Consider the following 48,790-nt stretch of genomic DNA (forward strand, 5'->3'; position numbering starts at 1 on the left):
CAGCAACAAGGTTTTTTCACTGTGCGAAAGCGAAGCGACAGCAACAAGGTTTTTTCACTGTGCGACAGCAACATAAGTGGAGGAGCTCGCCATTCCTTAACCATTTTGTTTTTCGGTAGAAAAAGCCTATTGGTTAAATTTATCTTTTTCATTTGTGTAGAATATCAAATCTTCGATATACTATTGATAGGTAATCTGTATAACAATTGAGAATTTTTTGTCATAACTAGAGTAGTTTGACATAGAAGGTAGGAACTAAAGATGTATAAAATAGGTGTTGTTGGCCCAGTAAAATCCGTAGAACGAATTATCGAGTTAGCATATGAAATCGAACAGGATATGGAGTTTATTCCGTATATTTATTCTTTTGCTACAGAAACAAAAAATATTGTAGAAACTCATAATCAAGATGTTGATTTTTGGCTATTTTCGGGATACATACCTTATAAAATTGCTAGTCAGACAAAAATTTCACAGGATAAGCTTGCACATATAATCTTTTCTGAGTCAGCCGTCTATAAAGGCTTTTTAGAGCAATCCTATAAAATGAAAAAATTCATCGAAAGTGTAAGTATTGATTTTATCTCATCACCTGCACAAATGGTCTCAGAAGGTTTGACTGAGATAGAGAAAAATGTAAAGAAAATGTATGTAAAAGAATTTGATGCGGCCATTGATCCGAAAGAATTATTTGATTTTCATTATGAGCTGTGGCAAGAAGGGAAGATCGACTTTGCGTTTACATGTTATCCGTCCGTTGATGAAGAGCTGAAAAAAATGGGGGTTCCCTCCTATTGGGTATCGCCTACAAAAACGGAAATTTACCATACAGTTCAGCTATTTACCGAAAAAATTAAAACGTCGTATTATAAAGAAACGCAAATTGGTGCTGTCATGCTCGAAATAAAAGATTTTGATTCATTGAAGGAAAGAATGAAGCAAGGATATCGTATTCAATATCTAGAATTACGCGTGAAGGAAAATTTACTGCAATTATGCGAACAGATTGATGGCTCCTTAATTGAAGAGGGTAATGGGAGATATACAATTTTCAGTACGAGGGGAGCGATTGAAGGGCAAATTCACTTCATCAAGGAAAAAATGTATCAGCTGTCCATTGAAATGGAGGCGAAGGTCACAGCAGGAATAGGTTTTGCGCAAACGGTATTTAATGCTGAATTAAATGCGCATAGAGCGTTACGTCAAACGAAGGGAAATGAATCGATTGATATTGTCATGATTCAAGATGATGGCACAATTATTGAATCTGTCGGTAATAGCGAGGAGCTAACATATTCCTATAGAGCCGATGATCCTAATATCCTTGAAAAACTTAAAAAAGGCAATGTTAGCATTAAAGCCTACACAAGAATACAAGCGCTTGTTCAAAAAATGAGCTGGAAGCATTTTACGACAAAGGATTTAGCCTCACAGCTTCAAATGAGTGAACGAAATGCGCAGCGTATTGTAGCAGATTTATGTAGTGTAGGCTTAGCGGAAATTTGTGGAGAAGAATTACAGCATACTCGTGGTAGACCGATAAAAATGTATCAGCTCGTAATGTAGTGTCAAGTCTATTAAATATAAAAATGTCCCAAACCAATTAATGGTTTTTGGGACATTTTTTGTTTTGTTGATGGCTTGTGAAAGTAAAAAACTACAAAAAATTTTTAGCTATTTTTCGATTCAAAAAATGTAGATGCATCAACGTTCCCTATTTTCTAAAAGATAATTTAGACCCTTTTTTTATCCGATTGTCTATTAGAAATTTTCAAAAAAATATTGTCATTTCATAAAAAGTCTATTATTATACGAATATATAACGAAAATGTCGCTATATAGAGGAAGTTGATTTTAAATAGATAGGGAGAGATGGAAAAACAGTATGTAGAGGTTGCAAAAGATATTGAAATAGAAAGAATAAGAGTCTGAGTTGTCATAATATTTTGATGTCGATCGAGCTTTTCATCTTATTACTATCAATTGCAGCGATATAGTTTTGTGTTCGTAAAACATGGGAGGGATGTTAATGACAACGAATGAAGTAACAAAAAAAAACAGAAATTTAATCCTGGTACTCTTATTTTTAGGATGGTCATTAGGAAATCTAGATCGTTACATCATGAACTATGCAGTAGTATCGATTACTGGTGATTTAAATTTAGATGCTTCTTCTACTGGTATTATTTTAAGCTCCTTCTTTTTAGGCTATGCGATTATGCAAATACCTGGTGGGTGGCTAGCTGATAAATTTGGTGCTAAAAAAATCTTACTTTTTTCAGTAATTATGTGGTCAATATTCACAGGTTTAACAGCCATAGCTTGGTCTTTAGTTGCAATGATTATCATTCGTTTTTTATTTGGTATTGGGGAAGGTGGGTTCCAACCATCTAGCTCTAAAATTATTGCGACGGTTTTCCCGAGGGAAGAAAGAGGGCGAGCAATGTCAATCATGCTTTCCTCTGGAGGTATCGTGTCGTTAATCGTACCTTTACTCGCAGCTTATTTGTTAGGAACAATTGGTTGGCGCACAATGTTTGTTGTAATTGGTGCTATCGGTGCTATTATCGCATTTTTATATTGGAAATATATCAAACTTCCACAAGATGAAGCGGTGGGAAATAGTGATAGTAAAGAGAACTCTTCAACTAAAGTAAATTTTAAGGAGCTATTTAAGACGCCACTTATGTGGAATTTGATTATTGCTTATTTCTGTATTTATGCAGTGAATTGGGGATTAGTATCTTGGATTCCTACCTATCTTCAGAAAAATCGTGGACTCGATTTAATGTCGATTGGTTGGGCACAAACAATTCCAGCCATCACTACTATTATTGGTGTCTATGGTAGCGGATACATCATTGATAAGCTTCCACAAGGAAAGGATAAAGTGCTAGGTGCGATTTCTTGTGCAGCTATCGGTATTTTATTGTATTTAATGTTTACAGCGGAATCCGTAACAATGTTCATAGGGTACCAAACTATTGTTTCATTATTTATTGCATTTGTTATTACGTTATTACCAGCAATCGTATTAAAGAAATTACCATCTTCCATTACAGGTTCAGCGATGGGGATTGTTAATACAGGTGGACAATTAGCAGGCTTTGTTACACCTATGGCTATCGGATTTATGGTAGATGCTTTTAACGGATCCTTTGATGCAGCCTTTTGGATGTTAATTGGATTTGCAATAATTTGTATCATTGCACTATTAACGTTAAATGATCAAAAAGGAACATTGTTGAATTCATAATCAGGTAATTGGAGGGATAAAAATGAGTTTTCATGAAAAAATTTCGTCATTAATTGAAGCAAAAAGAGATGTAAGCATTGCATTAAGTGATGCAATTTGGGCTGTACCTGAACTTCATTTTCAAGAAAAAAAATCTGTTCAGTATATGAAGGCAGCTTTAGAAAAAGAAGGCTTTGCAACAGAACTTGGAATTGCAGGGCTTGATACAGCACTAGTTGGAACATATGGTTCTGGAAAGCCTGTTATTGCTTTTCTTGGTGAGTATGATGCCTTACCAGGATTAAGTCAAAAAGGTGGAGCTACTCAATGTGAACCGCTAGAGGATAGCGGGAATGGTCATGGTTGTGGGCATAATTTATTGGGCACAGGAGCATTTGCTGCGGCAGTAGCTGTTAAAGATTACTTAGAGCAAAATAATCAATCTGCTACGATTCGCTTTTATGGCTGTCCTGCAGAAGAAAATGGTTCAGGTAAAGCTTATATGGCGAAGGCTGGTATTTTTGATGATGCAGATATTGCAATTTCTTGGCATCCAGGTACTTTTTCAACAGTGATGACTTGTAACTCTCTAGCAAACTATGCAGTTACGTTTAAATTTACTGGAAAAAGCGCACATGCAGCTGCTGCACCTCATCTTGGTAGAAGTGCATTAGATGCTGTTGAATTAATGAATGTAGGGGTAAACTATTTACGTGAGCATGTTGTTCCAGAAGCACGTGTGCATTATGCAGTGACAAACTCGGGTGGGACATCACCGAATGTAGTGCAACCATATGCAGAGGTGACTTACTTAGTAAGAGCACCTAAAAAACAGCAGGTACAAGAGATTTATAAACGTGTAGAAAACATAGCTAAAGGTGCAACATTAATGACCGAAACATCGTTAGAAATCGATTTTGAAGGATCTGCATCAAATCTTATTCCAAATAAAACACTTTATAATATTATGAATAAACAATTACTTGAAATAGGTATGCCAAATTATACAATAGAAGATGAGCAGCATGCACAAACTATTTTCAATACTTTCTCTCCAGAAGTTCAGGCAACAGCATTACTAGGTCTAAAAAAAGATGATGTGGTACAGCTAAAAGATAAAGTAATAGCTAATCACATACCTAGTGTACTACCTGAATTTATAATGGGCGGTTCAACAGATGTTGGCGATGTAAGTTGGAATGTCCCAACTGTTCAATGTACAACGGTATGTATGGCACTTGGTACACCACTTCATACTTGGCAGGTTGTATCACAGGGGGTTATGCCAATAGCACATAAAGGGATGTTACAGGCAGCAAAAGTTATGGCCTGCACTGCTGTTGATTTAATTGATAATCCAGCACTTATTGAAGAAGCTAAAAAAGAATGGAAAGAACGTCTGGATGGAGAGACTTATGTTTCGCTAATTCCAGAAGGTACTAAGCCTCCAAAACTGTAAAAAGTTATTCCATATAGAGTCTTCATAGGGTAAACTATGGAGGCTCTGTTTTTGCCTATTATTAAGTTTATTCTTAGTTAAGTGTACTTATTGAGTAGCTATGGCGTAAGATGCCGTTTTTTGAAAGGAGATCACAAAATGCCGACAGATCATATCAATCATAATAATCACCTTACGGCAGAATGGGTGAAACAGTTTCGTCCTTATGCTAAAGAGGGGAAATGCGCAAGCTATATTCCCGCTTTAGCGGAAAAAGATCCAAATCAATTAGCGATTTCGATTATCGGTACTAATAATGATGAAATGAAAGCCGGAGAGACAACTGAACTATTTACTCTACAAAGTGTTTCAAAAGTCGTTACATTTATTTTAGCGTGTATGGAACGAGGATTACCTTATGTTTTAGAACGAGTAGATGTTGAACCTACAGGTGACACCTTCAATTCAATCATTCGTCTAGAGAGTCATCAGCCTGGAAAACCTTTTAATCCAATGATTAATGCAGGAGCAATTACAGTATCCTCTATGCTTGACGGAAATTCTCCGCAAGAGAAGGTTTCAAAAATCCTTCAATTTTTAGAACAAATCGTGGGCAAGGAATTAAAGGTTAATGAAGAGGTTTATCAATCCGAGTGGCAAACTGCTAATCGAAACCGTTCATTAGCCTATTATTTAATGGATTCTGGCTTTTTAGACTGTCCTGTAGAAGAGGCATTGGAGGTTTATTTGAAACAATGTGCTATTGAAGTAAATGTTTCGGATTTGGCGATGATTGGTTTAGTAATCGCCAATGATGGCTATCATCCTCTATTAAATAAACAGCTCTTTCCAAAGCAAGTAGCAAAATTAGCGAAGGCATTGATGGTTACTTGCGGTATGTATAATGCTTCTGGTAAATTTGCAGCATTTATAGGGTTACCTGCTAAAAGTGGTGTCTCTGGAGCAATTCTTGTGGCTGTACCAAGTCACGCAGGCTTAGATTCACCTTTTCCTGCTGGCTGCGGTATTGGCATTTATGGACCGGCGATTGATACAATCGGGAACAGTGTAGCAGGAGTGAATTTACTAAAGCATATCGCTACCGAGTGGAATATGAATATTTTTTAAGCAATCAAAGAAAGATGACTTCAGTAAATAGACGAAGTCATCTTTTTTGTGATTTTATTTATGTTTAGAAGCAATTTTTACAGATTCCACATTAGCTATAATCGGCGGTAATGATTCTAGTAAGATACCATCGTATTCAACATTCAGCTTATGTCCTAATTGAATTTGTATGTACATAGATTTGTCTACTGGAACCCACATCATCGTGCGATTTTTAGTGGCCATTTCATTGATTGTGTCGCTGTCTAAATTCTCTAGTTTTGTTGGTGAATTTTCGCTAATTAACACTTGTAACCCGTTATCGTCTTTCTTTGTTAAGACATATCCCTCTAATAGTATGTTGTCAAACCAAAATAATACTAGAACTAAGATAACGGTAAACAATAGGGTGATAGAAATAACTACTTTATTGTTAATAAAATTCCCTCCTTTTTCAAATTACAATAACAGGCATGTTAATTTAGGAAAATAAAGAGAATCTGTTCCAATAAATTAGTTGATCACTGAACTTAATGGATGATATTTATGAAACCGTATGCAATGTATATAACTTGATTGGAGCGCAGTAAAGCGCCCAGTCGGAACGTAAATCAACTCCATTCCATGTTCTGGTAATGACCGATAATTTGATTATACTCGTTAATTTGCAATAAAAAAGCCCTGAATAGTTTCACTTTCTTTAAAGTGTCACTATCCAGGACAGTCCTTCTTAGTCTATTGGTTTCTTTCTTTTCATTTTATAAATAAACATTAGTATAATAAACCAAATTGGTGTTAAAAGTAATGCTGTACGTGTTGCCTCTGAAATGAACATAACTACTAATAGAAATGCAAAGAAGGCAAGTACTAAATAGTTTACGAACGGAGTAAAAGGTGCTTTAAAAATTGACGCCTCATGAAGTGCACGATTTTTTCGTTTATAAATGATATGAGAGATTAAAATAATACTCCACACCCAAATAAAGCAAATAGCGCTTATCGTTGTAACAACACTAAAGGCGTTCTCAGGCATCAATTTACTTAATAACGCCCCTGCGGATACAACAATTGCAGAAATAACGAGTGCGTTACTTGGTACACTGTTTTTATTTAGCTTTGCAAACGATGGCGAAGCTTGCTTGTTGCTGCCAAGATTAAAAAGCATGCGGCTTGTAGAGAATAAACCACTATTACCCGCCGAAGCAGCAGATGTTAGAACGACAAAATTAATAATACCTGCAGCAATTGGTATGCCAGCTAGTGTAAATACTTGTACAAACGGACTACTTGAGGCAGACATTTCATGCCAAGGATTAATGCATAAAATAACAAATAGCGCACCTACGTAGAATAATAAAATGCGTATGGGAATTTTGTTAATGGCAGAAGGAATATTTTTTTTAGGATCAGCCGTTTCTGCAGCAGAAACTCCTACTAATTCGACACCAACAAAAGCGAAAACAACCATTTGGAATGCCATTAGGAAGCCGTATAGGCCGTTCGGGAATAACCCGCCATGTGCCACAAGATTTTCAACTGTAACCGTGCCAGTGCTTGTTTGAAAGCCTGTAAATAACATGATTAGTCCAATAATAATCAGTGCAACAATTGTGATGATTTTTATAAGGGCAAACCAAAATTCTAGCTCACCGAATAGTTTTACAGTTAATAAATTCAAAGTTAATAACAATACTAAACAGCCAATTGCTGGCACCCATTGAGGTATATCAAACCAATATTGTGTATAAACGCCGACAGCAATAATATCTGCCATAGCGGTCATGATCCAGCAGAACCAGTAAGTCCAGCCAGTGATGTAACCTGCCCAAGGTCCTATGTATTCGGATGCAAAATCAGTAAATGATGTATAGCCAGCATTTGATAATAACAGTTCACCTAATGCACGCATGACAAAAAATAGGGCAGTTCCGACAATTAGATAGGCAAAAATGATGGAAGGACCCGCTAAGGCAATGGCTTTACCTGATCCTAAAAATAAACCGGTACCTATTGTTCCGCCAATAGCAATGAGCTGTACATGGCGATTTTTTAAATCACGTTTTAATTGTGGTTGTTCCACGTTAATCCCCCTCAAAGATGAGTAAAAACTATGACTGGAAAATAAAAAGAGACTAGTAGTGACACTAGTCTCGTAAACGTCAGAATAACAAATACCAATTGTGGATGTCGGATATAAAAAGTTAAACATCGCGTGGTATAGCTTTCATGATGAAAGTTAATATTACTCCTCTGTCCTTTTGCCTGAGATAGTGAACCCTTCGGCGACGCAAATTGCGCTCTCTCCAGAACTGCTCCTGCTATAGTGTAATCCATAGCATTCATAGCTTGTATTGTATGTCTTGATGACATTATTTTAAGATATTATAAATCCTATCAGTGCCTTCCTAATTATTCAAGGATAAATTTCAGTCATTTTCAGAAAAAAAGAAGATTGGAGCTCGTCTAGGTAAATACTTTACGAAAAATAGTATTTTTAGACATACGTTAAAATATGGATAATATTTAATTTGTGGTATAAAATGGCGCATTCCCTAAAATTATGGATGAAATTTTTAAAAATGTATGCCTTTTGTATAATTGATCTTCGTTCCAACTGGGCGACTCCTTGGGGATCAGCGTCTCAGATAGACCCTGCAGCGAAGCCCCAGTCGGAACGAAAATCAACCACACATTATGGTGATGAGCTTATAAAGTGTTAAAGTAGGTGGGTTATTGGAAATACGAGGGAGGCATCTTGCATTTTGGCTAGGGAATGTGAATGTGAGAAGTATATTAACTCACGTTACTTTACCTTTTTCTGTAAAACGAACTTATCAGACGTTAAACAATAAATATAACAGGAGTGTTGATTAGGAAAAAATAGGTTTATTATTGAGCGATAAAAGGATTTTTTGTTGCTATTTTGCTAATATATTCCCATTTTTAACTGATTGTAGCGTAGGGATACTCGAGTGCTCCTGTCGCTTCGCTTTCGTCGCAGAGCAAAGCTTCCCGCGGGAAAGCGAGTAGCCCGTAGCGGAAATCAGCGCCTTCTAATTAATTAGGGTGGATAAAAGTGGTTAATCAACACACCTGTAAATATAATATAGTAGAAACTCAGAATTTTTTGCAAAAAAGTAAACCATCTCATAGTCATTTGAGATGGTTTCTTTCTGTGTAAAACAAAGCGACATAGGCAAATATAAATAAATTAATTTAGTTTCTATGAATGAATTAATTTATATTAGTCACTACTGCCTTATCGATTTTTGTTTCATTAATTATTTTTTGGACTTTATTTTACCTGTCCAAGTACGGAAGCCGCCTTGAAGTTGGTAAATTTGGTTGTAGCCACGTTTTTTTAGAAATAGAGCAGCACGTGAGCTACGGCCTGTATTTTGACAGTATAAATATACTGGTAAATCTGGGCGGATTTCTTTGTAACGTTGACGTAGAGTAGTCGAAGGAACATTACGTGCACCAAGAATGTGACCAGCATCAAATTCTTTTTGTTCACGTACGTCGATAAGCTGTGCTTTACGATAGCCTTCAATAAATTGTTCTTGTGTTAGGTTTGTTACGGCTTTTTTTAGTCGTAGGGCATTGATGCCGATATATGCAATGACAACTACTAAAATAACACCGATTGTGATAAGTATGTTCAACAAAATTTCTTACCCCTTTCTATCTTCTTTATTATTATAAAAGATGCGCTAGCGATAGTCCAATGAGTTTGATAAAATTAATTAGATTGTGGCTAGAATTAATTTATCTATATGTATGGATGTTATTAGTGAAAGGTCACAGAATCATTCCACTCCATTCATAGACTTGGGTGGATGATTACTTCAATAAAGAATAGAACTAAACGCAGAGTGTCAAAATTTTGAGAAGCATTATTTTGTACACGTTCGCAAAGGTTAATTTAATATTCGTAGGAGATGAAAATATGACAACTTGGTATTTTCTAAATTCAGGGAAATGTAGCCCTTCTTTTAATATGGCATTAGATGAGGCATTACTTGATTGGCATAGTGAAGGTTTAATTCCACCAGTCATTCGTTTTTATGAGTGGGAGCCAGCAACTCTTTCGATTGGTTATTTTCAACAAGCGGAAAGAGATATCAATTTAGAGGCAGTGCGAAAACAAGGACTAGGCTTTGTTCGTCGACCAACAGGCGGTAGAGCCGTTTTACATGAACATGAGTTGACATATAGCGTCATTGTTACAGAAAGCTATCCAAATATGCCTGAATCAGTGACAGAGGCATATAGAGTGTTAAGTGAAGGTATATTGCAAGGTTTTCATAATCTAGGCATGGATGCTTATTTTAGTGTGCCTGATACAGATGAAAAAAGAGCAGACTTAAAGAAACCTAAAAGTGCAGTTTGTTTTGATGCGCCAAGCTGGTACGAGCTTGTCGTAGAAGGTAAAAAAATAGCTGGTAGTGCACAAACTCGTCAAAAAGGTGTTATTTTACAGCACGGAGCCATTTTACTAGATTTAGATCAAGAGAAATTATTGTCTGTTTTCAATTTTTCAAGTGAAGAAGCTAAAGAACGTATGCGTAGAAAGCTACCGGAAAAAGCAGTTGCTATCAATAGCCTTGTAAAAGAACCCGTGACTATTAAACAATGTGTGACAGCTTTTCGTGATGGTTTTGCAAAATCGTTGCAAATTGATTTAAAACCATTTACACTTTCTGAGGAGCAATTAGAATATGTGCATGCACTTGAAGAAAAAAAATATGCATGTGATGATTGGAACTTCAAAAAATAAAAAATGGTATAAGAAAAATATTTTTTTATCGTTCAACCCTTGTGATAACAAGCAGTTCGGATTCTATTCGAAATTGCAAGAGTTGCATTAAAAAACTATATATAGTATCTTTTTTAAAGAAACATACACAATATGTAGTGTTTAGCGACACGATATATTGTGTATTTATTATGTAAGGCAGAAAATAAGGGAGGCAAAACGATGGTACTTACAAATCATCAACCCGAAGTAAACAAATTTGAACAGTTAAACAAAGATATTGAACAATTTCCGCAGGTTCATCCTGTAACATCTGAAATGCACATTACGCATAAAGGTGTATCAAGACTTGTGATGATCGATCGCTACTCGTTTAAGGATACGGAGAAGAAAACGTTAAAAGCCGGTGATTTTGTCGTATTAACAGTGAAGTCAGATCCAAAATTCCCTGCACGTGGTTTAGGGACAATCCAAAAGCTTGATATGTCTACGAAAACAGCAGAAATTTTGATTGAGGAAGATTACCGTAGTGCTTTAGATGATCCGAAAGAGCAAGAAACGGGTGTGATTACGCGTTCAATTGACGTGCTAGAAAAGCCTCTTGAAATATTTTATGAACAAATCGCAAAACGAAATGCAACAGGACTTGCTGCTGTTGAAAAAACACCAGAGAAACGCCAAGAATGGTTTGAGAAGTTTTATGAGCAGCTAGTATCATTAAAATTCATTCCAGCTGGACGAGTTATTTACGGAGCAGGATCTGAAACAGATGTAACTTTCTTCAACTGTTACGTAATGCCATTTGTAGCAGATTCACGTGAAGGAATAAGTGATCACCGTAAGCAAGTGATGGAAATTATGAGCCGCGGTGGTGGTGTAGGGACAAATGGTTCAACATTGCGTCCACGTAACACTTTAGCACGTGGTGTAAATGGTAAATCATCTGGTTCCGTTTCATGGTTAGATGATATTGCTAAACTGACTCATCTTGTCGAACAAGGTGGTTCCCGTTAACCGAAAACGGCGGGATTAAAATCTCGTGAATTGCTGGAACACCCTGAGAGCTTTTCTTGCTACAACGTAAACTGTGAAGTTAGGCGTGAATGCTTGAAAAAAGAAAAGATTGGGCAATCAGCAGCGAAGCATCTATGGAAACGTAGTTGAACGTTCAACGACTATTGAACCTTCCTAAACTTTGAACCACATCGGAGGTGGAAGCATGGAAGAAGTAAATCGTATTGTACGGAGACGTCCTTACGAGGCGCGAGACAAAGAACGATTGATTAAAAAAATTATTGAGTTGCATGAAAATGGTATGAGCCAAGTTGATATTGCAAAAACACTTCACATAGGAAGAGGAACAATCCTTAGATGGAATAAAGAGCTAGAGCTTTTTAAAGCGAGAAAGCCTGGGCAAGCAGGAAAGCTGAAAAATAAGAAGTATCATTATGATGAACACTACTTTAAAAATATCAATACAGCGAATAAGGCTTATTTAGTAGGTTATATTACAGGTGATGGTACTATATATGATCGTGGTAAATCGAAACGTATAGTTTTATCACTTGCTGAACAGGACCGGCAACTGCTTGAAGATATCGCAAAAGAACTGTCTATGCAAGAAGCGATTAAATTCCGTAAACGCCGTGCACCAAATGAACAAAACAAATACTCTTTAATAATTAATTCAACAGAAATGTGCAATGATTTAATGAGGTTGGGTATTACACCTCGAAAAACAGGTTTTGAAAGTTGGATTGATTTTAAAAATGAGGATTTGCAATGGACTTATTTAAGAGGTTTTTTTGATGCAGATGGTCATTTTTCCAAGCGTGGGAGAATAGGTTTTACAGGTAATCGTCAAATGCTTTTATCATTACTCCAATTTTTGCATAATCAACAACTAGCTTTAACCGTCCATAAAGTTTACCCAAAACAAGGATGCGTTGACTTATTCATTAATCGAAAAGCTGATGTGTTAAAGATTGTTCGAAAGTTATACGGTCATGGTTCCTTACAACTCAATAGAAAATATGAAAAAATCAAATCCTTCTTTGATGATATAGTCTGATCTTATGTGAAAGCATAAGAATGTGGCAGAAATGACCACATCAAAAAAGTATTTTAAAATATTTTTTTGTAACAAAAAGCGTGGGGCACAGATGATTATGCTGGCAGATTGGCATCCTGATATCGTGGAATTTATTATTTCAAAAATGCAAAATCCACGTATTCTACGATACCTAATCGAAAATACAACGGATAAAACAATTATTCGTCTAGCAAAAGAAAAATTAAACTTTAAGCCTCTTTCATCCCAAGAGGAAGCTATGTATCAAGGCATTGTGAACTATAAAAATATCGAAGGCTTAGGCGGTTTTGATACGGGTATTATTCGTGAAGCGGAAAACAAATTACGCGACGGTGGTACGTATACTGTTCACAATCCAGAGTTTTTAACTGGTGCAAATATTTCTGTAACATTAACAAAAGAATTTATGCAAGCTGTAGAAAATGACGCTGACTTTGAGCTACGTTTCCCAGCTGTTGAAGAATATACAAAAGAAGAGATGGCTATTTACAACAGTGAGTGGCATAAAGTTGGAGATGTGCGCGAATGGGAGAAAATGGGCTATAAAGTACGCACATATCGTACGATTAAAGCTCAGGAATTATGGAATTTAATCAACGTTTGTGCAACGTACTCTGCAGAGCCAGGTATTTTCTTCATCGACAACGCCAATGACATGACAAACGCAAAAGCTTATGGTCAAAGCGTTGTAGCGACAAACCCATGTGGGGAACAACCACTTGCACCATATTCTGTGTGTAACTTAGCAGCTGTTAACTTAGCACAGTTTGCGAATAAAGAAAATCAAACAATTGATTACGAAGCACTGCGTGAAACAGTTCGTGTTGGTGTTCGTATGCAAGATAATGTTATTGATGCTACACCATACTTCTTAGAAGAAAACCGTGTACAAGCTCTAGGAGAGCGTCGTGTTGGCTTAGGCGTAATGGGCTTAGCGGACTTACTAATTTATTGTGAGAAAGAATATGGCTCAGAAGCGGGTAATGAGCTAGTTGATGAAATCTTTAAAACGATTGCTGAAACTGCTTATGAGGCGTCAACAGAGCTTGCAAAAGAACGCGGTAGCTTCCCATTCCTTGTAGGAGCAACAGAGGAAGAAACAGCACGTTTACGTAAAGCATTTACTGAAACAGGCTTTATGCAAAAAATGCCTGCACACATTAAAGAGCAAATTTTAACAACAGGTATTCGCAACTCGCATTTACTGACAGTAGCTCCAACTGGTTCTACTGGTACAATGGTTGGTGTGGCAACGGGTCTTGAGCCATACTTCTCATTCACATATTACCGTTCTGGTCGCCTAGGTAAATTCATCGAGGTAAAAGCAGAAATCGTACAAGAATATTTAGAACGTCATCCGGAAGCTAATGAGAATGAACTTCCTGAATGGTTCGTTACGGCGATGGAGTTAAAACCAGAAGCACATGCTGATGTACAATGTATCATCCAAAAATGGATTGATTCATCAATTTCAAAAACTGTAAACGCACCAAAAGGTTATACAGTACAACAAGTTGAAAAAGTGTACGAGCGCTTATATAGCGGTGGCGCTAAAGGTGGTACGGTCTATGTAGATGGTAGCCGTGATTCACAAGTACTTACACTGAAAGCTGAAGAAAATGATATGGATCAACTATCATTTGAGGAAGAGTTAGTAGAAGTACCAACGAAGCGTCCTGTTGTATTAGTAGATACGATTCAAGCATTAGAATCGACAACAGTTGTTGGTTCGGATGTAGGAAATACTTGTCCTGTATGCCGTAAAGGAACGGTCGAAGAAATCGGTGGCTGTAATACATGTACAAACTGTGCTGCACAGTTAAAATGTGGCTTATAAAATAATAAAAAGTGTCTATCTGTTGATTTGAAATAAAGTCGTACCGTTTATAAAAAAGATGTATCGTTTAAAATAAAGTTATACCGTTTGTAAAAAAGTTGCACCGTTTTACCCCTTTGGATAATATTAATCTAAAGGGGTGTTTTCATGTCAAAACGAACTAGAACATCTAAAATAGAAAAGTGGATTAAAGAAGGTCGTGGCTCTGGAGTTGGACCATGGTTAAACATTCAAGATGTGTCTTCTAAAGGTCGGTCTACACGTTTAAAAGGTATTAAAAAAAATAGACAGCATGAATTTCTATCAGAATTGGAACGAAACTACTTTTATTTAACTGAATATTCTGATTTCGTTGTTGATATTCGAGAACAATTTCCTTTATTGCCGTTGGAAGAAACAATTGTCATTGCAGATGAATTAGGTCTTAAACATCCTACAAAACTTTATTCCAATCCAACATGAGAGGCTTATTTGTCATCTATATAAAGAATGTTCAAAGTGTAAAAAGATAAAATATTATAAGGATTTTACTATGAGTAAAGGTAAGATTAAAAACATTTGTTGTCAATGCTCTGCTGAAAAGAAAGAAAAGAGCTTGGATTATCAGTTAATGATTATGTATTTTGTAAAATGTCATACCTTATTACAAACTGTGTAAACTTAGTGTCTAAGTTTTTCGATTTAAACTAAGAGTGTGCGTACTTTGTGTCTCATTTAATCTATTTGCTAAAACTATATCAATATCTAATGATTGAAAGTCGTTCATTTTAGAATCTCCTTGGTTGCTTAGATTAAGAGGTGATTTATTATAGTAATCAATTGTCTAAAAGGGGAAAAGGATAGATCAAGAATTGGGTATATTTGGTAAAATTAACACAAGAAATTGAAATGTAATTGATGATAAAGTGGAAAAAGAGTTTTTACTTTTTTGACCAATCAAAAATTTAGGGGTGATTAGTGATGACACTTAAATGGTTGTGGATATTGGTTATTGCGTTTTGCGTACTAGAATGGATTTCAATCCCATTCATAAATGCATTTACAGGAAAACTGTATCAATTAGTTGATGGTGTATTAATAATTACTTTTATTATTTATCCATTATTTTTCTTGACTTCTCTTTTATTATTACAAAAGGGGAATAAAAAAATTGGTGCAGTAATTTTGCTTATTCCACTAATTGTGTACGCCCCTTTGTTAATAAGTCTTCAAACGTTGCTTAAATAATGTATTACTAATTGAGCTAACGGGGTGCTTTAGTGCAACGAGGGTTTCAAAAATAATCGAACTTTTTTATAAAGAATTTAATCTATCACATTAAATAAGAGCATGTTTTGATCAATCATTTTTTCAAAACATGCTCTTTAGTTTTGTTCTCATATCAAGATTGATATCGTTAATTTAATCAAACTTTATTACAAATCTAAACTATCTCGTCAACAAGACGGATAGGTACTTTTTTATCTTCATTTAGACAAACGCCAGTTACGGAAGTCTCACACCTTTAGGGAGGAGATGGTTGTCCAAACCACTTATCCCGTGTAAACGACCAGTCGTCGAAAATCTATTCGCATAAATAATGGAAAAATCCATGGTGAAAACGAATGAAAGAACTATGATGATATTGAAGTGCGGATTGACCAGGCATGCGAAGAGCCCAAAGTTATTTTTCACGCAGATATGATAATTTATAAAAAGTCTGATTGTTTATAATAAAGGTTGATAATTTATATTAAAGTTTGATAATTTATATTAAAGTTTGATCAAAATCCTGATGTGATAATGCAGAATTTTTTCTTGTTCAGCAATCGGGCCATTTTCTGGAATAAGAGATAGTATAAAAATCGTGTTTACGTACTTTAAAAATGTTTTTTTATGTTAAGTAACTTTAATAATGATATTCGATTTAATAATAGAAAAAACTATTGCCTTGTTCATTACTTTTTTCGTTACGTAAATGCAATTTTGATGTTGTTTTACTCTGCGATGAGGGGGAGCGTCAGGAAAATGAGGATTTACAACTTAAGGAAATTCTAATATAAAAAGGCCGATTTCTCGGCATTAAAATCGAGAAATTGGCTTTTTTCGTTACTACATAAACGCGTCTGGTAATAGGGTAACCGTCCTTTTATCCATGACAGGTTGCATTTAATGCCGTCCGTTATGACAGTGGCTTTAACTTGACGTATTCAGTTATTACAATATTTCAATATACCCTGCTGTTCCATGTACGCGAATTCGTTGCTCGTCTTTTATCAGTTTGATGGCATTTTCCACCCCAACAACTGCAGGTAAGCCATATTCACGTGCGATAACTGCTCCATGGGTCATCAGTCCACCAACTTTGGTCACTAGACCTTTTATGGATACAAACAATGGTGTCCAGCTAGGGTCAGTATAGGAGGTTACTAATATATCTCCATCTTCTAAATCAGCATCATCCATGTTTAAGATGACACGAACCCGTCCCTCTATAACTCCAGAAGAAACAGGTAGCCCTACCATAGCTTCGACTGGGATATTTTCTCGCTTGTATTCACCAGCGACGATTTCACCATCAGACGTGATAACACGTGGGGGAGTAAGTTTTTCATATAATTTGTACTCGTCTTTTCGTTTACTGATGATCTGATAATCCAGTTTATTAGTGTGTACGATTTCGCGAAGTTCTTCAAAAGTGAGATAATATATCTTCTTTTCATGAATAACGTTAGCATGCATGAGTTGTTCGACTTCTTTCAGTAAAGCCTTCTTATAAACAAAATAGCGATTAATCATGCCGTATTTTGGATATTCACGATAAAAAGGCGCTACCTACTGAGCAATGGGCAGTCAACCTTATTTGTCACTCTGTAGCGAATACACGTTTTGAGGAAGATTTACAGTTAATTGAACAATTCCGGCCACCAATTGTCATTACTTCACTAGGTAATCCAAAGAGAGTTATGGACATTGTGCACGGTTAAGGTCTATGCAGATGTTGCGAACGTCAAGCATGCTAAAAAGTCTGCTGCCACAGGTGTAGACGGACTAATCCTTGTTTGTGCAGGTGCTGGCGGTCATGGCGGGCAACTGAACCCATTTGGCTTTGTATCTGCGGTAAAGAAATTCTTTACGGGGACAATCATTTTATCAGGCTCCATCTCTGGCGGTGCAGACGTATTAGCTACTCAAATAATGGGAGCAGACTATGCCTATATGGGTACTCGTTTTTTAGATTGTGATGAAGGAAATGCACCTGAGGAATACAAAAATATGGTGATTGAAAGTGATACCTCTGATATTTTATATACCGATGCCTTTAGCGGTGTCCATGTTAATGTATTAATTCCATCTTTATTGAAGGAGGGCATTGATCCAACGACATTGAAGCCAAGAGAGGACGTTGACTTGACACATCTTGTTAATGTCAAGGCATGGCGAGATATTTGGTCTGCCGGACATGGCGTTACCAATATTGTCAAACGAGAGTCGGTTCGTGAAATACTCAAAACATTGGAAGTAGAGTACGAGAAAGCAAAGCAGCAAATAATTTCAGTACAGCCATTGTAAAAACTATAAAAAAGGGCAAGTCCAACTAAATGCATCAGTTGGACTTGCTCTTTAATTTTTAATCATGATTCAAAGTAGCTGCAATTTCTGGTTGTTGCTCAACTTGAAGCAGCATATTGAAGGATGCAATGGCTACTTCTACTTGGTCATCCTTAGGTTCACGTGTTGTCAGTAATTGTAGCCATAAGCCTGGATAGCCAAGGAAGCGTAATACGGGAATATTACGGCATGCATTTGTCGCTTGAAGTACTTCAAACGATATACCAAGAACAACTGGAATTAATAGAATACGGTCCAAAATGCGTAACCAAAGTGGATCAGTTGGCACGAAGAAATATAAAAACATGCCTACAAAGACAGTGAACAGCATAAAACTACTACCGCAACGATAGTGTAAGCGTGATTGTGCTTGTACATTTTCCACTGTTACGTCCATACCAGCTTCATAGCAATTGATAACCTTATGTTCTGCACCATGATATTGGAATACTCGTTTAATTAGTGGCGTTAAAGATATAAAATATAAATAGGTAAGTAGTAAAAATAGCTTAATGCCACTTTCAAGTAAAATTTGACCGGTTTTGCCCTCTATCCATTTAGAGAAAAAATCCGCAATAAATACTGGTATTAATGTAAAGGCGAATTTACCGAATAAAAAGGAAAGAATACCTACAACTGCAACGCCTAAAATCATTTGAAGCCTTGAGCCTTCTTCTTTATGCTCCTCTTCCTCACCAGGAGTAATATCGTAACGATCCCCTGAAAATTGCATATGACGAGAGCCTAAACCAGCTGATTCAATCAGTGCTACAACGCCTCGTACTAATGGAATTTTTTTAAGCTTTTGTAAGATAGGATTTTGAACTTTTTTATAATGATAATAATCAATGGAATCATCGTTACGGCGAATAGCTGTAATCGTATGTTCCTTTCCTCCGAACATTACACCCTCTAATTGTGCTTGTCCCCCGTAAACAGGTGAATTGCTCAAGGCTAACACCACTCTCTTTATATATTTCAACTGTACCATTGTACTAAATTTAGTGAAAAACCTCTAGAGTTACGCATAGTAAAATTTCTATATGGCTACACTAATCGTACAAATTAGGAAATGATTAACGTTAGAAAATAAATTCGTGGTACAGGTTAGGGGGGTTTTGCTTGAAAGTAGCTAGTATTACATCACTCGTCAGTGCACTTGTTTTAGCATTGTGTTTAAAGGGACTACATTACTTCCATCTCATTAAATGGAATCCGATAGGTTTTTATAAAAAGTGGGAGATGTTTGAAGGTAGCTCAAAACTATTTCAATGGAGCTTTCTCATCCTCGTCTTATTTATCATTGGATTTTTATTATTTATTACATTGAGATACGTCTATATTATCCCGGCTGTTCTAACTTCTTTTTTGCTCGGCCTTTTTTTATCAATCACATTAGAATGGATTGTTCTTGATTTGCCTTTACAATCTTCTTCCTTTAAAAAACTATCGATCCCTTTCATGGTCATTGTTATTTGTCTATTACGATTCTTGCTTGAAACAGCGAATTTTCATCAGAAAGAGCACACAGCACAAAAAGGAAATTAGTTGCTGTCTGGATCTTGTATGATAAAATAAATGGCAAGTACATAGAAAGAGGCGAATATGCGTGAAGTTATTATGTTTGAATGGACCTAATCTAAATCGTCTAGGTAAACGTGAGCCACATATTTATGGTCATGAGACACTAGACGATGTGAAGAAGAATGTTCAGAATCTTGCGGCGTCTTTAGGTGCCACTGTCGAGTTTCGTCAATCTAATCATGAAGGGGTACTTGTTGATTGGGTGCATGAAGCAGAAGACGAAAAATATGATGGTATTATCTTTAATCCTGGTGCATATACCCATACAAGCATAGCGTTACATGACGCAATTGCAGGAATCTCTGTGCCGGTTATAGAAGTACATATTTCAAATATCCATAAACGTGAGGCTTTCCGTCATCATTCCTATCTTGCTCCGGCATGCCTTGGTCAAATTTGTGGACTAGGTACGAAAGGCTATGAACTGGCACTACGCACATTTATTGAGAAGGAGAATGGATTATGTTGAAATTACAAAAGATACGTAAGTCACTTCAAGAACAAAATATCGATGGCATTTTAATTACGAACGGGTACAATCGTCGTTATATGACTGGTTTTACAGGTACAGCGGGCGTAGCGATTGTTTCTCAAAATGATGCTGTGTTTATCACAGATTTTCGTTATACAGAGCAAGCAGCTGCGCAAGTACAGGACTTCCGAATTGTGAAGCATGAGGCAACAATCATCGAAGAAATTGCAACGCAAGTAAACAACATGGGCATCAAATTATTGGGCTTTGAGAAAGAAACTGTTAGTTATGGCACATATGAGCTGTATAAAACTAAAATTCAAGCTGATTTAGTACCGATTTCTGGGCTAATTGAAAAAATTCGCTTGATTAAGACGCAACAAGAGATTAATATTATTAAGGTTGCGTGTGAAATTGCTGATCACGCATATACACATATCTTAAACTTCATCAAGCCAGGTAAAACAGAGCTTGAGGTTTCGAATGAATTAGAATTTTTCATGCGTAAACAAGGAGCAACTCAGTCCTCGTTTGATATAATTGTTGCGTCGGGTCTTCGCTCAGCTTTACCACATGGCGTTGCAACGAATAAAGTGATTGAAAAAGGCGACTTTGTTACATTAGATTATGGAGCGCTGTACAATGGCTATATCTCGGATATTACACGTACTGTGGCAGTTGGCGAGCCGTCTGAAAAATTAGTGGATATGTACAACGCAGTACTTGCTTCCCAGCTTTTAGCACTTGAAAAGGTAGGCCCTGGCTTAACAGGGATTCAAGCAGATGCGATTGCACGTAACTACTTAACAGAAAAAGGCTATGGCGCGGCATTTGGTCATTCTTTAGGACACGGTATTGGTCTTGAAGTACATGAAGGTCCTGGCTTATCGATGCGTTCTGAAGTGGTGCTAGAGCCAGGTATGGCCGTAACGATTGAACCAGGAGTGTATTTACCAGGAATCGGTGGTTTACGTATCGAGGACGATATTTTAATCACAGAGACAGGTAATGAACTACTAACTCATTCGTCAAAAGAACTTATTATTTTGTAAACTATGGAGGAACACAAATGATTTCAGTAAACGATTTCCGTACAGGTCTAACTATTATTGTAGATGGCCAATTATATCGCGTGTTAGATTTCCAACACGTTAAACCAGGTAAAGGTGCTGCGTTCGTACGCTCTAAATTACGTAACCTACGTAACGGTTCAGTAAACGAAAAAACTTTCCGTGCTGGTGAGAAAGTTGAAAAAGCACAAATTGATAACCGTAAAATGCAATACCTTTATGCACAAGGTGACGAGCATGTTTTCATGGACTTAGAATCATATGAGCAAACTGAACTTGCTTCAGATGCCATTGAATATGAATTAAAATTCCTAAAAGAAAACATGGAAGTTCATATTCAATCATACCAAAGTGAAATGCTAGGTGTTGAATTACCAAACACTGTTGAGCTAGAAGTAACAGAAACAGAGCCTGGTATTAAAGGTGATACAGCTTCTGGTGGTACAAAACCAGCAACTCTTGAAACAGGTCTTATTGTACAAGTGCCATTCTTCGTAAACCAAGGTGATAAGTTAATCATCAATACAGAAGAAGCTTCTTACGTTTCTCGTGCGTAGTGATTAAAAATATACGGCCTACTCTTTTCTGAAGGGTAGGTTTTTATTTTTTTCTTATACATATAAAGCTTAATCAATCGAACTTTGTGACAATAGATAGAAGGGTAGTAGCTTTTTTTATAAGCGTTACATTTGTTTCTATCATCTGATAGATGGTCATACCTGGAAGAAATGTTTACAATAAAAGTAAGGAGTGAATACTATGCTACAAACAATTATTGAAATACCAACCCCAATTATTCAAGCGCCAATGGCTGGTGTAACATCGCCAAAATTTGTGGCTGCCTGCGCAGAGGCAGGTATTTTAGGCTCAATTGGAGCGGGCTATTTAGATGGGGAGCGAACGAAAAGCTTTATTCAGGAAGTTAAACAACTAACAAAAAAACCGTTCGCAGTTAACTTATTTGTACAGGAAGAGCCACGTATTGATATCGATGTTCTTCAGAAGGCTCGAATGGCTTTACAACCATTTTACGACGAGCTAGGACTTTCACCTGTGCAAAGTGTTATGTCCAAGGAAGTATTTGAAGGACAAGTGCAAGCTGTTCTTGATGAAAATGTAGCTATTTGTTCCTTTACATTTGGCATTCCATCAGCAGATATCATTCTTCGCTTAAAGGACAACGATGTTTATGTTATTGGCACAGCTACTACATTAGAGGAAGCAAAGCGTGTAGAACAAGCGGGGATGCATGCTGTTGTTCTACAGGGTGGCGAAGCTGGTGGGCATCGCGGTTCTTTCACTGAACCTATGCAATTAATCGATTTATACGATTTACTTCAGCAAGTAGTAGGACAAATCTCCATTCCAATTATCGCGGCAGGAGGAATTGTCACAAAAGAGGCTGTCGAAAAAGCACTAGTAATGGGTGCACAGGCAGTTCAAATTGGTACAGCTTTACTTGTGGCTGATGAGTGTGAAATTTCCCCGCTCTATAAAAATGCCGTGCTCCAATCAAAAGCTCAGCAGACGACGATTACTCGTGCTTTTTCGGGTAAACCAGCAAGAGGCTTAGCCAATGATTTTACGGAACGTATGAAGGATGCTATTGTCGCACCATATCCATTGCAAAATGATTTAACTACAACTATTCGTAAAGAAAGTGCAAAACGGGGCAATGCCGAATATTTATCGATGTGGATGGGCGAAAATAGCTATTTAGTGAAACAAACAGGCTCTGTGAAAAGCATCGTTGAAAAATTACTATAACTTCTTTCATGTCGAATCCGGATGCAATTATGCCAAGGCATAAATTAATTTCATTAATATCCAAGATCTCTATACATATGTATGGAGGTCTTTTTTTTGGGTTAGCAACATATATTGCTGTACACGAGGGGGCGTATGAATGGAATTACAAGACGTATTAAGAGTCGCTGGAGTGGGACTAGTAGTTGCGCTTCTTCATGTTTTCTTTGATCAAACAGGAAAGAAAGAATTTTCATTTTTCCTATTTTTCATTGCCTACTTATATATGACAGCGGAATTACTGCGATTTTTACGTCTATTTTTCAACGAGATCCTTACATTCTTTCAATGGCTGACCTCTTCCGGGTAGTGTAAATGGAAATTGTCATCATAGCTGTTATCATGCTGCTTTTATTATTGCTTATAAAAGAAGTCATACAACCACTCCATGCGCTAATTAGTGTAATGTTTTCGTTTTTGTTGTTCGGCATGTTGTTCTCGACACTCCTATTGCCATTCATCAAGCAATTGCTAGAGACGTTAGCTTTTTTGCCTTATGCGAAAGCCATTGTGGTAAGTGCTAGCCTTTTTTATATAGGGCAATGGATGTCTATGTTACTTGTAGAACAAAACTATAAAGTACTCGGGAACATTGTCTATGATGGGGTCAAGATTGTCATTTTGTTGTATTGGTTTAAGGAATTTTTGGCTGTTTTACAGGAGGTGTCGGCCATTTTACAACGGCTAAACTAAGGGGCGAAGACATTGCAAGAGCAAATACTTTCGTTTTTAATTGATCCATTCTTTCTATTGCTGAAGATGACGCTCATTTTGAGTGGCTATGTCATCATTATTTTGATTGTTAATATGATGTTACCAGAATTTGAAAAAGGGACAAGAATACTTTTTTTTCTTATTGTACTTGCCACAATAGGGCCTGTAGTTGTGAATTCATTTAAATTAATAGACGAAATAGCACAGGGACTCGCCCATATATTCACTGCATTTTATCCGATTCTTACTTCAAGCTTTCTTCTATCAAGCAGTATTACAGCGATTGCTTCTTGGCAGCCTTTCTTGCTTTTTTTTGTACAAGTCTTAACGATTATTAGTAGTAAGTGGCTTATTCCAGGTGTGCTTTTTGCCATTGTTTTTGATGTTTGCAGTGTCATTGTCAAAGAAATTTCGTTTACGAGAATTGCCGAATTGATTCGTTTTACTATTATGAGCATTGTCTCTGCATCTGTTATTTGTTATGTCATCTTAATGTCAGCAAGTGGTGTTGCGGCATTTAGTGTTAACGCAGCTGTTGCAGAGCCTGTGAAGAAATTAATAGAGGAAAATATTCCGGTTGTTGGTTCCATTATAGTAGATAGCTTTTCGATGTTCCAACATATGACACAATTTTCTTCTTCTATTAGTAGTATTACTGCGTTTATAGCGGTCATTACAGTATCGTTCATTCCAACAGTTCAGCTTGTTGTCAGTGCGTATTCGTTGAAACTGTTAGCAGCTATTTTAGAGCCAATTGCTTTTGATGATATTTGTAGATTACTAGATCATATTAGTAAATCTCTATTTACATTATGTGCTGTATCGTTTCTAATTGCTTTTTCATTTATGTTTTCTTGTTTTTTCCTCATCATTTTTGTGCAAGTTATGGCCGGGGGGAGATAGATTGATTCTTTTATTGGCAATACTCTTTATCTGTCAGATATTTGTTTTTCTAACAGAAGATAAAGAAATAATCTCGCTCACAAAACTTGTCATTGCGTTAGTATTTTTGCAAATGCTATTAAAGATTCCATTTATCAATTCATAGGAGGAAACAAGCGTACATACACTTGAAAAAGAGAAGAGATGAAAGGAGGCAATGTACAAGTGATGTGGAAAAGAAACCAAAAAAAACAACGTCATTTTTAGTCTTAATGCTGATCGCTGCCTCCGTGGGAATTTTCATCATTTTACCAATGTATCAAACGAATACAACGAATGGGCAAGTAACACCGAAAACCAATGAAGAAAAACTTGAACAGACATTGAAGGCTATGAAAGGTGTTGGGGAGGTAAAAGTCTATTTTTATTACGGAGATATGACAGATACGAAGGATGACAATCAACTATTCAGTCAATATTTTCGAGGAACTGAACAAGGCACGAAAGAAGTAACAGGGATACTAATTGTTTCAAAAGGAGCATCAGATATCTTTGTTAAAAATGAAATTCGTGCGGTTGTTAGTCAAGTAATGCAATTGCCGATTCATCGAATTATTATCGTTCCAATGGAAAATAAGGAGGAAAAGTAAATGCGCGTACGTAGAAGAACAGTTTGGTTTATGACATTATTAAGTCTAGTAGCAGTTATTTCAGTGTATTATTTGGTTGATCCAGCAAAGCAATTTAATGGTCTAACTATTTTCACAGATGATGCATTACAGCAAACTGCAGTAACTGGTGTAACAGATCAAGAAGCAACGAAAGATGGTGTGACACAGGAAGTATCTTCTCCAAGTCACTTATTTGAAGAAATGCGCATGCAAGTTAGTGATGAAAGAAGCCAACTTCGTCAACAATTAACACAGAAAATCGGTTCACAAGAATACTCAGCAGAAGATAAAAGTAAGGCTTATAACGAGATGGATAACCTTATAAAACAAGAATCCTCTGAAGCAATGTTAGAAATGCTTATTAAATCTTTAGGTTACTCCGATGCGTTTGTACGAGCGGATGGTGATAAAGTATCGGTAACTGTTATGGCTGAGGAGCTATCAAAAGCTCAAGCGAATGAAATTATTTATTTGGTAAGAACAGAGATGGAAGGCGCAAATGACGTACAAGTAAAATTTAGTGCAAATAACTATTAAAAGATAAAGAAAAAAAGGAATATTCTATTAATTTATTAACATTGTTATATATCAGCATAATGAAAAGGCTTTCGTTTAGTAAAAGAAAGCCTTTTATTTTGTCCATATTTACTTAATTTGCATTTAAGTATTTCAAATTGTTCGAAAAAAATATAAAATAGGGCTTGTAGTAGATTTTATTTCATAAGGAGAGTTAGAGAAATGTTCAAAATTCAAGAAATTCGTGAAATCATTAAATTAGTAGATTCTTCTTCAATTGACGAGTTCGTTTATGAAGTAGATGGCGCAAAAGTTAAGTTAAAAAAGAATGGTGTTGTTGTTACTGAAACTGTAGCAACTAAAAAAGAAGTAGCGGCACCTGTTGTACAACAATCTGCACCAGCGGCAGCTCCAGCTCCAGCAAAAGCTGAAGAAGCACCAGTTGCATCTGAGGCACCAACAAATAACGACCCGTCGTTACATAAAATTGTCTCTCCGATGGTTGGTACTTTCTACCAATCGCCGAACCCAGATTCACCAGCTTACGTTAAAGTGGGGGACAAAGTTGGTAATGAAACAATTGTATGTATCGTAGAAGCTATGAAACTATTCAACGAAATTGAAGCAGAAGTTCAAGGGGGAATCGTTGAAGTACTTGTTAAAGACGGTGAGTTAGTAGAATACGGACAACCATTATTCCTTGTAAAAGCTGAGTAAGGAGTGCACAACCTATGAAAAAAGTTTTAATTGCAAACCGCGGCGAAATCGCTGTGCGTATTATTCGTGCTTGTAAAGAGTTAGGCATTCAATCTGTTGCCGTATATTCAGAAGCAGACGCAGACGCATTACATGTGAAATTAGCAGACGAAGCATATTGCATCGGACCAAAGCTATCAAAAGATTCATATCTTAGCTTCCCGGCTTTACTTAGCGTAGCAGAAAAAACTGGTGCAGACGGTATCCATCCAGGTTACGGTTTTGTATCTGAAAACGCTGACTTCGCTGAAGCTTGTGAAAACGCAGGTATTAAGTTCATTGGACCATCATCTGACTCCATTAAAATTATGGGTATTAAAGACGTTGCACGTACAACAATGGAAGCAGCAGGTGTTCCGCTTGTTCCAGGTACTGGTATCGTTCCAGATATCGAAACAGGTAAAGAATGGGCTGCTAAAATTGGTTACCCAGTGATCATCAAAGCAACTGCTGGTGGTGGCGGTAAAGGTATCCGTGTAGCTCGTACAGAAGAAGACCTTGTAAAAGGTATTGAAATTACGCAAAAAGAGGCTGCTGCAGCATTCGGCAACCCTGGCGTATATTTAGAAAAATTCATCGAGTATTTCCGTCACTGTGAAATCCAAGTATTAGCGGATGGCTATGGTAACGTTGTACATTTAGGTGAACGTGACTGTACAGTTCAACGTCGTATGCAGAAATTAGTAGAGGAAGCTCCATCTCCAGCTCTATCTTCAGAGCGTCGTGCTGAGATGGGTGCGGCTGCCGTTAAAGCTGCACAAGCTTGTAACTATGAAGGTGCCGGAACAATCGAGTTTATTTATGACTACCAAGAAGATAAATTCTACTTCATGGAAATGAATACTCGTATTCAGGTAGAGCACCCAGTAACTGAAATGATTTCTGGTGTAGATCTTGTACAACAACAATTAAAAATTGCATCTGGTGAAAAACTTCCTTTCGCTCAAGATGATATTCAATTAAATGGTTGGGCAATTGAATGCCGTATTAACGCAGAAAATGCTTATAAAAACTTTATGCCATCAGCTGGTACTGTAGATACTTATGTAACGCCAGGTGGCTATGGTGTACGTATTGATTCTGCTGTTTATGCAGGCTATACAATCCCTCCATACTATGATTCAATGGTTGCAAAACTAATTGTTCATGCCAATACACGTGAAGAAGCGATTGCGAAAATGAATCGTGCGCTTAGCGAATTTGAAGTATCTGGTCCTGGTATCAATACAACAATTCCATTCCACCAAGCATTGATGAACAATGACGTTTTCAAATCAGCACAATTCAATACGAAGTTCCTAGAAGAGAATGATGTTTTGGGGACAAGCAAGTAATTGATTATGGCGAAGAAATCTATTAAGATTTCTTCGCTTTTTATTTTTATCGAGAGATTATTTGAATTTATCGATAAGCTTTGTTAATTTATCGAATAAAATTTTGGATTTATCACCTAACTTTTTAAATTGATCGACATAAAGATATACTCTATTGCTTTTTATTTAATTTTGCTAGAATTTGTTTTAGTGTTGAATGTATATTTTGTAGAGCAATTAGTATAAAGCCTAGCATTATAAATGTAACAATCTCACCTGTAAAAAATGAAAATACTCCTAAAATCAAGGCATACAAATAATACCATGTATTCATTTCGTTTCTCCTTATTTTTTGACATTTATCTAACTAAGATAAGTTATCTATTTCCAAATTAGCTGTAAATTCCATCTATACAAGAATTGTAGCGTATAATCTTGTTTTTGGAAATTAAAATAGGAACAGGAAGTATTTTTGTGCATGACATAATCAACGTCAGGTTTCCAAGCGTAATGGCTAATAGGAGGATTCAGTCTTCTGTATTGGTTAATTTGCAAAGAGGGAGGGAGAAAAAGATAAAATATTTAATTGTGGGGTAGCGCTGTTTTTGCTTTTTTTACAGTGGCATCGCCTACATTATTGACAATAGCAAATTAGTTTAGGAGGATGATTTATTTTGAATATTCTTCTTAGTGTTCTACTAGTTATTGTTTATGTTAGGTTTATGTATTATCTTTTTGGGGTTTTAACGAAATTTATGAAACGGAAAAGTTCTGATTTCATTGTGCAAATTTTACCCGGTTGGATTTTACTAATGATTTCAAGTAGCATTGTAATAATGTTAACTCCGGATTATTTAACATATCAAAAAATTTTCAGACTAATGATGTTCATTTCTATTGGAGTTTGTATTATTTCGATATTTTTATTAATTGTGGTAAAAAAGATCAGTTTAAATAAATACAATACTATTATTTTGAAATTGAAAGCAAATAGGGGTATAAAATAAGGACTATTTCTTCGCTTTTTATTTTTATCGATAAGTATTGTTGATTTATCGAATAAAATTTTGGATTTATCGCCTAACTTTTTAAGTTTATCGCTCAACTTTTTAAATTTATCGACATAAACCTTACTGAAGCCAAACTTTCCTTTTTATAGTATAATAAGCGTAAGTACAGCATTTGTTTGTGATGTGTAAGGGAAAGGATGATATTTGTATGGCAGAGAAAGTAGGACAATCTTTCGTACAACCAACGCCTTCTGGAAAAGAAGAACTTGGGAAAATTGAAGTAGCAGCGGAAGTAATCGAGGTTGTTGCTGGAATCGCAGTGAATGAGGTGGAAGGAATCGCTGCGACTCGAGGGAATATTGCAACAGGCGTAGTAGAACGCTTCGGTAAAAAAGTACACAATAAAGGCATTAAATCGGGTGTCACTGAAACTGGTGAGATTGCCATTGATGTATTTTGCTCTGTGAAATACGGCTATGCTATTCCAAAGGTGGCGAAGGAAGTACAAACTCAAATTCGCCAAGCGATTTTTAATATGACAGCACTTGAAACAGCCGAGGTGAATGTACACATTACTGGTATTCTCTTTGAAAAAGATGAGATAGCTGTACCTGTACAAGAATAAAAAGAAGGGTTGCCGATATGATGATTCATTCATCAAGGGGCAACCCTTCTTTTTGGTGTTTTTATAATAATAAGTTGGTAAAGGAAATTTATCAGCAGTGATTTGTATCGCTACTTTATTATATTTCAATATGCTTTGGTTTTCTCCAGAACAAAGCAAGTATAACGCCAAGTGTTAAAACAATTGTCGCAAAGTAGTATGGATAGTTCAAATTAATATCGAACAAAATCCCACCTAAAATAGGTCCAAAGATGTTACCAAGACTTGTGAACATAGAGTTCATGCCACCAACGAAGCCTTGTTCATTACCAGCAATTTTCGATAAATACGAGGTAACGGCAGGACGTATTAAATCGAAGCCGACGAAAATAAAGAATGTAACGAATAATATTGCGAAATAGTGGCTAACAAATGTCATAGCCAAAGTTAAAACAGCAGATAGGACGAGCGAATAACGGATAAGATTGATTTCGCCCATTTTTCTTGTAAGCCAATCGAATAGCACGAGCTGAGCAAGGGCCCCAACTATTCCGCTTCCAGTAATAATAATCGCGATATCTGAAGGTGTAAATGCAAATTTATGATCTACAAATAGACTAAATAACGATTCAAATGCAGCTAAACCAAATGATAGTACGAAAATAAGCACGAATGGAATAAGGTATAGCGGGCTAAAAATACGCTTCATACTGCCTACAATTGATGGTGCAGACTCCGCATCATCTGAAGCACGTGTCGGTTCTTTTAACAATATAATTGACAAGATAGCTGCTAAAAATCCAAGTATACCCGCAGCATAGAATGGTATGCGTGTTCCGAATTCTGCCAAAAATCCACCGATCCCAGGTCCGATAATAAAGCCCGTACTAATTGCTGCACTCATATAACCCAGTGCCTTTGGACGTTGTGACAATGTTGTAATATCAGCGATATATGCAGTCACCGCCGGCATGATGAAGGCAGCACTCACACCACCTAGCATACGTGAGATAAAGAGTATTTCAATAGAGCGTCCAAGCCCGAATAATAGCTCTGAAAAGCCGAATATAAAAAGACCTGCAACGATCATAATTTTTCGGCCAATGTTATCCACCATTTTACCTGCAATCGGTGATACGATAAGTTGAGTAATAGCAAATGCTGCCACCATATAACCAACAACAGAGCCTGAAATGTTTAGCTCATTCATGAGTGTTGGTAGCACTGGTATAACTAAACCAATACCTAAAAAGGCAATGAATAGATTCGATAATAAAATACTTAAGGTTAAAGTTTGTTGCTTATTCATATTGTTCTCCTTCAATCTTTCACGATACATGAAATCTAAATCTACTAGAATACTTCCACGTATTACAATAAACCCTATAGTAACTATAGGGTCAAAAGATTTGTTTTAATTTTTTTAGTTTTTTTATAAGTGTGGAAGTATTAGTGAGCAGTTATACAAGTTGACGCAATTAAATGGCACAGCTAGACTAGGATGTTTTTTGTCTTACTTTTAATTCAACAATAAATTTCTTTTCAAGCTCCAAAGTCAATGTAGCAGGCATGTATAGTTCATAAACTTTCGATTCAAAGGTTTCTTGTTGTGCCTCTACATAATTTCTCAATTTTTCATAAAATGAAAAATATGTATCAGGATGATAGGTAAAGGCAATACAAACATATATACCTGCAGGTTTAATTGTTTGCTTTATATTAGGTGAAAGCTGAGGAAATGTACGTTCGGTTAATAGCGGTGTAAAAAGAGCATCATAAATAATTTCATTCACATTTGTATAAGGAGCAAGTGGATAAATACAACCGTAACGACTATTTAGGACACTTCCTTCATTTTCAATAATTTTCGTTAGTGTTGCATAGTAAGTATTCGCGTTAGAAATAGGAGTAAGTTCTGTAGTAGTCACCTGTAAAATGGGCATTTCTTCTTCGACTTGAACATAAACCTCCCCAAAGACAGGGATATCAATCTGTTCTTGTATTTGTTTTTTTGTTTTAAGCAAAGTATATTTTACTTCGTTTAAACGTGAAATTTTTTCCACTATACGTTGCTCCTGTTGTTCTAAAAAACCTAGCAATTCTTCCGAAGTTAAATCGAGTGCTTTATTAATATCTTCAAGAGATATACCAATATACTTGAGTGATTTAATAATATCTAAGTAGAAAATCTGATTATCTTTATAATAACGATAATTTGTAAAGGTATCGGTATAGGCTGGCTTAAATAAATCAATTTGGTCATAATAGCGCAATGTCTGCACGGACAGATTAGATAGCTTGGCTACCTCACCAATTGTATAATAGTGTTCTTTCATAAAATTGCCTCCACTAGTAATAGCTAAAGAAGTTTCGTATGGCATCAAATCTTATCTTATGTTTACAATCCTCACAGTAAAATAGGCGGGATTTACGCTCTTTTAATTGCTTGTATTGTTCCTCTCCTTCATATAACTTGAATGTTCTTTTACAGCTTATACATGTAACTTCATAATGCATAATGAACACCTCAGAAAATGTTCTTTAATTCCCTTCATTATAGCATTCTTGCCAATTAAACAATAATGGGGGATTTTCATTTTTGACATCCAGCTTAATAAAGTTGATTGAAGGGTGTTAAAATAAGCAAAAAGTTGCTTGAAAAAGGTATCAGATTATTGAAAACTTGCTTGAATTCGTGTTTCTCATACGAATTTATGCTATTATAAACCTTAATGCCACTTAAGAAGGAGAGCTTTACATGAAACGACATGAGGCACGCGAAAAAGCGTTGCAAGTTTTGTTTCAGCTAGACAATACCGATCTAACAATTGAAGAAGCAATGGGTCATATTAAAGGTCAACCGACAAATGTCTTCTACGAAAAGATTGTTACTGGAACAGCTGAACATTTGGAGGAAATCGATGCTACTATAGAGAAGCATCTTGAAAAGTGGTCACTTGCCCGTTTACCCAAAATTGAAAGAACGGTTTTACGTCTAGCTGTATACGAACTTTTATACATGCCAGAAACACCAAAAAGAGTAGTACTTAATGAAGCGATCGAGTTATGCAAGACATTTGGCGACGAAAGCTCGTCTAAATTTGTCAATGGCGTACTTTCTAAATTTACAGAACAATAAAAATGTGTTGAATTGGAAGGAGTAACTAAGGTTTATGTCAAGTGCAATTATTAATGGTAAAGAAATTGGTCAAGAAATTCGTAATTCTGTAGCAGAGCGAGTAACGCTTTTAAAAGAGCAAGGCTTAACACCAGGCTTAGCGGTTGTTTTAGTAGGAGACAACCAAGCCTCAGCTACATATGTGAGAAATAAGCAAAAATCTTGTGAAGTAATTGGTATGTTTTCAGAACTAATTAAACTACCGGAAGAAACTACACAGGAAGAATTATTAGCACAAATTGAATTATTAAATAATCGTGAAGATATTCATGGTATTTTAGTACAATTACCACTTCCAAAACATATTGATGAGGATACTGTTATTGCCACAATCGCTGTTGAAAAAGACGTGGATGGCTTCTCACCAGTAAGTGTTGGGAAAATGATGCTTGGCCAAGAAACATTTTTACCGTGTACACCGTTTGGCGTGATGAAGCTTCTTGAGTATTCAGGAATTGAAATCGCAGGAAAGCACGCGGTCATCGTGGGGCGTAGTCATATCGTTGGGAAACCAATGGGACAACTCCTACTTCAAAAGGATGCAACCGTTACATATACGCATTCAAAAACACCAGACTTACCTTCATTCACAAAACAAGCGGATATATTAATTGCGGCAGTTGGACGTGCAAACTTTATTACGAAGGAGCATGTTAAAGAGGGCGCAGTTGTTATAGATGTCGGAATTAATCGTGATGAAAACAACAAGCTTTGCGGTGACGTAAACTTTAGTGAGGTCGATGGTATTGCGTCTCATATTACACCTGTACCAGGCGGTGTAGGACCCATGACAATTACTATGTTACTTTTCAATACAGTTCAAGCAGCAGAAAATAAGCTTGCGAATAAAGTTAAGCTATAATTTGAATGACTCTTTCGTTAGCTAGAAGCCATCTCAATATTTATTGAGGTGGTTTTTTAGATAATTTTACTGAAACCGTAAAATTTATTTTTTCTGGGGATTCTTTGCGAACTTTTAAGCTGCTCATAACGTCTAATGTAACGTTTGGGGCATACGTACTAATAGGGAGGTTTTTATGGAAAACATAGATTTTATACTTATCATCAAACATGTTATTATCGGTCTTGTACAAGGGTTTACAGAGCCAATTCCTGTATCATCGAGTGGACATGTTATGATTGCAAGTGAAATTCTTGGTCTTGGTGAGCAAGGTTTTACTTTTGCTATTTTAACGAACACAGCTTCTTTACTCGCCATTGTCTATATTTATCGAAAGGATATTGTCCGACTCATCACAAACTTTTTCCTTTATCTTAAGACACGTGAAAGTCGCTATAAAGCAGATTTTCGTTTTGCTATATTTATTGTGATTGGTTCTATTCCAGCAGGTGTTTTAGGGGTCTTATTAAGCGATGTTATTGCGGATAATGTTAGTATGACTACGATTGCACTTATGCTATTTGTGACAGGTATTGCCTTATGGCTAATTCGCAATATGCGTGGTACGAAAAAGGATGCAGATTTGACTACAAAAGATGCTATCATCGTAGGTCTTGGTCAAGCTGTAGCGCTAACGCCTGGCATTAGCCGTTCAGGAGCAACAATTATTTCAGCCATTGCAGTTGGAATGAAGCAGGAAACCGCTCTGCGATTTTCCTTCATGCTTTATATTCCTGTAAGTCTCGGTGGGGTTGTCCTTGGGATTACAGATTTTTTAAACGAGCCAAATAAAGGTGCATTAGCAGTTCCTTACGCAGCTACATTTATTGCGACATTGTTTATGACTTATTTTGCAATGCGTTGGTTTATGGGGATAATGAAAAGTGGCAAGCTTAGCTACTTTACATATTATTGTTTTTTAGTAGGTACGCTCTTATTAATATTTTATTAATTAAAAGGTCTCATAACTATAATTAGTTGTGAGGCTTTCTTGTTATTGAACAAATATTAATTCAATGAAATTAAAGGATATATAAGTATAGCTCTTCGGCAAAACGAGGGGGTGATTTCCGTTCCGACTGAGCGCTTTGTTTTTGTCCGTGCGAAAGCGAGTAGCCTGGAATGGAAATCACCCTCATTAAGTACCCACTATATTCATAAAGATTTCCATAATCATTTTTTTAACTCTATTAAAGCCTTATAACTATAATTAGTTATGAGGCTTTGCTTTGTTACTTCAATGAATTCATATTAATTTAAAGGAATTTATTCAGCTCACTATTCAAAAGTTATGTTATAGTAAGATTTTCAATTGTATGAAAGACAGTCGTTTTTTATAGCGAAACTGCAATTTGGCACGTCAGGTGCAATAAAAAATGTTATGATAGTTGTAGTTTTTTGAAAAACTTGATTTTAGTAAAGGAGCCGAAAAAATGTCATCTGCTTCTTATTTAACTGTAAAAGCATTAACGAAATATATTAAACGAAAATTTGATGCCGACCCGCATTTACGTGAAGTCTATGTAAAGGGAGAGCTATCCAACGTCAAGATACATCAATCAGGGCATATTTACTTTACATTAAAGGACGATGGAGCACGAATTGCGGCTACAATGTTTAAAACGGCAGCATCAAAATTAGCGTTTGAACCCAAGGAAGGTATGCAAGTTTTTATCCGTGGAGATGTAAACGTTTACGAAAGCTATGGTACATATCAATTATATGTACAGGAAATGCAGCCAGATGGGATTGGTAGCTTGTTTGTTGCCTTTAACCAGTTGAAAGAACAGTTACAAAAAGAAGGACTTTTTAAACCTGAATGGAAACAACCAATTCCGAGGTTTCCAGAAAAAATCGGTGTTTTAACGTCGACAACAGGTGCCGCCATTCGAGATATCTGTACAACATTAAAGAGACGCTATCCACTTGCTGAAGTTTTTATTTATCCAACCCTTGTACAGGGAGCACAAGCAGCGCCAAACATTGTTCACAATATTGAGCGAGCAAATATCGAAGCGAATTGCGATGTGCTGATTGTTGGGCGAGGCGGTGGATCGATTGAGGATTTATGGGCATTTAACGAGGAAGTTGTCGCACGAGCAATTTTTGAAAGTCGCATCCCAATTATTAGTGCAGTGGGTCATGAAACCGATACGACTATAGCGGATTATGTAGCTGATTTGCGCGCACCGACACCAACAGCAGCTGCTGAAATGGCTGTACCGGATCAACAAGATTTATTTCAACGGGTGCTTACACAAAAATCACAACTGCATCAAATCGTAAGAGCGCAACTTATGGCAGAACGTCAGCGTCTAAATAAGCTCCAACAATCTTATCCGTTGTCAATGCCAGAACGCCTATATCGACCATTTACGGAAAGGCTAGCACAACTTGAATCGGGATTACAAAAAGCAATGCAAGTCGATTTGATGAAGAAAACAGCGCAGTTTCAACAATTACATAGTGCGGTAGAACAGCACTCGCCGAAAAAGGCATTAGCTTTCCATCAACGAGAGCTAGAAACTAACGTCCAACAATTAACTCGTGCTGCAACGCATTATGTAACGAAGCAAAAACAACAATTTGAGGCAACTGTCAGAACTTTAGAAGCATTGAATCCATTAGCCATTTTAACAAGGGGCTTCACGGTAGCTTATAAAGATAATCAAATGTTAAAATCATCAGCTGATGTAAAACCGCATGATCAATTAACACTTTCCTTCCATGATGGAAAGGTTATTGCTGATGTGAAAAAGATCTTGCCGAAAAATGAGGGGGAATAATTGTGGCAGAGAAACAACAAACTTTCGCAGAAGCAATGACGGCACTTGAGGAAATTGTCCGCCAGCTAGAGCAAGGTGATGTGCCGCTAGAAAATGCGATTGATCTATATAAGCAAGGAATGGAGCTATCACAATTTTGCCATAGTAAGTTGCAACATGCTGAAGAGCAGTTAATTTCAATTGTCCAAGAGACAGGAGAGACTACAGCATTTGATCCACTAAAGGGAGAGAATTAAAAAATGAACGAGCAATTAAAACATTTTATTGAAAGCAACATACCACAAGTTGAAGCTGAAATGTTTGCACTTGTTGAGAAAATTGATGCGCCAGCCGATTTAAAAGAATCGATGCTTTATTCATTAAAAGCTGGAGGTAAACGTATTCGTCCTCTTTTCGTATTGGCCGTACTCGAGCTATACAATAAGAATTTGAAGGATGGTTTAACTGTAGGATCAGTCATTGAAATCATCCATACGTACTCGTTAATCCATGATGATTTACCAAGCATGGATAATGATGATTTCCGTAGAGGTAAGCCGACAAATCATAAAGTATATGGCGAGGCATTAGCGACACTTGCAGGAGATGCATTAAATACACTTGCGTTTGGCATTTTAGCACGCATGGATGTGTCAGCGGAAAAACGCATTGAGCTTGTCAATCTTTTAAGTGAAGCAGCCGGTGCAGAAGGTATGGTTGGTGGTCAAGTACTCGATATGGAAGGTGAGCAACGTCAGCTAAACTTAGCTGAACTTGAGCATGTCCATGTCAATAAAACGGGCGCTTTATTACGATTTAGTATTGAAGCGGGAGCCGTATTAGCTGATGTAACACAAGAGGATCGCGCAACTTTAAAGGAATATGCGCATCATATCGGCCTTGCCTTCCAAATTCAAGACGATATTTTAGATATTGAGGGAACTACAGAAGAACTGGGCAAAACTGCAGGTAAGGATGTAGCGAGTGATAAAAGCACATACCCAGCCCTGTTAACTTTAAATGGGGCAAAAGAAAAGCTAGCTGAGCATTATCAGCATGCCATTAACGCACTAGATAAATTGCAAGTAAATGTCAGCTTATTACGTGAGTTTGCAGCCTATATTGTTCATCGTAAAAACTAGGAGAAAAACAAGGCGTTAAAGGCAAAGAATATGCTAGAATAGGTGAGGGCGTTTGCCGATGTGCAAACAATAAAGTGTTCGTACTTTTAGCATATTGATAACACTGTTATAATGGTGGAAACACAATTACGGTGAATAATTTATTGAAAAGGTGTGTGAGAAAGGTGGATTTAAATAAGATAACTAGTCCATCCTTTTTAAAAAACTTAGATAAGAAGGATCTTGAGCAACTTGCACAAGAAATTCGTACTTTCTTAATTGAAAAATGTTCTGTCACAGGTGGTCATATCGGACCGAACCTAGGTGTTGTGGAGCTAACGATCATGCTCCATAAAGTGTTTGACAGTCCACAAGATAAGTTTTTATGGGATGTTGGCCACCAAGCTTACGTGCACAAAATTTTGACAGGTCGTGCGAGTCAATTTGACACATTACGTCAGTTCAAAGGGCTTTGTGGTTTTCCAAAGCGTGTGGAGAGTGAACATGATGAGTGGGAAACAGGTCATAGCTCGACATCTTTGTCAGCAGCCATGGGTATGGCGGCAGCACGTGATATAAAAAAAGAAAAGAACTTCGTGATACCAATTATTGGAGATGGAGCGTTAACTGGCGGTATGGCACTTGAGGCATTAAACCATATAGGCCATGCAGAAACAAATATGATTGTCATTTTAAATGATAATGAAATGTCAATCGCTCCAAACGTCGGAGCGTTACACAACGTACTAGGACGTCTTCGTACAGCCAAGGAATATTCAAAAGCAAAAGAAGAAGTGGAATCTCTCATCAATAAGATTCCTGTGCTAGGTGGTAAGCTTGCTTCAACTGCTGAGCGCTTAAAAGACAGCTTAAAATATTTAGTGGTATCAGGTGTGTTCTTTGAAGAGCTAGGCTTTAAATATCTTGGACCGATTGATGGACATGATTTCGATGCTCTTGAGACAACATTATCACAAGCTAAAAAAGTAAATGGCCCAGTACTCGTTCATGTTATTACGAAAAAAGGCAAAGGTTATAAACCTGCTGAGGATGATACAATCGGTAATTGGCATGGGACAGGTCCTTATAAAATTGAAAACGGTGCCTTTGTAAAGTCCGAAGCGAAAGGTCCAGCTTGGAGTAGTTTGATTGCTGAGACTGTCCGCAAAATTGCTCATGAGGATAAACGAATTGTCACTATAACTCCTGCAATGCCAGTAGGCTCGAAATTACAAGGTATCCAAAAGGATTTCCCAAATCGCTTCTTTGATGTGGGGATTGCTGAGCAACATGCAGCTACGATGGCGGCAGGCCTAGCAACACAAAATATGAAGCCGTTTTTAGCCATTTATTCAACGTTCCTTCAACGTGCCTATGACCAAGTACTGCATGATATCGCTCGTCCAAACTTGAATGTCTTCATTGGGATTGACCGTGCAGGCTTAGTTGGCGCAGACGGTGAAACACATCAAGGTGTATTTGATATTGCTTTCCTTCGTCATATACCAAATATGACAATTATGATGCCAAAGGATGAAAATGAAGGTCAACATATGGTGAAAACAGCCATTGAATATGATGGTGGCCCAATTGCGTTGCGTTATCCACGAGGTAATGGTATAGGCGTTCCGTTAGACGATGAACTTAAGACTTTACCAATTGGAAGTTGGGAAGTATTACGTGAAGGTAAGGATGCTACGATCTTAACCTTTGGTACGACGATTCCAATGGCAATGGAAGCAGCCAGTATTCTAGCCCAGCAAGGTGTAGAGATAGAAGTAGTCAATGCTCGTTTCATTAAACCAATGGATGAGGATATGCTGCACCGTATATTATCAAATCGTAAACCAATATTAACGATTGAAGAGGCAGTTCTACAAGGTGGCTTTGGTAGTGGGGTACTAGAGTTTGCCCATGACCATGGTTATTTAAGTGCACTGATTGATCGTATGGGTATCCCAGATCAATTTATTGAGCATGGAAATGTAGATCAGCTACTCGCTGAAATCCATATGACAGCTGAGGATACAGTGGCACGTATGCACGTGTTACTTCAACAAAAACAGCAAGTAGGTTTGAATAAATAATGACAAAACAACCAAAAGAACGTGTAGACATTTTACTTGTAGAACGTGGGCTATGTGAAACGCGAGAAAAAGCAAAGCGCTCTATTATGGCAGGGCTAGTTTTTTCTAATGAAACTCGCATCGATAAGGCGGGGGAAAAAATAGCTATAGATGCACCACTGCAAGTAAAAGGCTCTGATTTAAAATATGTAAGTCGTGGTGGCTTGAAGCTAGAGAAAGCACTACAAATTTTTGATATGTCTGTAGAAGGGAAGCTAATGCTTGACATTGGCTCCTCTACAGGGGGCTTTACGGATTGTGCATTACAGCATGGTGCAAGACATTGCTATGCATTGGATGTTGGCTCCAACCAACTAGCGTGGAAAATCCGCTCTGATGAACGTGTAACGGTGATGGAAAAAACAAATTTCCGTTATACGACAGCGGCAGATTTAACAGAGGGCTTACCAGACTTCGCAACAATTGATGTTAGCTTTATTTCGTTATCGCTTATTTTACCTGTCTTAAAAACACTGTTAATGCCAGGCGGCGATGTGATGGCGCTAGTAAAGCCTCAGTTTGAAGCTGGTAAAGAGAATGTTGGTAAAAAAGGCATTGTTCGTGATAAAAAAGTACATCTAGAAGTTCTAGAAAAAACAGCTGCAATGGCGACAAAGGTTGGCTTTGTCGTTAAGGATGCTTCGTTTTCTCCAATTACAGGAGGCGAAGGAAATATTGAATTTTTATTCCATTTAGTGAATCCTTTTGATGATGAAGAAATTCCTGCATATACAGCTTTTAATGCACTCGTTGAAGAAGCGCATAGTACACTAAAATAACACGTGCTCGTCTACAGAGCCGTGTTTTTTCTTGTGCTTTTATGCTGAAAATGGTAGTGTAAATATACAAATATCTAACTATTTATAAGAGGTGACCAACATGAACAAAGGACAAAGACATATACGAATTCGGGATATTATTGCCAATCATGAAATTGAGACACAAGATGATTTAGTCGATTTTTTAAAAGATGCAGGCTATAATGTGACACAAGCAACAGTATCACGAGATATTAAAGAACTTCATCTTGTCAAAGTACCTTTACAAGATGGACGCTATAAATATAGCTTGCCCGCAGACCAACGTTTCAATCCTATACAAAAATTACACCGTGCGTTAACTGATGCTTTTGTCAGCATTGACGGTGCATCTCACTTTTTAGTAATGAAAGCTCTTCCTGGTAATGCAAATGCTATTGCATCACTGCTTGACCATTTAGATTGGCCTGAAATTTTAGGTACTATTTCTGGAGACGATACTATTTTAATTATTTGTCGAGACGAAAATGAGCGTGAAAATACAAAAAATCGCTTATTAGAAATGCTATAAATAACAGGGTAATTTGATACAGAGGTGACATTTTGTGTTAAGAGAGCTTAGTATTCGAAACTTTGCCATCATTGAAGATTTGACAGTTAGCTTTTCAGATGGTTTAACTGTTTTAACAGGTGAAACAGGTGCAGGAAAATCAATTATTATTGATGCAGTTCATTTACTTGCTGGCGGTCGAGGAAATTCCGAATTCATTCGACATGGGACTAAAAAGGCTGAATTAGGTGGTTTATTTCAAATTTCAAATTCTGGACATCCTGTTCACAAGAAACTTGAAGAGGCCGGCATTGAAATCGAAGAAGATACCATTATTTTACGCCGTGATTTAAATGATTCTGGAAAAAGTGTTTGTAGAGTAAATGGTAAACTTGTGCCATTATCTGTACTACGTGATATTGGTGCTAGCCTCATCGATATTCATGGGCAGCATGAAAATCAAGAACTCATGGATGAGAAACAGCATATCTTTTTACTTGACCACTTTGCTGAGGAACAACTTATATCAATTCAAGAATTGTACAGTTCCCAGTATGATGAATATCGTTCGCTTAAAAAAGAATTAGCTTCTATCTCGATTGATGAACAGTTAATGGCGCAGCGTATTGATTTGTACCAATTCCAAATGAAAGAGCTAGAGGATGCCAATTTAAAGCTTGGCGAGGAAGATGAGCTTCTTGATGAACGACGCCGTCTTATGAATTTCAATAAGATTTTCGAACGTTCCAGTGCAGCATATGAAGCTATTCAAGGTGAATCAAAAGGCCTTGACTGGATTGGCAATGCTATGGGTGCCTTAGAGGATGCTGCGACCATTGACGAGCAATTTAAAGAGGCATCAGAATCAGTCACAACTGCGTTTTATGCGTTACAAGATGCTGCATATCAGGTCAAAAATGTTTTAGATGAGTTAGAATTTGACCCTGCTCGTTTAAATGAGGTTGAGCAGCGTTTAGCCTTATTACAAAATTTGAAGCGCAAATATGGCTCAACAGTCGAAGAGATTTTAACGTATTACGAAAAAATTAAAACAGAGCTTAATGAGCTCTTAAATCGTGACGAAATTTTGCAAGTAAAAGAACGAAAAGTACTGGAAATGGAATCAGTACTAAATGAGCTTGCTGCAGAACTTTCTACTGTACGAAAGGCAGCTGCGCATAATCTAAGTGAAGCTATTATGGCCGAACTACGCGAATTACATATGGAAAAAGCCAAATTTATTGTTAATTTTGATGAATTGCCTTACTTTGATGCGAATGGTAAAGACCAAGTAATTTTTTATATTTCTACGAATGTGGGCGAACCACCAAAATCTTTACCAAAAATTGCTTCTGGTGGAGAATTATCGCGAATGATGCTTGCACTTAAAACGATTTTCTCTTCTTCTAACGGCATAACATCAATTATTTTTGATGAGGTAGATACAGGTGTAAGTGGACGCGTGGCGCAAGCGATCGCAGAAAAAATTGCAGCGGTATCCGTTAATTCCCAAGTCTTATGTATTTCGCATTTACCACAAGTGGCTGCGATGGCAGATCATCATTATTTTATCAAAAAAGAAGTCGAGCATGATCGCACATTTACGTCATTGTTGGAAATAGATACGGATGCTCGTATTGAAGAAGTGAGTCGCATGATATCCGGTGCAGAGATTACAGACTTAACGTTGCAGCACGCAACAGAGCTTTTAAAAATGGCAAATGAACGAAAAAAACAAATGAGATAACAAAGAATCCAGAAACAGCACTGATGTTTCTGGGTTTTTTCTTTTTGCACAAATATTTACCGCTTATAAGAATGCCACAACAACACATAGTAAAAAGACAAAAATGAAAAGGAGGTGTCGTATGTATCGTCGTTGGCGTCAATTTGTCATTTTGCCTATGCTCATCGTTTTATTGTTCATGCCCGTAAAGGTTTTTGCTGCAAAAAAGCTTATTCCGATGGGCGAAGCAATTGGAATTCAACTTCAGCTATCACATGTATTTGTAGCGCATGATGTGCTATTAGCTTCCAATCAGTGGATGAAAGGAGGCGCTGTTGTTGAAAAAATAAATGATATCACTGTAAAAACGCTTGCGGATGCCAAACAAGCTGTTGCTAAGCAAGGGCAACAGAAATGGACGATAAAAAATGAAGGAAAAGAAGTAACCCTTGAGTTACAGGAGCAAGAAGCAGAACATGTTATTTCCTTTTTAAAAGATGAAACAGATGGAGTAGGAACATTGACATACATTGATCCAGAGACAAAAAATTACGGTGCATTAGGCCATCAAATTGTTGATTCAACCTTACAAGAAGCCCCTATTTTCCATGCTGGCTCCATTTTTTTAGCTTCGATTCAACAAATTCGTAAAAGTATACCTGGCCAACCTGGCTATAAAATATCCTCCATTGAAAAACATCAGGAACGATTAGGGAGTATAGATAAAAATACAGTTTATGGAATTTTTGGCCGTTGGGAAGACGGTTATCAACAAAGATTGCCTAAAGCAATTGAAATTATGCATGAAAAGGATATAAAAACAGGAAAAGCTGAAATCTACACGGCGATAGAGGGCAGTAAGGTGGAAACTTTTTCTATTGAAATTACAAAGGTCGAAAATGAACGCCTTGAATTCATAGTATCTGACAAAAAGCTCATTGAAAAAACAGGTGGTATTTTGCAGGGGATGAGTGGCAGTCCTATCATTCAAGACGGTCGTTTTGTGGGTGCAGTTACACATATGTTTGTGGAGGAGCCTAAAAAGGGAGCTGCAATTACAGTAGCGGAAATGTTAAAAAAATCATCATAAAAAAATGGAGCTTCCTTTTGGCGGCTCCATTCTTTCATGGAAGTGTTATTTATTATTTGGAAGTATTTCATTTATTTATGAAGGGATTAGCGATACTTTAAAAAAACTGTAGTTTTATCTCAGTTTATTCACTAAAATAAATAATATAAGCATTCGACAATTTGCTGGTATTTATCGTAACTTGTCGATATAAAAAGAAAGTATCGGACTACATACTCATTTTTGGAAATAGAAAAGGTTTTTAAAACAAAAATGTCGAAAATTCCACAGTGTGCTAAAAAACGCATAAGGGGTAGGGAAACGCTTTGAGATGATTCAAAGCATAGTTCAGAAGGAGGAATTGAAATGACAAAGGTTAAAGTAGCGATTGCAGATGATAATCGTGAGTTATTAAAAACGATGGAGCAGTATTTTCAAGGGCATCCTGAAATTGAAATAATTGCAACTGCTTCAAATGGGAAAGTTTGTTTGCAAATGTTGGAGGAATTTACACCTGATATTTTACTTCTAGATATAATAATGCCACATCTTGATGGGTTAGCTGTATTAGAATCAATGTATCAAAATGAACAAATGTCATCCGTTCAAGTTATAATGTTGACTGCTTTTGGTCAAGAAGATGTCATGAAACAAGCTGTAGACTTAGGTGCTTCCTATTTCATGCTAAAGCCATTTGAATTCGATCAGTTAGTTCAAAAGATTTTACATTGTGCTGGACAGAAGGCAATGCTTCCTAAAAAGACAAGCGTTTTACAACCTGCGGCACCTCAAAAATTAAATCAACATCAATTAGATAGCACGATCACAGCCATTATTAAAGAAATCGGCGTTCCTGCACATATTAAAGGGTACTCTTATTTGCGAGAGGCAATTCAAATGGTATTCGAAGATATCGAGTTATTAGGCTCTGTGACGAAAATTTTATATCCAGAAATCGCCAAAAAGTTCAATACAACTCCATCACGAGTTGAGCGTGCGATTCGTCATGCGATTGAAGTCGCATGGAATCGTGGCAATTATGAATCGATTTCGTCGATGTTTGGGTATACAGTACATCATTTAAAATCGAAGCCGACAAATAGCGAATTCATCGCCATGATCGCTGACAAGATTCGTATTGATATGATGGCGAGCTAAGTTTAGAGCTACAAGGGATTACAGGACTTATTTAGAGAGAATTCATTGAATTTATACCGACTAACTACTGATTTCATATAACTAATGTTAATTAATTGAATTAAATTATGAAACACATTCATTTATGGGGAATTCCCGTTCATGGAGGTGTTTTTTTTTATGACTGATTTCGATATTGAAATAGACAAGACTACAATTGCAAACTATACACGCAATATAAAGGTGTTTTCCGCTTACTTGTATCAAGAACAAGTGATTCATACTAATCCACTGAAAAACGTTAAGAACGTCAAGCCAGAGCATAAAATGAAGGTAATGCTAGAGGATAATGAACTTCTACAACTCTTTAAAGCGTTTGATGTGACAAAGTTTGATCAGTACAGGGATTGGAAGTAGTTGGGGAGTTAAATTACCCTAGTGGAAATTGAGGATTATTTAGGACAGTTGTTGATGGATAAGATCAATCTCAGTTGGAGAAAATATTTGTGAACTTAAGAACATGTTCAAATTTCAAGGATTGGGAGGACTAAATATGTCATCTGAAATGGGAGATATACATCGTACTGGTCGAGACATTAACGACGGAATAGTACATCTTGGCGGGCAAGCTGAGAGTGTTTTTAGTTCATTGGCTGAACAAGGTCGAGTTTCAATACAAAAGAAAGCAGACGAATTAGCTGCACATTATCTTGAAAGTAATCATAATCCAGACTATTATGATTGTATTAACATTGTAGCAGAGGGAGTTTTTACAGCAGGGAACGAAATAAAGGCTAGCAGTGGTTCTTGGGGAGAATCAGTAGATGCAGCACTTGATGCTGGTGTTGGAATTCCAGCAGCAAAAGTAGCTTGTAAAAGAATAACGATGTCTTAACATTAATTTTTGAAAAAGCATAGGCGTAAAAAGCTTATGCTTTTTGATATTTATTGATTTCTTTTATCCTCTCCTCAAACATAAAAAAAGAAGAATCGATTCCTCAATCCTTTCAATTTTAGGGAACGATAAGTTAGGACGTCCAGTTTATGAGACGTAGTTAACGAAGATAGGCGATTTTCCTGCAATATTAAAATGCAAAGATTTTTCAATCTCATCTAATGAAGCGATTAATCTAAATAAACCAATTTATGAGATAACAGTTCGTGATAATGAAGCAATTAAGGAGTATTTTGGACTAAATAAAGATACATATGGTAATGTAACTGTTTACGATGTGACTTATCGCATTATTAATGTGGACTATAGCAAACAAAGATTAATTCGAATTAGATTGGAAAAGTATTTACAAGAAGCGGCGGGTACCCCTATCTGTTTATTTTGTACGCTACCATAACATCATAAAAAAATAGGTATTCCCTTACAATTATATCGTTGGTAATATATAACTGTGAGTAGTGAAAATAGGGGTGTTGTGAAGTGAGAAAGATTAAATGATTATCTCTAATTATTGGTATTATAATGATTCTATGGGCGTGCGGTAAGAATGAATCTGTGAAGGCTGATGTTAATAATGTATCAGAAACTGAACCTAATAAGAAAATTGAAGTAGCACAAAAGGAAATGGAAGAAGAGGTTATTGACCCACAACCTAAAAATGATTTAAGTGCAGAAGTCGATATAATTATGAAAGATTTCAATATCATCTTAGTTGAGCATCAAGTAAACTTGAATAAATATTTGTTATTCACTTCCAATTTGCCATTAGAGGATTATCAAATGAAAGAGTTACTCGAAACTGGTGAATCAGTTGAAGAAAGTATGAATAGTATCAAATTAAATACTATTACTGAAGGAGATAAAAAGATTGCATACCTATTTGAGGAACTGAAAAAATACCAAGATATAAGGTTTCAAGCACTTAAAAAGTATATAGATGAACCTAATGATTATGAGTTAGAAATTATTAAGGCTAATACAGTTTTAGTTTCTGATATTGCATTAAAGATGATTGATATTAGAGCAAAAGGAATTGAAGAATGACAGCTTACTCTCTTTTGAGTAGGTTGTTTTTTTTTATTTGCAATCTTCCGAAAGCAGAAGATATTGAAATTAATAATTTGTGATTTGCAAAGGTGATTACTTAATGGAGTGGGCTTTTTTGATTGTGTCATAACTTAACAGTGTTTACACCTTGTATGAAGCGTGTTATTTGGATGTGTTATAATCAAATTTGTGAAGAAATGTACACTAACAGTACCGTATTGTTAAATAGATAGGGGGTCGGAATGATGGATAGCCAATATTTCGTAGGTTGGGGTACATTGGCGTTGATAAATGCTGCCCTTGCACAAGGGAAGAATAGAACGGGGTTAAATTGGTTTTTACTTTCTCTTGTATTAGGTCCATTGGCAACACTAATTTTGTTATTTGTGGAAAAGAGACAGTAAAACTACATAATTGATATAAGTTAATAAAGTGAGAAGCATGGTATGTAGACTCTCGCCTATTCAGCAATTAGGTGTTTAATAAACGTTAGTCGATGATAGATCAGCTTCAATAATGTCATAATTTATAAGAACTAAATACGAACGTATGAATTTGACACGCCTACATTTATTGATTTCCTTGAAAATCAAAAGTGGAAGGGTGTCTTTTTTTGTGTTCAAAAAGAGTACGATTACTGAATTATGTTACGCTGTGACGCTAAATATTTATCACCAGAGATCTTGAAGTCATATGAACTAACTTTAATGCTCTTTGCGTAGCAATGTGGATAGGGATAGAGGTAGCATAAAAAGGACTTGTGTGTAATTTTACGCACAAGCCCATAGATAGATGTGTGATGGTTATTGTTTCTATTGGTAAAGGAGATAATAGTCTTTGTTAACGTTAATCTCTATTATCTAAAGAATTTTTACATTCTTTCTCACTATATTTTGTCTCACCCTCAAATATGTCAGTAACACCATCCGATGAAAGTATGTCTTTTTCACAAAATTGCTGAACTTGTTTTCCTTTTTTAGTTATTCCATAATAATAGGTTGTATTCGGCTCATCTTTAAAAATGACCATATAATGTCCGTGATAAAAATCTTTATTTATTAAGTACTTTGGCTCAATATAATGTGATTTTTCAATTTCTTCGTCTGTATATCCCTTCACTTCTAAGTATTCTGGAACATACTTATTAGCCATGTATTTTGTATACGGATTACCATTGTTTAGCACATAAATAAAACCCATTGGAATAGCAATGACAATAACAGCAATTAGGATACTAATTGTAATATATATCTTTTTTTTATTCATTTTACGTCACCCTTCTTTATTGTTGCTTTCTTCTTAACAATATTCATTTTTTACGCACAAGTCCTTGATTGATGTGTGATAAGCTTTGTTTATCTTATTGAAAAATAAAAATCCCCCCTATTATTGAAGCTACAAACCATTTGCTCAATTTATCCAATGAACATCTATTTTAGTGTAATTTTACCCTATTTTAGTATTTAATCAATTAAAAATTACTGCTTATTCGAAATTTTAAATAGTATCGTTTAACGGAGTGGTGTTGAATTTATGGAAAAATAATCTCATATTTTAAATGAAGGATGGACATTTGGAGGGGGAGTTAAGATGGGGTTATTTGATGGGATAATAGGTAATGCAAGTGAAGTTAATCTAGAAAAATTACAGGAAGAAGTTAAAGATTTACTAACACCTAATGAAACAATTAAGAATGCCTATAAAATTATAAGAGATACGTTTATTTTTACGGATAAAAGACTTATCTTAATCGATAAACAAGGAGTCACTGGAAAGAAAACGCAATATCATTCAATTCCATATAAGAGTATTCTTCATTTTTCAGTTGAAACTGCGGGAACATTTGATCTAGATGCAGAGTTAAAAATTTGGGTTTCCGGTAGTGAATTACCGATACAGAAAAACTTTAATAAATCAACTAACATGAGTTAATTTCATAATTCTAGTCCCTTTAGTATCAAGGGTTCTAAAACAATAAAAAACGGGCACCTCCCCAAATT

At 36.4% G+C, this 48,790-nt stretch carries 49 protein-coding genes, 4 pseudogenes and 1 riboswitch; of the genes and pseudogenes, 43 read left to right on the forward strand and 10 right to left on the reverse strand.

Features of this window, described 5'->3' with window-relative positions; genetic code table 11:
- From AN161_RS30390 to AN161_RS25060, 5 genes are all read left to right on the forward strand, one after another.
- Nucleotides 1-210 (forward strand): hypothetical protein (locus tag AN161_RS30390; protein WP_206743149.1); only part of this gene is annotated, 210 nt, incomplete at its 5' end.
- Nucleotides 211-261: 51 nt separating this feature from the next.
- The gene (locus AN161_RS25045; RefSeq protein ID WP_053597039.1) at nt 262-1,566 is read left to right on the forward strand and encodes a hypothetical protein; all 1,305 of its coding nucleotides are present in this window, start codon (nt 262-264) and stop codon (nt 1,564-1,566) included.
- Nucleotides 1,567-2,029: 463 nt separating this feature from the next.
- Nucleotides 2,030-3,256 (forward strand): MFS transporter, encoded by a 1,227-nt coding sequence (locus AN161_RS25050; protein WP_053597040.1) that lies wholly within the window; start codon nt 2,030-2,032, stop codon nt 3,254-3,256.
- 22 nt (nt 3,257-3,278) lie between these two features.
- The gene (locus AN161_RS25055) at nt 3,279-4,694 is read left to right on the forward strand and encodes a M20 family metallopeptidase (RefSeq protein WP_053597041.1); all 1,416 of its coding nucleotides are present in this window, start codon (nt 3,279-3,281) and stop codon (nt 4,692-4,694) included.
- Nucleotides 4,695-4,832: 138 nt separating this feature from the next.
- On the forward strand, nt 4,833-5,801 hold the full coding sequence (locus AN161_RS25060) for a glutaminase (RefSeq protein ID WP_053597042.1): 969 nt from the start codon (nt 4,833-4,835) through the stop codon (nt 5,799-5,801).
- Nucleotides 5,802-5,855: 54 nt separating this feature from the next.
- Here the strand turns inward: AN161_RS25060 and AN161_RS25065 are convergent, their stop codons facing one another.
- From AN161_RS25065 to AN161_RS25075, 3 genes are all read right to left on the reverse strand, one after another.
- Nucleotides 5,856-6,185, reverse strand: coding sequence for a DUF3221 domain-containing protein (locus AN161_RS25065; RefSeq protein ID WP_053597043.1), 330 nt, complete (start codon nt 6,183-6,185; stop codon nt 5,856-5,858).
- Between the two features lie 325 nt (nt 6,186-6,510).
- On the reverse strand, nt 6,511-7,860 hold the full coding sequence (locus AN161_RS25070) for an amino acid permease (protein ID WP_053597044.1): 1,350 nt from the start codon (nt 7,858-7,860) through the stop codon (nt 6,511-6,513).
- 160 nt (nt 7,861-8,020) lie between these two features.
- Nucleotides 8,021-8,097, reverse strand: a riboswitch (glycine riboswitch).
- A 964-nt stretch (nt 8,098-9,061) separates the two neighbouring features.
- Complete coding sequence (locus AN161_RS25075) at nt 9,062-9,445, reverse strand: rhodanese-like domain-containing protein (protein ID WP_053597083.1); 384 nt, start codon at nt 9,443-9,445, stop codon at nt 9,062-9,064.
- Nucleotides 9,446-9,729: 284 nt separating this feature from the next.
- On the opposite strand from AN161_RS25075, the gene AN161_RS25080 reads away from it, so the two are divergent.
- The 6 genes and pseudogenes from AN161_RS25080 to AN161_RS25110 all read left to right on the forward strand — a co-directional run bounded on the left by AN161_RS25080 (nt 9,730) and on the right by AN161_RS25110 (nt 15,695).
- A complete protein-coding gene (locus AN161_RS25080) occupies nt 9,730-10,560 on the forward strand; it encodes a biotin/lipoate A/B protein ligase family protein (RefSeq protein WP_053597045.1) in 831 nt (276 codons plus the stop codon).
- Nucleotides 10,561-10,761: 201 nt separating this feature from the next.
- Nucleotides 10,762-11,550: pseudogene (locus tag AN161_RS25085) on the forward strand (ribonucleotide reductase N-terminal alpha domain-containing protein); the annotation flags it as partial.
- A gap of 208 nt (nt 11,551-11,758) precedes the next feature.
- A complete protein-coding gene (locus tag AN161_RS28345; RefSeq protein ID WP_082340421.1) occupies nt 11,759-12,610 on the forward strand; it encodes an LAGLIDADG family homing endonuclease in 852 nt (283 codons plus the stop codon).
- Nucleotides 12,611-12,686: 76 nt separating this feature from the next.
- Nucleotides 12,687-14,468, forward strand: a pseudogene (locus tag AN161_RS25100) (vitamin B12-dependent ribonucleotide reductase); the annotation flags it as partial.
- A gap of 147 nt (nt 14,469-14,615) precedes the next feature.
- Nucleotides 14,616-14,906 (forward strand): annotated as a pseudogene (locus tag AN161_RS25105) (heteromeric transposase endonuclease subunit TnsA); the annotation flags it as partial.
- Between the two features lie 522 nt (nt 14,907-15,428).
- Nucleotides 15,429-15,695: a hypothetical protein gene (locus tag AN161_RS25110; protein WP_053597047.1), complete on the forward strand. Its 267-nt coding sequence runs from the start codon at nt 15,429-15,431 to the stop codon at nt 15,693-15,695.
- A gap of 969 nt (nt 15,696-16,664) precedes the next feature.
- Here the strand turns inward: AN161_RS25110 and AN161_RS25115 are convergent.
- A pseudogene (locus AN161_RS25115) lies at nt 16,665-17,267 on the reverse strand (PEP-utilizing enzyme); the annotation flags it as partial.
- Here AN161_RS25115 and AN161_RS30825 point away from each other — a divergent pair.
- The gene (locus tag AN161_RS30825) at nt 17,255-17,434 is read left to right on the forward strand and encodes a hypothetical protein (protein WP_241774650.1); all 180 of its coding nucleotides are present in this window, start codon (nt 17,255-17,257) and stop codon (nt 17,432-17,434) included. The pseudogene AN161_RS25115 and the gene AN161_RS30825 sit on opposite strands and share 13 nt — an antisense overlap.
- On the forward strand, nt 17,421-18,020 hold the full coding sequence (locus AN161_RS25120; protein WP_053597049.1) for a nitronate monooxygenase: 600 nt from the start codon (nt 17,421-17,423) through the stop codon (nt 18,018-18,020). The genes AN161_RS30825 and AN161_RS25120 overlap by 14 nt, the downstream gene beginning before the upstream one ends.
- A 58-nt stretch (nt 18,021-18,078) precedes the next feature.
- Here the strand turns inward: AN161_RS25120 and AN161_RS25125 are convergent, their stop codons facing one another.
- A complete protein-coding gene (locus tag AN161_RS25125; RefSeq protein WP_082340423.1) occupies nt 18,079-19,011 on the reverse strand; it encodes a DUF1385 domain-containing protein in 933 nt (310 codons plus the stop codon).
- Between the two features lie 170 nt (nt 19,012-19,181).
- Between AN161_RS25125 and AN161_RS25130 the strand changes: the two genes are divergently transcribed.
- The 12 genes from AN161_RS25130 to accC all read left to right on the forward strand — a co-directional run bounded on the left by AN161_RS25130 (nt 19,182) and on the right by accC (nt 27,864).
- On the forward strand, nt 19,182-19,607 hold the full coding sequence (locus AN161_RS25130) for a hypothetical protein (protein WP_053597051.1): 426 nt from the start codon (nt 19,182-19,184) through the stop codon (nt 19,605-19,607).
- A 61-nt stretch (nt 19,608-19,668) separates the two neighbouring features.
- On the forward strand, nt 19,669-20,112 hold the full coding sequence (aroQ, locus tag AN161_RS25135) for a type II 3-dehydroquinate dehydratase (protein WP_053597052.1): 444 nt from the start codon (nt 19,669-19,671) through the stop codon (nt 20,110-20,112).
- The gene (locus tag AN161_RS25140) at nt 20,106-21,167 is read left to right on the forward strand and encodes a Xaa-Pro peptidase family protein (protein WP_053597053.1); all 1,062 of its coding nucleotides are present in this window, start codon (nt 20,106-20,108) and stop codon (nt 21,165-21,167) included. Before aroQ ends, AN161_RS25140 begins: the two co-directional genes overlap by 7 nt.
- Before the next feature lie 17 nt (nt 21,168-21,184).
- Nucleotides 21,185-21,742: an elongation factor P gene (gene efp, locus AN161_RS25145; RefSeq protein ID WP_053597054.1), complete on the forward strand. Its 558-nt coding sequence runs from the start codon at nt 21,185-21,187 to the stop codon at nt 21,740-21,742.
- Nucleotides 21,743-21,944: 202 nt separating this feature from the next.
- The gene (locus AN161_RS25150; protein ID WP_053597055.1) at nt 21,945-22,952 is read left to right on the forward strand and encodes a nitronate monooxygenase; all 1,008 of its coding nucleotides are present in this window, start codon (nt 21,945-21,947) and stop codon (nt 22,950-22,952) included.
- A gap of 139 nt (nt 22,953-23,091) precedes the next feature.
- Nucleotides 23,092-23,301 (forward strand): hypothetical protein, encoded by a 210-nt coding sequence (locus AN161_RS25155; RefSeq protein WP_012295089.1) that lies wholly within the window; start codon nt 23,092-23,094, stop codon nt 23,299-23,301.
- 5 nt (nt 23,302-23,306) lie between these two features.
- Complete coding sequence (locus AN161_RS25160; protein ID WP_053597056.1) at nt 23,307-23,684, forward strand: hypothetical protein; 378 nt, start codon at nt 23,307-23,309, stop codon at nt 23,682-23,684.
- Nucleotides 23,685-23,696: 12 nt separating this feature from the next.
- Nucleotides 23,697-24,608: a stage III sporulation protein AE gene (locus tag AN161_RS25165; RefSeq protein WP_053597057.1), complete on the forward strand. Its 912-nt coding sequence runs from the start codon at nt 23,697-23,699 to the stop codon at nt 24,606-24,608.
- Nucleotides 24,609-24,775: 167 nt separating this feature from the next.
- Nucleotides 24,776-25,237, forward strand: a complete 462-nt coding sequence (locus AN161_RS25170; RefSeq protein WP_241774651.1) for a hypothetical protein — start codon at nt 24,776-24,778, stop codon at nt 25,235-25,237.
- Complete coding sequence (locus AN161_RS25175; protein WP_053597059.1) at nt 25,238-25,795, forward strand: SpoIIIAH-like family protein; 558 nt, start codon at nt 25,238-25,240, stop codon at nt 25,793-25,795.
- Between the two features lie 201 nt (nt 25,796-25,996).
- On the forward strand, nt 25,997-26,491 hold the full coding sequence (gene accB, locus AN161_RS25180) for an acetyl-CoA carboxylase biotin carboxyl carrier protein (protein ID WP_053597060.1): 495 nt from the start codon (nt 25,997-25,999) through the stop codon (nt 26,489-26,491).
- Between the two features lie 14 nt (nt 26,492-26,505).
- Entirely contained in the window at nt 26,506-27,864 is a 1,359-nt protein-coding gene (accC, locus tag AN161_RS25185) for an acetyl-CoA carboxylase biotin carboxylase subunit (RefSeq protein ID WP_053597061.1), read from the forward strand.
- A gap of 151 nt (nt 27,865-28,015) precedes the next feature.
- Here the strand turns inward: accC and AN161_RS30265 are convergent, their stop codons facing one another.
- Nucleotides 28,016-28,177: a hypothetical protein gene (locus tag AN161_RS30265; protein ID WP_198926943.1), complete on the reverse strand. Its 162-nt coding sequence runs from the start codon at nt 28,175-28,177 to the stop codon at nt 28,016-28,018.
- Between the two features lie 884 nt (nt 28,178-29,061).
- Between AN161_RS30265 and AN161_RS25195 the strand changes: the two genes are divergently transcribed.
- Nucleotides 29,062-29,478 (forward strand): Asp23/Gls24 family envelope stress response protein, encoded by a 417-nt coding sequence (locus AN161_RS25195; RefSeq protein WP_053597063.1) that lies wholly within the window; start codon nt 29,062-29,064, stop codon nt 29,476-29,478.
- A gap of 118 nt (nt 29,479-29,596) precedes the next feature.
- On the opposite strand, the gene AN161_RS25200 is transcribed toward AN161_RS25195, so the two are convergent.
- The 3 genes from AN161_RS25200 to AN161_RS27950 form a co-directional block, all read right to left on the reverse strand.
- The gene (locus AN161_RS25200) at nt 29,597-30,817 is read right to left on the reverse strand and encodes an MFS transporter (protein WP_277815983.1); all 1,221 of its coding nucleotides are present in this window, start codon (nt 30,815-30,817) and stop codon (nt 29,597-29,599) included.
- 136 nt (nt 30,818-30,953) lie between these two features.
- A complete protein-coding gene (locus AN161_RS25205) occupies nt 30,954-31,793 on the reverse strand; it encodes a MerR family transcriptional regulator (RefSeq protein WP_053597065.1) in 840 nt (279 codons plus the stop codon).
- Nucleotides 31,794-31,806: 13 nt separating this feature from the next.
- Nucleotides 31,807-31,974 (reverse strand): DUF2197 domain-containing protein, encoded by a 168-nt coding sequence (locus AN161_RS27950; RefSeq protein ID WP_082340425.1) that lies wholly within the window; start codon nt 31,972-31,974, stop codon nt 31,807-31,809.
- A gap of 241 nt (nt 31,975-32,215) precedes the next feature.
- Here AN161_RS27950 and nusB point away from each other — a divergent pair, with 241 nt between their 5' ends.
- The 16 genes from nusB to AN161_RS30270 all read left to right on the forward strand — a co-directional run bounded on the left by nusB (nt 32,216) and on the right by AN161_RS30270 (nt 47,194).
- A complete protein-coding gene (gene nusB / locus AN161_RS25210) occupies nt 32,216-32,596 on the forward strand; it encodes a transcription antitermination factor NusB (RefSeq protein ID WP_053597066.1) in 381 nt (126 codons plus the stop codon).
- Between the two features lie 34 nt (nt 32,597-32,630).
- Nucleotides 32,631-33,497, forward strand: a complete 867-nt coding sequence (folD, locus tag AN161_RS25215) for a bifunctional methylenetetrahydrofolate dehydrogenase/methenyltetrahydrofolate cyclohydrolase FolD (RefSeq protein WP_053597067.1) — start codon at nt 32,631-32,633, stop codon at nt 33,495-33,497.
- A 175-nt stretch (nt 33,498-33,672) separates the two neighbouring features.
- Nucleotides 33,673-34,488: an undecaprenyl-diphosphate phosphatase gene (locus AN161_RS25220; RefSeq protein WP_053597068.1), complete on the forward strand. Its 816-nt coding sequence runs from the start codon at nt 33,673-33,675 to the stop codon at nt 34,486-34,488.
- Nucleotides 34,489-34,969: 481 nt separating this feature from the next.
- Nucleotides 34,970-36,322, forward strand: coding sequence for an exodeoxyribonuclease VII large subunit (gene xseA / locus AN161_RS25225; protein WP_053597069.1), 1,353 nt, complete (start codon nt 34,970-34,972; stop codon nt 36,320-36,322).
- Nucleotides 36,323-36,324: 2 nt separating this feature from the next.
- On the forward strand, nt 36,325-36,558 hold the full coding sequence (gene xseB, locus AN161_RS25230; protein WP_053597070.1) for an exodeoxyribonuclease VII small subunit: 234 nt from the start codon (nt 36,325-36,327) through the stop codon (nt 36,556-36,558).
- Between the two features lie 3 nt (nt 36,559-36,561).
- Nucleotides 36,562-37,443 (forward strand): polyprenyl synthetase family protein, encoded by an 882-nt coding sequence (locus AN161_RS25235; protein ID WP_053597071.1) that lies wholly within the window; start codon nt 36,562-36,564, stop codon nt 37,441-37,443.
- Nucleotides 37,444-37,607: 164 nt separating this feature from the next.
- Nucleotides 37,608-39,509, forward strand: a complete 1,902-nt coding sequence (dxs, locus tag AN161_RS25240) for a 1-deoxy-D-xylulose-5-phosphate synthase (protein ID WP_053597072.1) — start codon at nt 37,608-37,610, stop codon at nt 39,507-39,509.
- Nucleotides 39,509-40,327 carry a TlyA family RNA methyltransferase gene (locus AN161_RS25245; RefSeq protein WP_053597073.1) on the forward strand — a complete coding sequence of 273 codons (819 nt, stop codon included), beginning with the start codon at nt 39,509-39,511 and terminating at the stop codon, nt 40,325-40,327. The genes dxs and AN161_RS25245 overlap by 1 nt, the downstream gene beginning before the upstream one ends.
- A 100-nt stretch (nt 40,328-40,427) precedes the next feature.
- Entirely contained in the window at nt 40,428-40,877 is a 450-nt protein-coding gene (gene argR / locus AN161_RS25250; protein ID WP_053597074.1) for a transcriptional regulator ArgR, read from the forward strand.
- A gap of 34 nt (nt 40,878-40,911) precedes the next feature.
- Nucleotides 40,912-42,603 (forward strand): DNA repair protein RecN, encoded by a 1,692-nt coding sequence (gene recN, locus AN161_RS25255; RefSeq protein WP_053597075.1) that lies wholly within the window; start codon nt 40,912-40,914, stop codon nt 42,601-42,603.
- 121 nt (nt 42,604-42,724) lie between these two features.
- Nucleotides 42,725-43,672, forward strand: coding sequence for a SpoIVB peptidase S55 domain-containing protein (locus AN161_RS25260; RefSeq protein WP_053597076.1), 948 nt, complete (start codon nt 42,725-42,727; stop codon nt 43,670-43,672).
- A 345-nt stretch (nt 43,673-44,017) separates the two neighbouring features.
- Nucleotides 44,018-44,809 carry a sporulation transcription factor Spo0A gene (gene spo0A, locus AN161_RS25265; RefSeq protein WP_053597077.1) on the forward strand — a complete coding sequence of 264 codons (792 nt, stop codon included), beginning with the start codon at nt 44,018-44,020 and terminating at the stop codon, nt 44,807-44,809.
- A gap of 159 nt (nt 44,810-44,968) precedes the next feature.
- Nucleotides 44,969-45,205, forward strand: coding sequence for a hypothetical protein (locus AN161_RS25270; protein ID WP_053597078.1), 237 nt, complete (start codon nt 44,969-44,971; stop codon nt 45,203-45,205).
- Nucleotides 45,206-45,341: 136 nt separating this feature from the next.
- A complete protein-coding gene (locus tag AN161_RS25275; RefSeq protein ID WP_053597079.1) occupies nt 45,342-45,683 on the forward strand; it encodes a hypothetical protein in 342 nt (113 codons plus the stop codon).
- A gap of 615 nt (nt 45,684-46,298) precedes the next feature.
- Entirely contained in the window at nt 46,299-46,787 is a 489-nt protein-coding gene (locus tag AN161_RS25280; protein ID WP_143115069.1) for a hypothetical protein, read from the forward strand.
- Between the two features lie 245 nt (nt 46,788-47,032).
- On the forward strand, nt 47,033-47,194 hold the full coding sequence (locus AN161_RS30270; protein WP_201406737.1) for a hypothetical protein: 162 nt from the start codon (nt 47,033-47,035) through the stop codon (nt 47,192-47,194).
- A gap of 442 nt (nt 47,195-47,636) precedes the next feature.
- Here AN161_RS30270 and AN161_RS25285 read toward each other — a convergent pair whose 3' ends face one another.
- Nucleotides 47,637-48,056, reverse strand: a complete 420-nt coding sequence (locus AN161_RS25285; protein ID WP_053597081.1) for a DUF3139 domain-containing protein — start codon at nt 48,054-48,056, stop codon at nt 47,637-47,639.
- Nucleotides 48,057-48,380: 324 nt separating this feature from the next.
- Here AN161_RS25285 and AN161_RS25290 point away from each other — a divergent pair, with 324 nt between their 5' ends.
- The gene (locus AN161_RS25290) at nt 48,381-48,722 is read left to right on the forward strand and encodes a PH domain-containing protein (RefSeq protein WP_053597082.1); all 342 of its coding nucleotides are present in this window, start codon (nt 48,381-48,383) and stop codon (nt 48,720-48,722) included.
- Nucleotides 48,723-48,790: the final 68 nt, after the last annotated feature.

The sequence above is a fragment of the Lysinibacillus sp. FJAT-14222 genome, assembly GCF_001278875.1.
Lineage (GTDB): Bacteria > Bacillota > Bacilli > Bacillales_A > Planococcaceae > Lysinibacillus > Lysinibacillus agricola.

Coding starts and splice junctions, on each gene's coding strand:
- spo0A (WP_053597077.1), top strand. CDS start 44,018: ATGACAAAGGTTAAAGTAGCGATTGCAGATGATAATCGTGAGTTATTA.
- AN161_RS25195 (WP_053597063.1), top strand. CDS start 29,062: ATGGCAGAGAAAGTAGGACAATCTTTCGTACAACCAACGCCTTCTGGA.
- AN161_RS25205 (WP_053597065.1), bottom strand. CDS start 31,793: ATGAAAGAACACTATTATACAATTGGTGAGGTAGCCAAGCTATCTAAT.
- AN161_RS25055 (WP_053597041.1), top strand. CDS start 3,279: ATGAGTTTTCATGAAAAAATTTCGTCATTAATTGAAGCAAAAAGAGAT.
- AN161_RS25110 (WP_053597047.1), top strand. CDS start 15,429: ATGACACTTAAATGGTTGTGGATATTGGTTATTGCGTTTTGCGTACTA.
- AN161_RS25260 (WP_053597076.1), top strand. CDS start 42,725: ATGTATCGTCGTTGGCGTCAATTTGTCATTTTGCCTATGCTCATCGTT.
- AN161_RS25080 (WP_053597045.1), top strand. CDS start 9,730: ATGACAACTTGGTATTTTCTAAATTCAGGGAAATGTAGCCCTTCTTTT.
- AN161_RS25270 (WP_053597078.1), top strand. CDS start 44,969: ATGACTGATTTCGATATTGAAATAGACAAGACTACAATTGCAAACTAT.
- AN161_RS25060 (WP_053597042.1), top strand. CDS start 4,833: ATGCCGACAGATCATATCAATCATAATAATCACCTTACGGCAGAATGG.
- folD (WP_053597067.1), top strand. CDS start 32,631: ATGTCAAGTGCAATTATTAATGGTAAAGAAATTGGTCAAGAAATTCGT.
- AN161_RS25220 (WP_053597068.1), top strand. CDS start 33,673: ATGGAAAACATAGATTTTATACTTATCATCAAACATGTTATTATCGGT.
- AN161_RS25050 (WP_053597040.1), top strand. CDS start 2,030: ATGACAACGAATGAAGTAACAAAAAAAAACAGAAATTTAATCCTGGTA.
- AN161_RS25290 (WP_053597082.1), top strand. CDS start 48,381: ATGGGGTTATTTGATGGGATAATAGGTAATGCAAGTGAAGTTAATCTA.
- AN161_RS25045 (WP_053597039.1), top strand. CDS start 262: ATGTATAAAATAGGTGTTGTTGGCCCAGTAAAATCCGTAGAACGAATT.
- AN161_RS25285 (WP_053597081.1), bottom strand. CDS start 48,056: ATGAATAAAAAAAAGATATATATTACAATTAGTATCCTAATTGCTGTT.
- accC (WP_053597061.1), top strand. CDS start 26,506: ATGAAAAAAGTTTTAATTGCAAACCGCGGCGAAATCGCTGTGCGTATT.
- argR (WP_053597074.1), top strand. CDS start 40,428: ATGAACAAAGGACAAAGACATATACGAATTCGGGATATTATTGCCAAT.
- AN161_RS30270 (WP_201406737.1), top strand. CDS start 47,033: ATGATGGATAGCCAATATTTCGTAGGTTGGGGTACATTGGCGTTGATA.
- AN161_RS25160 (WP_053597056.1), top strand. CDS start 23,307: ATGGAAATTGTCATCATAGCTGTTATCATGCTGCTTTTATTATTGCTT.
- AN161_RS25235 (WP_053597071.1), top strand. CDS start 36,562: ATGAACGAGCAATTAAAACATTTTATTGAAAGCAACATACCACAAGTT.
- AN161_RS27950 (WP_082340425.1), bottom strand. CDS start 31,974: ATGCATTATGAAGTTACATGTATAAGCTGTAAAAGAACATTCAAGTTA.
- AN161_RS25175 (WP_053597059.1), top strand. CDS start 25,238: ATGCGCGTACGTAGAAGAACAGTTTGGTTTATGACATTATTAAGTCTA.
- AN161_RS30265 (WP_198926943.1), bottom strand. CDS start 28,177: ATGAATACATGGTATTATTTGTATGCCTTGATTTTAGGAGTATTTTCA.
- efp (WP_053597054.1), top strand. CDS start 21,185: ATGATTTCAGTAAACGATTTCCGTACAGGTCTAACTATTATTGTAGAT.
- AN161_RS25150 (WP_053597055.1), top strand. CDS start 21,945: ATGCTACAAACAATTATTGAAATACCAACCCCAATTATTCAAGCGCCA.
- accB (WP_053597060.1), top strand. CDS start 25,997: ATGTTCAAAATTCAAGAAATTCGTGAAATCATTAAATTAGTAGATTCT.
- AN161_RS25245 (WP_053597073.1), top strand. CDS start 39,509: ATGACAAAACAACCAAAAGAACGTGTAGACATTTTACTTGTAGAACGT.
- AN161_RS25140 (WP_053597053.1), top strand. CDS start 20,106: ATGTTGAAATTACAAAAGATACGTAAGTCACTTCAAGAACAAAATATC.
- AN161_RS25155 (WP_012295089.1), top strand. CDS start 23,092: ATGGAATTACAAGACGTATTAAGAGTCGCTGGAGTGGGACTAGTAGTT.
- AN161_RS25275 (WP_053597079.1), top strand. CDS start 45,342: ATGTCATCTGAAATGGGAGATATACATCGTACTGGTCGAGACATTAAC.
- AN161_RS28345 (WP_082340421.1), top strand. CDS start 11,759: ATGGAAGAAGTAAATCGTATTGTACGGAGACGTCCTTACGAGGCGCGA.
- xseA (WP_053597069.1), top strand. CDS start 34,970: ATGTCATCTGCTTCTTATTTAACTGTAAAAGCATTAACGAAATATATT.
- nusB (WP_053597066.1), top strand. CDS start 32,216: ATGAAACGACATGAGGCACGCGAAAAAGCGTTGCAAGTTTTGTTTCAG.